51 protein-coding genes and 1 pseudogene (1 of these 52 only partly in view) are annotated in these 51,800 nt (G+C 72.2%); 22 read left to right on the top strand and 30 right to left on the bottom strand.

Going from position 1 to position 51,800, the window contains the following annotated elements; translation table 11 throughout:
- On the top strand, nucleotides 1–1,110 hold a 1,110-nt coding region (locus tag ABD369_RS29460; RefSeq protein WP_344639610.1), incomplete at its 5' end, for a phosphopantetheine-binding protein.
- A gap of 124 nt (nucleotides 1,111–1,234) precedes the next feature.
- Here the strand turns inward: ABD369_RS29460 and ABD369_RS29455 are convergent.
- Nucleotides 1,235–1,876, bottom strand: a complete 642-nt coding sequence (locus ABD369_RS29455) for a MerR family transcriptional regulator (RefSeq protein ID WP_344639609.1) — start codon at nucleotides 1,874–1,876, stop codon at nucleotides 1,235–1,237.
- Nucleotides 1,877–1,980: 104 nt separating this feature from the next.
- On the opposite strand from ABD369_RS29455, the gene ABD369_RS29450 reads away from it, so the two are divergent.
- Nucleotides 1,981–2,475: a DUF4188 domain-containing protein gene (locus tag ABD369_RS29450; protein ID WP_344639608.1), complete on the top strand. Its 495-nt coding sequence runs from the start codon at nucleotides 1,981–1,983 to the stop codon at nucleotides 2,473–2,475.
- A gap of 34 nt (nucleotides 2,476–2,509) precedes the next feature.
- Here the strand turns inward: ABD369_RS29450 and ABD369_RS29445 are convergent, their stop codons facing one another.
- On the bottom strand, nucleotides 2,510–3,376 hold the full coding sequence (locus tag ABD369_RS29445) for an alpha/beta fold hydrolase (RefSeq protein WP_344639607.1): 867 nt from the start codon (nucleotides 3,374–3,376) through the stop codon (nucleotides 2,510–2,512).
- A gap of 383 nt (nucleotides 3,377–3,759) precedes the next feature.
- A complete protein-coding gene (locus tag ABD369_RS29440) occupies nucleotides 3,760–3,930 on the bottom strand; it encodes a hypothetical protein (RefSeq protein ID WP_425557807.1) in 171 nt (56 codons plus the stop codon).
- A 522-nt stretch (nucleotides 3,931–4,452) separates the two neighbouring features.
- On the opposite strand from ABD369_RS29440, the gene ABD369_RS29435 reads away from it, so the two are divergent.
- Nucleotides 4,453–4,839, top strand: coding sequence for an aggregation-promoting factor C-terminal-like domain-containing protein (locus ABD369_RS29435; RefSeq protein ID WP_344639606.1), 387 nt, complete (start codon nucleotides 4,453–4,455; stop codon nucleotides 4,837–4,839).
- A gap of 95 nt (nucleotides 4,840–4,934) precedes the next feature.
- Here ABD369_RS29435 and ABD369_RS29430 read toward each other — a convergent pair whose 3' ends face one another.
- Entirely contained in the window at nucleotides 4,935–5,831 is an 897-nt protein-coding gene (locus ABD369_RS29430; protein ID WP_344639605.1) for a Vgb family protein, read from the bottom strand.
- Between the two features lie 193 nt (nucleotides 5,832–6,024).
- Nucleotides 6,025–7,185 carry a Gfo/Idh/MocA family protein gene (locus ABD369_RS29425; RefSeq protein WP_344639604.1) on the bottom strand — a complete coding sequence of 387 codons (1,161 nt, stop codon included), beginning with the start codon at nucleotides 7,183–7,185 and terminating at the stop codon, nucleotides 6,025–6,027.
- Nucleotides 7,186–7,291: 106 nt separating this feature from the next.
- Between ABD369_RS29425 and ABD369_RS29420 the strand changes: the two genes are divergently transcribed.
- Nucleotides 7,292–7,903 (top strand): TetR/AcrR family transcriptional regulator, encoded by a 612-nt coding sequence (locus ABD369_RS29420; protein WP_344639603.1) that lies wholly within the window; start codon nucleotides 7,292–7,294, stop codon nucleotides 7,901–7,903.
- 66 nt (nucleotides 7,904–7,969) lie between these two features.
- Here ABD369_RS29420 and ABD369_RS29415 read toward each other — a convergent pair whose 3' ends face one another.
- The 4 genes and pseudogenes from ABD369_RS29415 to ABD369_RS29400 form a co-directional block, all read right to left on the bottom strand.
- The gene (locus ABD369_RS29415; protein ID WP_344639602.1) at nucleotides 7,970–8,569 is read right to left on the bottom strand and encodes an AAA family ATPase; all 600 of its coding nucleotides are present in this window, start codon (nucleotides 8,567–8,569) and stop codon (nucleotides 7,970–7,972) included.
- 124 nt (nucleotides 8,570–8,693) lie between these two features.
- Nucleotides 8,694–9,449, bottom strand: a complete 756-nt coding sequence (locus tag ABD369_RS29410) for an acyl-CoA thioesterase (protein WP_344639601.1) — start codon at nucleotides 9,447–9,449, stop codon at nucleotides 8,694–8,696.
- Nucleotides 9,446–9,769 (bottom strand): hypothetical protein, encoded by a 324-nt coding sequence (locus ABD369_RS29405; protein WP_344639600.1) that lies wholly within the window; start codon nucleotides 9,767–9,769, stop codon nucleotides 9,446–9,448. The genes ABD369_RS29410 and ABD369_RS29405 overlap by 4 nt, the downstream gene beginning before the upstream one ends.
- A 594-nt stretch (nucleotides 9,770–10,363) precedes the next feature.
- Nucleotides 10,364–10,525, bottom strand: a pseudogene (locus ABD369_RS29400) (methyltransferase); the annotation flags it as partial.
- Nucleotides 10,526–10,724: 199 nt separating this feature from the next.
- Between ABD369_RS29400 and ABD369_RS29395 the strand changes: the two are divergent.
- A complete protein-coding gene (locus ABD369_RS29395; RefSeq protein ID WP_344639599.1) occupies nucleotides 10,725–12,047 on the top strand; it encodes a phosphodiester glycosidase family protein in 1,323 nt (440 codons plus the stop codon).
- A gap of 7 nt (nucleotides 12,048–12,054) precedes the next feature.
- On the opposite strand, the gene ABD369_RS29390 is transcribed toward ABD369_RS29395, so the two are convergent.
- Nucleotides 12,055–12,774, bottom strand: a complete 720-nt coding sequence (locus ABD369_RS29390) for a Clp protease N-terminal domain-containing protein (RefSeq protein ID WP_344639598.1) — start codon at nucleotides 12,772–12,774, stop codon at nucleotides 12,055–12,057.
- Between the two features lie 294 nt (nucleotides 12,775–13,068).
- On the opposite strand from ABD369_RS29390, the gene ABD369_RS29385 reads away from it, so the two are divergent.
- On the top strand, nucleotides 13,069–13,629 hold the full coding sequence (locus tag ABD369_RS29385) for a DoxX family membrane protein (RefSeq protein WP_344639597.1): 561 nt from the start codon (nucleotides 13,069–13,071) through the stop codon (nucleotides 13,627–13,629).
- Nucleotides 13,630–13,662: 33 nt separating this feature from the next.
- Here the strand turns inward: ABD369_RS29385 and ABD369_RS29380 are convergent, their stop codons facing one another.
- Nucleotides 13,663–15,435: an ABC transporter ATP-binding protein gene (locus tag ABD369_RS29380; RefSeq protein ID WP_344639596.1), complete on the bottom strand. Its 1,773-nt coding sequence runs from the start codon at nucleotides 15,433–15,435 to the stop codon at nucleotides 13,663–13,665.
- Between the two features lie 459 nt (nucleotides 15,436–15,894).
- On the opposite strand from ABD369_RS29380, the gene ABD369_RS29375 reads away from it, so the two are divergent.
- Nucleotides 15,895–16,449: an RNA polymerase sigma factor gene (locus tag ABD369_RS29375; protein ID WP_344639595.1), complete on the top strand. Its 555-nt coding sequence runs from the start codon at nucleotides 15,895–15,897 to the stop codon at nucleotides 16,447–16,449.
- On the top strand, nucleotides 16,442–17,170 hold the full coding sequence (locus ABD369_RS29370; RefSeq protein ID WP_344639594.1) for a hypothetical protein: 729 nt from the start codon (nucleotides 16,442–16,444) through the stop codon (nucleotides 17,168–17,170). The genes ABD369_RS29375 and ABD369_RS29370 overlap by 8 nt, the downstream gene beginning before the upstream one ends.
- Before the next feature lie 42 nt (nucleotides 17,171–17,212).
- On the opposite strand, the gene ABD369_RS29365 is transcribed toward ABD369_RS29370, so the two are convergent.
- Nucleotides 17,213–17,368 carry a DUF6131 family protein gene (locus ABD369_RS29365; RefSeq protein WP_344639593.1) on the bottom strand — a complete coding sequence of 52 codons (156 nt, stop codon included), beginning with the start codon at nucleotides 17,366–17,368 and terminating at the stop codon, nucleotides 17,213–17,215.
- Nucleotides 17,369–17,599: 231 nt separating this feature from the next.
- Nucleotides 17,600–17,920: a DUF3040 domain-containing protein gene (locus tag ABD369_RS29360; RefSeq protein WP_344639592.1), complete on the bottom strand. Its 321-nt coding sequence runs from the start codon at nucleotides 17,918–17,920 to the stop codon at nucleotides 17,600–17,602.
- Nucleotides 17,921–18,378: 458 nt separating this feature from the next.
- Here ABD369_RS29360 and ABD369_RS29355 point away from each other — a divergent pair, with 458 nt between their 5' ends.
- Nucleotides 18,379–18,912, top strand: coding sequence for a ferritin-like domain-containing protein (locus ABD369_RS29355; RefSeq protein WP_344639591.1), 534 nt, complete (start codon nucleotides 18,379–18,381; stop codon nucleotides 18,910–18,912).
- A 74-nt stretch (nucleotides 18,913–18,986) separates the two neighbouring features.
- On the opposite strand, the gene ABD369_RS29350 is transcribed toward ABD369_RS29355, so the two are convergent.
- Nucleotides 18,987–19,601, bottom strand: a complete 615-nt coding sequence (locus ABD369_RS29350) for a CGNR zinc finger domain-containing protein (RefSeq protein WP_344639590.1) — start codon at nucleotides 19,599–19,601, stop codon at nucleotides 18,987–18,989.
- Between the two features lie 81 nt (nucleotides 19,602–19,682).
- Between ABD369_RS29350 and ABD369_RS29345 the strand changes: the two genes are divergently transcribed.
- A complete protein-coding gene (locus ABD369_RS29345) occupies nucleotides 19,683–20,300 on the top strand; it encodes an MBL fold metallo-hydrolase (protein ID WP_344639589.1) in 618 nt (205 codons plus the stop codon).
- Nucleotides 20,301–20,347: 47 nt separating this feature from the next.
- Here ABD369_RS29345 and ABD369_RS29340 read toward each other — a convergent pair whose 3' ends face one another.
- Nucleotides 20,348–20,752 carry a YciI family protein gene (locus ABD369_RS29340; protein WP_344639588.1) on the bottom strand — a complete coding sequence of 135 codons (405 nt, stop codon included), beginning with the start codon at nucleotides 20,750–20,752 and terminating at the stop codon, nucleotides 20,348–20,350.
- A 118-nt stretch (nucleotides 20,753–20,870) separates the two neighbouring features.
- Between ABD369_RS29340 and ABD369_RS29335 the strand changes: the two genes are divergently transcribed.
- On the top strand, nucleotides 20,871–21,827 hold the full coding sequence (locus tag ABD369_RS29335) for a LysR family transcriptional regulator (protein WP_344639587.1): 957 nt from the start codon (nucleotides 20,871–20,873) through the stop codon (nucleotides 21,825–21,827).
- A 100-nt stretch (nucleotides 21,828–21,927) separates the two neighbouring features.
- On the opposite strand, the gene ABD369_RS29330 is transcribed toward ABD369_RS29335, so the two are convergent.
- From ABD369_RS29330 to ABD369_RS29310, 5 genes are all read right to left on the bottom strand, one after another.
- Nucleotides 21,928–22,140, bottom strand: coding sequence for a DUF4287 domain-containing protein (locus tag ABD369_RS29330; RefSeq protein ID WP_344639586.1), 213 nt, complete (start codon nucleotides 22,138–22,140; stop codon nucleotides 21,928–21,930).
- 77 nt (nucleotides 22,141–22,217) lie between these two features.
- Complete coding sequence (locus ABD369_RS29325; RefSeq protein WP_344639585.1) at nucleotides 22,218–22,895, bottom strand: DUF998 domain-containing protein; 678 nt, start codon at nucleotides 22,893–22,895, stop codon at nucleotides 22,218–22,220.
- Nucleotides 22,896–23,127: 232 nt separating this feature from the next.
- Nucleotides 23,128–24,243, bottom strand: coding sequence for a carboxylate-amine ligase (locus ABD369_RS29320; protein ID WP_344639584.1), 1,116 nt, complete (start codon nucleotides 24,241–24,243; stop codon nucleotides 23,128–23,130).
- 350 nt (nucleotides 24,244–24,593) lie between these two features.
- Complete coding sequence (locus ABD369_RS29315) at nucleotides 24,594–25,964, bottom strand: diaminobutyrate--2-oxoglutarate transaminase family protein (protein WP_344639583.1); 1,371 nt, start codon at nucleotides 25,962–25,964, stop codon at nucleotides 24,594–24,596.
- Between the two features lie 57 nt (nucleotides 25,965–26,021).
- Entirely contained in the window at nucleotides 26,022–30,032 is a 4,011-nt protein-coding gene (locus ABD369_RS29310) for a Pls/PosA family non-ribosomal peptide synthetase (protein ID WP_344639582.1), read from the bottom strand.
- A 324-nt stretch (nucleotides 30,033–30,356) separates the two neighbouring features.
- Here ABD369_RS29310 and ABD369_RS29305 point away from each other — a divergent pair, with 324 nt between their 5' ends.
- The 4 genes from ABD369_RS29305 to ABD369_RS29290 all read left to right on the top strand — a co-directional run bounded on the left by ABD369_RS29305 (nucleotide 30,357) and on the right by ABD369_RS29290 (nucleotide 34,085).
- Complete coding sequence (locus ABD369_RS29305) at nucleotides 30,357–31,148, top strand: SDR family oxidoreductase (protein WP_344639581.1); 792 nt, start codon at nucleotides 30,357–30,359, stop codon at nucleotides 31,146–31,148.
- A 50-nt stretch (nucleotides 31,149–31,198) separates the two neighbouring features.
- Nucleotides 31,199–31,522, top strand: coding sequence for a putative quinol monooxygenase (locus ABD369_RS29300; RefSeq protein ID WP_344639580.1), 324 nt, complete (start codon nucleotides 31,199–31,201; stop codon nucleotides 31,520–31,522).
- A 223-nt stretch (nucleotides 31,523–31,745) separates the two neighbouring features.
- Nucleotides 31,746–32,477 carry a trypsin-like peptidase domain-containing protein gene (locus ABD369_RS29295; RefSeq protein WP_344639579.1) on the top strand — a complete coding sequence of 244 codons (732 nt, stop codon included), beginning with the start codon at nucleotides 31,746–31,748 and terminating at the stop codon, nucleotides 32,475–32,477.
- A gap of 138 nt (nucleotides 32,478–32,615) precedes the next feature.
- The gene (locus ABD369_RS29290; protein WP_344639578.1) at nucleotides 32,616–34,085 is read left to right on the top strand and encodes an alpha/beta hydrolase; all 1,470 of its coding nucleotides are present in this window, start codon (nucleotides 32,616–32,618) and stop codon (nucleotides 34,083–34,085) included.
- A 33-nt stretch (nucleotides 34,086–34,118) separates the two neighbouring features.
- Here the strand turns inward: ABD369_RS29290 and ABD369_RS29285 are convergent, their stop codons facing one another.
- From ABD369_RS29285 to ABD369_RS29270, 4 genes are all read right to left on the bottom strand, one after another.
- The gene (locus tag ABD369_RS29285) at nucleotides 34,119–34,439 is read right to left on the bottom strand and encodes a hypothetical protein (RefSeq protein ID WP_344639577.1); all 321 of its coding nucleotides are present in this window, start codon (nucleotides 34,437–34,439) and stop codon (nucleotides 34,119–34,121) included.
- 1,163 nt (nucleotides 34,440–35,602) lie between these two features.
- Complete coding sequence (locus ABD369_RS29280; RefSeq protein WP_344639576.1) at nucleotides 35,603–36,166, bottom strand: hypothetical protein; 564 nt, start codon at nucleotides 36,164–36,166, stop codon at nucleotides 35,603–35,605.
- A gap of 68 nt (nucleotides 36,167–36,234) precedes the next feature.
- Complete coding sequence (locus tag ABD369_RS29275; RefSeq protein ID WP_344639575.1) at nucleotides 36,235–36,678, bottom strand: hypothetical protein; 444 nt, start codon at nucleotides 36,676–36,678, stop codon at nucleotides 36,235–36,237.
- A gap of 210 nt (nucleotides 36,679–36,888) precedes the next feature.
- Nucleotides 36,889–37,539 (bottom strand): TetR/AcrR family transcriptional regulator, encoded by a 651-nt coding sequence (locus ABD369_RS29270; RefSeq protein WP_344639574.1) that lies wholly within the window; start codon nucleotides 37,537–37,539, stop codon nucleotides 36,889–36,891.
- 48 nt (nucleotides 37,540–37,587) lie between these two features.
- Between ABD369_RS29270 and ABD369_RS29265 the strand changes: the two genes are divergently transcribed.
- The gene (locus ABD369_RS29265; protein WP_344639573.1) at nucleotides 37,588–39,177 is read left to right on the top strand and encodes an FAD-dependent oxidoreductase; all 1,590 of its coding nucleotides are present in this window, start codon (nucleotides 37,588–37,590) and stop codon (nucleotides 39,175–39,177) included.
- A gap of 49 nt (nucleotides 39,178–39,226) precedes the next feature.
- On the opposite strand, the gene ABD369_RS29260 is transcribed toward ABD369_RS29265, so the two are convergent.
- The gene (locus tag ABD369_RS29260; protein WP_344639572.1) at nucleotides 39,227–40,144 is read right to left on the bottom strand and encodes a LysR family transcriptional regulator; all 918 of its coding nucleotides are present in this window, start codon (nucleotides 40,142–40,144) and stop codon (nucleotides 39,227–39,229) included.
- Nucleotides 40,145–40,274: 130 nt separating this feature from the next.
- On the opposite strand from ABD369_RS29260, the gene ABD369_RS29255 reads away from it, so the two are divergent.
- Complete coding sequence (locus tag ABD369_RS29255) at nucleotides 40,275–40,673, top strand: carboxymuconolactone decarboxylase family protein (protein WP_344639571.1); 399 nt, start codon at nucleotides 40,275–40,277, stop codon at nucleotides 40,671–40,673.
- Between the two features lie 104 nt (nucleotides 40,674–40,777).
- On the opposite strand, the gene ABD369_RS29250 is transcribed toward ABD369_RS29255, so the two are convergent.
- From ABD369_RS29250 to ABD369_RS29235, 4 genes are all read right to left on the bottom strand, one after another.
- Nucleotides 40,778–42,328, bottom strand: a complete 1,551-nt coding sequence (locus ABD369_RS29250; RefSeq protein ID WP_344639570.1) for an AMP-binding protein — start codon at nucleotides 42,326–42,328, stop codon at nucleotides 40,778–40,780.
- A gap of 145 nt (nucleotides 42,329–42,473) precedes the next feature.
- Nucleotides 42,474–43,697 carry an acyl-CoA dehydrogenase family protein gene (locus tag ABD369_RS29245; protein ID WP_344639569.1) on the bottom strand — a complete coding sequence of 408 codons (1,224 nt, stop codon included), beginning with the start codon at nucleotides 43,695–43,697 and terminating at the stop codon, nucleotides 42,474–42,476.
- Nucleotides 43,698–43,751: 54 nt separating this feature from the next.
- Nucleotides 43,752–44,594 carry a 2,3,4,5-tetrahydropyridine-2,6-dicarboxylate N-succinyltransferase gene (locus tag ABD369_RS29240; RefSeq protein WP_344639568.1) on the bottom strand — a complete coding sequence of 281 codons (843 nt, stop codon included), beginning with the start codon at nucleotides 44,592–44,594 and terminating at the stop codon, nucleotides 43,752–43,754.
- 405 nt (nucleotides 44,595–44,999) lie between these two features.
- Complete coding sequence (locus tag ABD369_RS29235; protein ID WP_344639567.1) at nucleotides 45,000–45,845, bottom strand: GH25 family lysozyme; 846 nt, start codon at nucleotides 45,843–45,845, stop codon at nucleotides 45,000–45,002.
- A gap of 739 nt (nucleotides 45,846–46,584) precedes the next feature.
- On the opposite strand from ABD369_RS29235, the gene ABD369_RS29230 reads away from it, so the two are divergent.
- Complete coding sequence (locus tag ABD369_RS29230) at nucleotides 46,585–46,869, top strand: hypothetical protein (protein WP_344639566.1); 285 nt, start codon at nucleotides 46,585–46,587, stop codon at nucleotides 46,867–46,869.
- Nucleotides 46,870–46,917: 48 nt separating this feature from the next.
- On the opposite strand, the gene ABD369_RS29225 is transcribed toward ABD369_RS29230, so the two are convergent.
- Complete coding sequence (locus tag ABD369_RS29225) at nucleotides 46,918–47,115, bottom strand: hypothetical protein (protein ID WP_344639565.1); 198 nt, start codon at nucleotides 47,113–47,115, stop codon at nucleotides 46,918–46,920.
- A 605-nt stretch (nucleotides 47,116–47,720) separates the two neighbouring features.
- On the opposite strand from ABD369_RS29225, the gene ABD369_RS29220 reads away from it, so the two are divergent.
- From ABD369_RS29220 to ABD369_RS29205, 4 genes are all read left to right on the top strand, one after another.
- The gene (locus ABD369_RS29220) at nucleotides 47,721–48,464 is read left to right on the top strand and encodes a dienelactone hydrolase family protein (RefSeq protein ID WP_344639564.1); all 744 of its coding nucleotides are present in this window, start codon (nucleotides 47,721–47,723) and stop codon (nucleotides 48,462–48,464) included.
- Between the two features lie 4 nt (nucleotides 48,465–48,468).
- Entirely contained in the window at nucleotides 48,469–48,735 is a 267-nt protein-coding gene (locus ABD369_RS29215; protein ID WP_344639563.1) for a DUF6295 family protein, read from the top strand.
- On the top strand, nucleotides 48,732–49,058 hold the full coding sequence (locus tag ABD369_RS41275; protein ID WP_425557808.1) for an LCP family glycopolymer transferase: 327 nt from the start codon (nucleotides 48,732–48,734) through the stop codon (nucleotides 49,056–49,058). The genes ABD369_RS29215 and ABD369_RS41275 overlap by 4 nt, the downstream gene beginning before the upstream one ends.
- A 251-nt stretch (nucleotides 49,059–49,309) precedes the next feature.
- On the top strand, nucleotides 49,310–51,800 hold the 5' portion of the coding sequence (locus ABD369_RS29205) for an ATP-binding protein (RefSeq protein ID WP_344639562.1). Its footprint extends 266 nt past the window's final position; 2,491 of the gene's 2,757 nt are visible here — the first part of the coding sequence; the start codon lies at nucleotides 49,310–49,312; its stop codon lies off the right edge, out of view.

Genomic DNA, 51,800 nt, shown 5'->3' with positions numbered 1-51,800 from the left:
GACGAGCTGCGCACCGCCGAGTACTGGGTGCGCCACGTCCGCGAGGCGGTCCGCTTCCACGACGCGATCCAGACCCTGGAGCGCGAAGGCGTCCGCACGTACGTCGAACTCGGTCCGGACTCGATCCTGTCCGCACTCGGCGAGCACTGCGTGACCGACGCCGTATTCGCCCCGGCGCTGCGCGCCGGCCGTCCCGAGGCGCAGACGCTCACCACCGCCCTCGCCCAGGCCCACGTACGCGGCGTGGTCATCGACTGGGAGGCGTTCTTCGCCGGCACCGGCGCCCGCCGGACCGAGCTGCCCACCTACGCCTTCCAGCGCCAGCGCTACTGGCCCGAGGAGGCCGACGCCGACGCCTCGGCGGCTCAACTCGGCGCGATGGACGCCGAGTTCTGGGACCTGGTGGAACGCGAGGACATCGACGCGCTGACCGCCACCCTGGGTGTCGACGGCGACCTGCCGCTGAGCTTCGCCCTGTCCGCCATGTCCGAATGGGCCCGAGGCCGCCGCGCGGAGCAGTCGAGTGCCGCCGACGGCGAGGCGGCCCCCGAGGCGGCAGGCCCGGCCGGGCCCCCGCTGCGGGAGCGGCTGGCCCCACTTACCGAGAACGAGCGCGAGAAGACGCTGCTCGCCCTGGTCAGGACCGAGGCGGCGGCGGTGCTGGGCTACCCGGGACCGGAGGACGTCGACCCGGGGCAGGCGTTCCGCGACCTCGGCCTGGACTCGCTGACGGCCGTCCAGTTGCGCAACCGCCTGGCCGAACTCACCGGGCTCACCCTGCCGGCCTCGCTGGTCTACGACCAGCCGACGCCAGTGCTGCTGGTCTCCCACCTCCGCGGCGAGCTGGCCTCGGGCGACGCGGCGAACCCCGCCACGACCGTGCTCGACGAGCTGGACCGCCTGGAGGCCGCACTCGCGGCGAGCAGCCCGGACGGCGTCACCCGGGCCCGGATCCAGATGCGCCTGCAGGCGCTCGCCACCCGGTGGAGCGAGTCGCAGCCGCTGGCCGACTCCGCGCCCGCCGAGCCCGGTGAGGTCGTGGACGTGGAGAACCTCGACTCGGTCTCGGACGAGGAGCTGTTCGCCTTCATCGACGACAGCCTCGCCTGATCCTCGACTCCCCGGCGGCGGGCAGGGCGCGGTGGCCGAAACGGCTACCGCCCCTGCCCGCCGCCCGCTTTCCGCCGTCCGTTTCTCCGCCCTACAGACCCGGTGTCCTGATCGACCCGGTGTCCTAGAGGCCGAACCGGCGGGTGGCCTCCTGCTCCTGGGCGAGGCGGCGCAGACTCAGCAGGACGGGCTCGAACAGGACGGCCGAGGCGACGGCGGCCTCCACCTGTTCGACGGCGGTCGGGAACCGCTCCATCCGGTCCAGGTCGTGGATGGCGGTGTGCTCCATCTGCCGCGCGTACGGGGCCAGGTCGTCTGCGTCGAGCGGGTATCCGAGCCGGTTCAGCGAGGCGACCGAAGCGACCAGTTCCCGGTAGACGGGTGAGAGCGGACCGATCTCGACCGCCAGGGTCCAGCCGAGCCGGGTGAGCATCCGGTCGACCTCCTGGCGGGCCGTGATCACGGCGGGGTCGTCCTGCTCCGGCTCGGTGGCCCGGGGGAGCGCCCAGAGCGCGGCACCGAGGCGGATGGTCGGGCCGAGCGAGTCGTCGTCGACCTGGGCCAGCACCTCGCGGACGGTGGCCACCGGGATCCGCCCGACCTGGACCATCGCCCGCACCAGCCGCAGCCGGCGCAGGTGCGACTCGTCGTACTCGGCCTGCGTCGCGTTCACCCGGCGGCCCGGCGGCAGCAGGCCCTCACGCAGGTAGTACTTGATCGTGGCGATGGAGACCTGACTCCGCTCGCTCAGATCGGCCAGGCGCATCCTCTTGTGCCTCCTATTGAATAGTGCCACTATCCCACTGGTCGAGAGCTGGGCCATCCAATCACGGGCGGGCGCATCGCGTCCGTCGATCACCAGGGGGTGCCATGGTCAGCAGGCCGATACCCGGTCGTACCACCGCTGCCGCCGAGGGGGAGGTCGTCGTCTTCCTGATCGGCATGCGGATCAACCACTTCTGGGCGCCGCACCACTGGCTGCCGACCATGCTCGCGATGCCCCGGATGCTCCGCGAGCTCTCCCGGGACCCGCAGAGCGGGCTGAAGGGCTACCAACTGCTCAGCGGCTCACCGCGCACCTACCTGGTGGTCCAGTACTGGGAGTCCGAGGAGAAGCTGCTGGAGTACGCCGCTGCGCCCGACCGGCTGCACCGCAAGGCCTGGGCCATGATCAACCGCTTTGAGCGCAAGTCCCGCCGGCACGTGGGGATCTGGCACGAGACCTACATCGTCCCGCCCGGCTCCTACGAGTCGATCTACGGGGACATGCCCCCGCACGGCCTCGCCGCCGCCACCGGCGTGCTGCCGATCGAACGGCGCGGCGCCACCGCCCGGGAGCGGCTCGGTCGAACGGACCCGCGGTAGGGGCGCTGTCTCCGACCCCTCCGGATCCGGGCACCTAGCGGTTCAGCACTCTGTCGAGAAAGGCCCGGATGTGGCTGGTGACCGGCTCCAGATGGCTCTCCAGTAGGAAGTGGCCGCCGTCCAGGAGGTGGACCTCGGCGTCGGGAACGTCGTCGCTGAAGGCGATGGCCCCGGCCGGTCCGAAGATCTCGTCGTTGCGGCCCCAGACGGCGAGCAGCGGGACCTGGCTGGTCCTGAGGTACTCGTGCAGCCTCGGGTAGACCGCGAGATTGGTGATGTAGTCGCGGAACAGTCCGAGCTGGACCAGGTCGTTGCCCGGACGCTGGACGAGCGCGGCATCGCGCCACCAGGTGTCGGGGCTGACCAGACTGGGGTCGGGAACGCCGTGCAGGTACTGCCACCTGATGGCTTCGACACCGAGCGCGGGCCGGACAGCGGCCTCGGTCTGCGGATTGGGGTCCTTGGCGTAGGCCCAGACGGGCTTCCAGAAGTCCTCGACGAAACCGGCTTCGTAGCCGTTGCCGTTCTGGCTGATGATCGCGGTGATGGCATCGGGGTTGTTCAGCGCGAGCCGCCAGCCGATGGGTGCGCCGTAGTCCTGGACGTAGATCGCGTACCGGTCGGCACCGAGTTGGGCGAGCAGGCCGGCGGTCAACTCGGTCAGCGCGTCGAAGGTGTAGTCGAACTCGTCGACCCCCGGAGCGTCGGAGAAGCCGAAGCCCAGGTGGTCGGGAGCGATGACGTGGTAGCGGTCGGCGAGGGCCGGGATGAGGTGGCGGAACATGAACGAGCTGGTAGGGAAGCCGTGCAGCAGCACGACCTTGCCGGCGTCGCTCGATCCGGCTTCCCGGTAGAAGAGCTGCCGCCCCTGCACGGTGGCATAGCGATGGTGAACGGCCATCCGACCCGACCTCCTGCCCTGGGATCCCGTAGCAGTTCGCTCCATTCCGCAGGCTAGGGGAATCTCTCACCGCCAGCCAGCTGCGACCCCGGCCGTGCTCGGCCGCCGTAGCCGTGCTGCTGCCAACCGGGACCACCGGGACCAGTGGATGCGAGCTCGCCCCGCCGACGGGCTGACGGAGGTGTGTGGCACCCCCGTGCGGCGCGGGATCCGCGTCTGGAAGCGGCCACCTCACCCTGGACGGCGAGAAGAGCGGTTGCCTGCGCAGCAGGACCGGCAACACCCGGCTCGGGTCGGCGGGTGGCGGGTACTGCGGAGTCTTTGCGGCGGGCGGGACGGGTCGCAAGCCGGATGCCCCACCCCGCCCCGCCCGAGCCCCGGCCTCAGCGCAGGTCGAGCCACATGGTGACCTCGTCCCGTTCGTCGCCCGGGGCGACCCGGATCGTCCGGGGTGCCCGACCGATCTCCAAGTAACCGCACCGGCCGTAGAACTTCCCGAGGCCGTGTCCGCCGCGCAGGTTCAGCCGCAGATCGCTCGGCCCCCTGCCGATCAAGTGCGGAAACCCCCCAAACCGGCCCGATCCGGTGAGGGTCGTCACACCGTCCGAACGTCCACGACTGCCGATAGTTGATCGCCGAAGGCGCAGCGGCCGCTCCCCCCTGGCTGCTTACCATGATCGCGCCAATTCAGGCTGGAATCGAGCCCTCCGGGTGCCTTCCGTTGGCTTTCGCCCAGGTCAGCGGGCATGTCAAAACTCTAGAAAAATGTCCGATTTGTCAGGTTTGGCGATCGAGCGGGCGGGAACAGACGGCTGATCGGCGCTCGTCAAGAACCGTCCGCCACTACGACGAGGCGTCGTATCAGGGGGTCTTGGCCCGGGCGCGACAGCTCGCTAAGAATGGCGACGTCGTCAGAGACCGCGGCTCCTGTCCCGCCGCGGAACTTCCCCCTGGCACCGAACGCAGACGCGTCGAGTGCCGCCGTGCCCCCACCCACACCTACGTGAACCCTGTCCGGTCACGTGGGCCCTTGAACGGGCGAGGACACGGCCAACCCGATTGAGGTCTCTATCTACATGCCCGCTTTCCCCGCTCGTATGCGTACCGGTGTCGCCCTGCTCGCCTCCGTCGCCGGCCTGACCGCCCTCGGCGCCGGTTTCGCCCCCGCCGCTTCCGCTGCCACCCCGCAGCAGATCGCGAAGCAGATGGTCCCTGCGAACCAGTGGGCCTCCTTCAACCAGATCATCTCCCACGAGTCCAGCTGGAAGGTGACGGCCACCAACCCGTCCTCCGGCGCTTACGGTCTGGCTCAGGCGCTGCCGGGTTACAAGATGGCCTCCGCCGGTGCCGACTGGCGGACCAACCCGCGGACCCAGATCAAGTGGGCCCTGAACTACATGAACACCCGCTACGGCAGCCCGAACGCCGCTTGGGCCTTCTGGCAGACCCACCACTGGTACTAAAAACCCGGAACGCGCACCGAAGGGGCCCTGACGGCACGCCGTCAGGGCCCCTTCGGCTCTGTAGCAGGCCCGTGTCTTCGTGCCGGACCTACGCGTCAGACCTTCAGCCGCGCGACGGCCCCCGTCTCCAGCGCGACATAGAGGGCGCCGTCCACCCCGACGGCCAGGCCGTGCGGCTCGGAACCGGGACTCGGCAGGGCGTACTCCTCGATCCGGCCGTCGGCGGTGATGGACCCGACGCTGTTGCCCGCCCACTGGGTGAACCAGCAGGTGCCCGCCGAGTCGACGGTGATCGCGTGCGGACGGGCCGAGCGGTCCGGCAGCGGGAACTCCGTGATCGCGCCGTCCAGGTCGATGTGCCCGACCTGCCCCGCGCCGATCTCCACGAACCAGAGCTTGCCGTCCGCGCCGGCGCTGAGGCCCACCGGAGCGGCCTGCGGAGTGGGCAGCGGGTGGAGTGTGACCTCCCCGTCGAGCGTGATCCGGCCGATCGCGTTCCCCTGGTTGAGGGTGAACCAGAGTGCACCGTCGGGGCCAGCGGTGATCGCCGAGGGGAAGGCGTGGTCGACGGGTAGAGGAAACTCCGTCACCTGGCCGTCCGTGGTGATCCGCCCGATCCGGTCGGCGTTGGTCAGGGTGAACCAGAGTGCGTCGTCGGCGGCGGCCGCGATCCCGAAGGGGCCGCCCTCGGCGGTGGGGACGGCGAATGAGACCGCCTGGCCGTCGGTGGTGATCCGCCCGATCCGGTGATCCCGGTACCGGGTGAACCACAGCGCACCGTCCGGACCCGGCGTGATCACCGTCGGTCCGCAGTCCGCCGAGTCCAGTGCGTACTGCTCGCACGCACCGTAAGGTGTCAGCCGTCCGATCCGCCCGGCGTGGACCAGTGTGAACCAGAGCGCACCGTCCGGGCCGACGGTGATGCCGTAGGGTCCGGCATCCGCCTCGGCGACGGGAACCTCGGTGATCACATGAGCTTCAGTTGACGGCATGCGGTGTTCCTCCCCGGTCGATCGGCCGCTCTCGGAGTCGGCCGGGTACCGAGCGTAGGCCGTGACCAGGCCGCCGCCTCGGCCGGGGCGCCCGGTGACACGCACGTGTGCTCGTGCCGCTACGCGGCCGAACCGGTCCGCCGCGAACGGCCGATGCCGGACAGGGCACGGACACTGCCGCTCCCAGCCGCCGTCATCCCTGGTCGGTACGCGCCCCGGAGGCCGCCGACTCGGCCTGTCCGTCCAGGAGTTGACGGGTTTCCGTGCCGGCGGAGCGCCTGATCGCGTCGAGCAGCCGGTGCAGCCGCAGGCCCGCTCCGAAGTCCGGGACGGTGTGCGATCCAGTCCGGATGTCGGACGCCAGTCCGGCGTACAGTCGGGCCACGTTGAAGCCCTCCGCGTCCGGGGCGACACCGGGTGCCGGATGGTACCGGTCCGGAACGGTGAGCTCCCGGTAGGTGCCCTCCGAACCACCGAACAGGCGGAGTCCACCGATCTGGATTCCGGCCGGGCCGCCTGGCCCGGTGGAGACGAGGGCCAGGTCTCCCTCGGTGCCGGAGATCTCCAGCCGGGTCCGCGCCTCGGTGGCCTTGGCGTCGTGGATGTGGGCCGAGACGACACCGCCCCCGGTGAGGGTCGCGTTGAGCAGGAGGTGGTCGGGGCTGGTGGCCTCGACCGTCTCGCCGGTCTCGGCGACGGTGTAGCCGGGCCGCTGGACGGACAGTTCGGCCGAGAGAGCGCTGAAGCCGCCGAGCACGTACTGCACCGCGTCGAGGGTGTGCCCGCCCGCGACCTCCAGGAGCCCGGCGCCGTTGTCGCGGTCGAGGGTGTAGGCCGCCCAGGCGGGGATCCGCTCCCCGGCCCCCCTGCCGCGGGCGGCGTACACGGTGGCGGAGACCACCCGTCCGATCCGGCCGGCGGCGACCAGATCGCGGGCGTAGGCGATGGCCGGGGCGTAGCGCGCCTGCAGTCCGACCGCATGGTGAAGGCGCGTGTCACGAGCGGAAGTTACCAGTGCCCGCGCCTCCTCGGAGGTGCGTGCCAGCGGCCACTCGCAGTACACGTGCTTGCCCGCGGCCAGCGCGGCCTCGACCAGTCCGGCGTGCGCGGGGACCTTCACGGTGATGGCGACCAGGTCCACGTCGGGGTGCTCGGCGAGCCGCCGGGCGTCGGTGAAAGCGTGTGCGGTCCCGAACCGCTGCGCCGCCGCCCGGGCGCTCTCGGGGCGGCTGGTGCCGACCGCGGTGAGCTCGTAGTCCGGCAGTGCCAGCAGGGCCGGTATGTGCGCCCGCGCTGCCCAACCCCGGTCGGGGCTGGCGCCGATGATGCCCACTCGGATCCTCTTCGCTTCCATGCGCGTGACTCCTCGGCAACATAAATGGACAACCATTGTCCGGTTAGCTGTCCGGAGACTGTAGCTAACCGGACAGGGTTGGTCCAGTTATTGCTAGGATCGGCTCATGGAGCAACCGCGAAGTGCCGTGGACCGCCTGCTGGTCGACGAGTCCGGGCGCCGCCCGCGCGCCGATGCCCGGCGCAACGTCGAGCGCCTGGTGGCCGCGGCCCGGCACGCGGTCGCCGAGGTCGGCGTCGGAGTGTCCGCGCACGAGATCGCCCGCCGGGCGGGCGTCGGCGTGGGCACCTTCTACCGGCGGATCCCCTCGCTGGAAGTGCTGCTGGAGGCGGTGCTCGACGAGGTGCTCGACGAGATCGCGCACCTGGCCGATCAGGCGCTGGACGACCCCGACCCCTGGCACGGACTGTGCGAGTTCGCCGCGCGCTACGTGCGGCTGCGGGCCGAGAGCTGCGGCATCGGCGAAGCACTCGGCGGTGCCTGCCCGGAGACCCTCGCCGAGCGGCTGGCGGGGCTGCGGGAGCGGATCGGCCGCCTGGTGGAACGGGCCCGGACGGCCGGCGTGATCCGGGCGGACGTGACCTGGCAGGACGTGGCGTTCCTGCTGGCCGCCGCGGCGACGGGAGACCGGACACTGGGCATCCCGGCGGACGAGCGGCAGTGGGAGCGCAACCTCCGGATCGTGCTGGACGGCCTGCGCGCGACCCGCTGCCGCTAGGTATGGCGGCTCGCTCCCGATGACCGTGCGGCGGTACGCATCTGGCGGGCGGCCGAGCGCGCGGAATCAGCCGGACAGGGTCTGCCGGATCCGCTGGGGAAGGGTGTCCCACGGGCGGCAGTCGACCACCGGCAGGGCGTGCAGCCCGGCCTGCTCGGCCAGCCACCGGGAGTACCGGGCGCTGACATCCGCCCGGTGGCTCTGGACGCCGGCCCCCGGCTCGCGCTCGGCGTAGTTGGCGGTGATCTGGGCGGCGTCCTGCTCGTGGAGGAACACCGCCCGCACGCTGCGGCCCGCTGCCGCGCCCTCCCGGATCGCGCGGGCGGCGGCGGCCGGGGTGAGGTAGTCGCCCTCGACCAGTGCGGGCACCTCGACCGTCAGCCGGTTGCGCACGACACCGAGAACGGCGGGCTCAAGTGCGTTCGCGGTGGCGATCTGCAGCTCCACCACCCGTGCGACGCCGAGTGCGGAGGTGTCGGGAATGCCGTCGAAGTGGTGCAGGCCGGGATGCTGCCCGGCGGTGGTGACGGTCTGGACGGCGCTGACCACGTCGTCGAACTCCACGACGAACGCCCCGGCCTCCAGGGCGAGTTGGGCGGCCGCCCGGCTCTTGCCCACCCCTGAGGCGCCGCCGACCAGAAGGATGTCCCACCGTGCGCTGCTCACGGCCCGACCGTACCGCACCGCCGCGGCGCGTCCCCGGCGCCCCCGGACCGCCGGTCCGGGGGCTGGCTGCTGTTCGGCCTCCCCGAGCTCCTTCGAGTTCCCCGGGCTCCTTCGAGCCGCCCGGTTACGGGTGGGGGGTCGAGGGGCTGAGCGGTCGGTCCGCCCGCGCGGAGGGGGCGGTGGGCAGGGATCTGCCCCATGAGCTCGGCGTGTGGCCGCCGATCCGCCGGTAGTCGCGATCGCGGGCCCAGGAGCGCTGCTGGCCGTGCTCGACCTCGCGCTCACCGTGCGGACCGGCGAGCATCGAGCAGCGCGGGCGCTCGGCGGAATCGCCTGTCGCGCCGACCGCCGTCGTCTCCAACTCCCGTACGTCCAACTGACTCTGGCTGCGCTGCGGGACGATGCCGGCGGCCTGCGGAGCGGTGTCGAGCGAATCGGCGGCGACCTGGTCGGCCGTCGGCAGGTACGCGGACAGGAACCGGCGCTCCGCGTGGGTCAGCCTGCGCGAGCGGCCGGAGGCCCGGTCCCGCGCGACCACGACCGTACGAGCCGTCATGTAGATGTGCGGATCGCGGCAGACATCCACCCGGACGTGGGCGGAACTGCGTCCCAGTCGCTCCACCGTGAGCCGGACCTCCAGCGGTTCGGGCCGGTGGTGCAGCTGTTCCAGGTAATCGATCTCGTGGCGAGCGATCAGGAATCCGGCCGGGAAAAGCGATTCCCGGGCCGCTTTGGCGTGGTGGTTGAACAGATCGTGAATACCCTCCTGGATGTACGAGACCAGGCGGGCGTTGTTGATGTGGCCGTTCTCGTCGACGTCGCCCCACCGGGTGGGGCAGTGCAGGACGTGTGCGTTCGTGTCCGGGTACCCCGCGCTCACTGCTTCTTCCGCCCGGCATTGCCACTGGCCCCGGCCGGTGAGGTCAGCAGGGCCCGCCTGAGGCGGGCGTGGTACGCCGAGTGCTCGGCCGCCATCTCCCCGGCGGTCCAGCCCTCTTCGGCCGCCTCGGCCGCGGTGCGGACGACCAGCGCGTCGAGCGCGCCGTCCACGGTCCGGCAGAGCTCGGCGACAGCGGCGAACCGTTCGGGGACACCCCCGCTCCCGGCCTTGAACCTGGCAGGGAACGCCGCGAGCGCGTCCACCGCGAACTGCAGACCGTCGGGGGCAGTCGAACCAAGTCCCGGTCGGCATTTGTGCACGATGTCTCCCGAAGTGATGGATAGCTGGGACGGCCGGATCCGGCTCATTCACTGGATTCCCCCGGACCCCGCCCTTGCGGAAATTACGTTATCGCAATCCGGCACTCGGTCGGGACTTTTATGCAAGGATTGGACAGATTGCCTACTTCTGGAGTAGTGGAATAGCTGCTGAACTCGCCTTCTCATGCTCGGATCCGATACCATGATCGGCGAGTGGGATGTTTTTGCGCTTCTCTGTCCCGATGGTCTCGAACGCATTTCTCGGCTATTGGCCCCTGTTCGAAATCATCGCTTCCTGTCGCCTTGCATCGCCCCGTTCCCGAGGCTCCCACTGGACAACGCGGGTAGCTGCCCGTCGGTCGCGGCCCCGGCGAAACCGATCCGACTCGTTCAGTTCCGATCCCCTTCGCCCACCGCGAAGTCGGCATCCGGCCACCGCCGGCCGCTCGGAGGCGAGCGCATCGCACCTCCGGGGGCCGGTTCCGTCCACCTGGGGCCGACCGCCGCAGGCCGAAGCCCGCTGCCGGATCGGTGAGTTGAGACCGGGTCCGGCCGCCCCCGGGACGGCCGGACGCCCATCGGTGCGGTGTGCCTTCAGCTGCGGGCGGCAGCCGCCAGCCGCCACAGCGAGGTGACCTCGGCGGCGCGGGCCGCATGCGGCGGATCGGTGGTGTCCCGTGCACGCGGGTGCCGCGGGCGGATGTCGATCCGGTCCACCAGCCTCGGGCCCGCGGAGTCGAAGGCGGCCAGCAGCTCGCGGTGGCCGGCAGCTGCTGCGGGCCGGCCGTCCCTCGGGCAAGCCGAGGAGGCGCCGGAGCCACTGGGCAGTGGATCGATGACGCTCCGTCACACCCGTCGGACGGTTGAAACCTGCCGCGCGTCCCCCCGGGTGGAGCCGACGGTGCGGGCGTCGCGCCTATGCGTAATTCCATATGGTTTTTCGCACAGTGGCCCCATGAGGCCCGTCACCCACGCCGCTGCCGCCTACCTGGTCGTTCTGCTGAGCACGTCCATCGACCCGTTGCCGAGGCCGCCGGTCCCGGCGGCCGATCGGGCCTCCCCGCCAGCTGCCGCGAGGCCGCAGGCACCACCGGCACCCGCCGTCGCCGCCAGGCCGGCGCCCGAGGAGCCCTACACCGCCCCGGACGAGGGGCGCTTCGGCCCGTCGGAGCCGGTGGTGCCGGGTGTGGACTACCGGTCGTTCACCGTGCCGGGTTCCCACGGCGAGACGCGGGTCCATCTGCTGACGGTGGATCTGCGGCAGCCGGGGGTCCGGGCCGGGCTGCTCTTCCCGGGTGCGGTCGCCTCCGGGGCGCCGGTGTCGGGGATGGCGGCGGAGCAGGGCGCGGTTGGGGCGGTCAACGGTGACTTCTTCGACATCAGCGAGGAGCAGCACCCGGGGGTGGAGGCGACCGGCGCCACCTCGGGGCCGATGGTGCTGGACGGGCATCCACTGAAGGCCGCCGTGCCGCAGGGGCAGCGGTTCGGCTGGACGCCGCCGGAGGGGGACAGCAGTGAGGACGTGTTCGGGGTCGGCACGGACGGCCGGGCGCGAACCGCCCGGCTCGCCCTGCGCGGCCGGGTCCGTACGCCCAAGGGGGCGCTGGAGCTGCACGGGCTGAACCAATACGCCCTGCCGGTGGACTCGATCGGCGTGTTCACTCCGCAGTGGGGGGCGGCCTCGCGGGCCCGAGCGGTCTGCGGGACCGACGAGAACCGGGCGGCGCCGTGTTCGGGAGAGGTCTATGAGGTGACGGTCCGCCAGGGGAAGGTCGAGTCGGTGTCCGAGGCCCCGGGCCGGGGCGCGATCCCGGCGGACGCGGTGGTGCTGCTCGGGCGGGAGGCCGGTGCCCGGGCGCTGCGCGAGTTGGCGAACGGCACCCCTGTCACGGTGGACTACGCCTTCGAGTCCAGTACCGGGGTGCCGTTCGCCTTCGCACTCGGCGCGTACCCGCTGGTCCGCGCGCACGCGCCGCTGCCGGGGCTGGACACCGAGGTCGCGGAGCCCCGGAGCGCGGTCGGGATCGCCGCCACGGGACGGGTGCTGCACCTGCTGTCGACCGACGGGCGGGAGAATGCCTCCAGCGGCCTGACCGTCGGTGAACTCGCCGAGCTGTTGCGTTCGTTGGGCTGCGCGGAGGCCGCCTACCTGGACGGCGGCGGATCCGCCACCCTGGTGACCCGGGACCAGGGCAGCGGCCAGGTGCGGATCCGCAACAACCTGGACCGGGGCCAGGAGCGCTCGGTGCCCAACGGGATCGGTGTGTTCGCCGGATGAGGAATGGCTACTGCGAGGGATCCGCCGGAGCGAGCTGGGCCTCGGTGGCGACCTTGGTGATGCCGAGACCGCTGAGCGGACCGATGCCGTGCTCCAGTTCGAGCAGGGCCAGCAGGATGTGCTCCGTCCCGATGTGGCTGTACCCGGTCCGCAGGGCCTCGCGGAAGGTGAGCTCGAGCGCCTTGCGAGCCTGGCCGTCGTAGGGGATCAGGTCGGGCACCTCGTCGCGGGTCGGGGGGAGTACGGCGGTCACGGCCAGGCGGACGGCGTCGAGAGCGATGCCCTGGGCCGTGATGGCCCGGGCGGCGGGCGTCCCGGGCTCGGCGAGCAGCCCGAGGGCGAGGTGGGCTGGGCCGATCTCGTCGTTGCCCGCCGCGTGGGCCTCGTTCTGGGCCGAGATGACGGCGTTGCGCGCCTCCTCGGTGAACCGGCTGAAGCCCTGGCTCGGGTCGAGGTCCGAGGGTTCGCCGGGGTCCTTGGGCACGAAGCGCTTCTGGGCGGCCTGCCGGGTGACGCCCATGCTCCGGCCGATGTCCGTCCAGGAGGCGCCCGAGCGCCTGGCCTGGTCGACGAAGTGGCCGATCAGGTGGTCGGCGATGTCGCCGAGGTGGTCCGCCGCGAGGACCGCGTCGGAGAGCTGGTCGAGCGCGTCGGAGTGGGTCTTCTTGATGACCTCGATCAGTTCGTCGAGGCGTACGGGAACGCTGGTGCGGATCGGATTCGCCATGTGTCAACCGTAGGTTGACGCTCTGGTGCTGTCAACCGGAAGTTGACATAGCTTCGGGGAATCCCGCCCGAGGGCTGCCGCGTAGGTAGTACAGACCTTGCCGGATCACGGCTTCCCGCCTGGCGGGGTGTTCCGTGAGACGCGCGGACGCCTCCGGTGGAGCGTTCGGTCCGGCCTGCCTGGACCTGGTCGGCGACAGCGCGAGCGGCGCCCGACCGACCCGATCTGCCGCGTCGGCGCCCCGGCGGCGGCCACCGCTCGCGGTGACGCCGGCGCGCGGGAGGAGTGCTCGCCATGAAACCGTCCGTCGAACGGCTGCGGGCCTCTCCTCGCGCCACCAGTGGCTCCGCGCACGCACCGCCGGTTTCCGCCGCCGATGCGGGCCTGCTGGTGCTCCGGCTGGCCCTGCTGCTGCTGGCCGGCCACGGCGCCCAGAAGCTCTTCGGTGCCTTCGGCGGGCGCGGTCTGAGCGCCACCGCCAAGGGCTTCGAGGAACTCGGCTACCGTCCCGGGACCCTGTTCGCCGCGCTGGGAGGCCTGTCGGAGTTCGGCGGCGGACTGGGCCTCGCCCTCGGACTGCTCACCCCGCTGGCCGCGGCCGCCGTGGTCGGGGTGATGATCAACGCGATGGCCGTCACCTCGGGCCACGGGCTGTGGTCCGACGAGGGCGGCCTGGAGTACCCGATGTGCCTGTCGCTGATCGCGATCGCGCTCGCTGGCATCGGGCCCGGGCGCCTGGCGCTGGACAGCCCGTTCCGCTGGGGCCGGGGCGGCTGGTGGGGCATGGCCACCGCCCTGGTGTTCGGCGGTGCCGGTGCCGCCGTCGTGCTGTCCCTGAAAGGGGTGACGCTCTAGAAGCCCGAACTGGGGTGACGGTCTGGAGAGGGGTCATGCTCCGGCCGCGCACCCGGTGGTCCGCCGCGGCCGGCCGTCGTACGGCAGTTCACCTGCGTCGGCGTGGCCCAGCCAGAGGATGCGGTCGGCCGTACGGGCGAACGCCCGGTCATGCGTGATCAGGACGGTGGTGCGCCCGGCCATCAGCTGCCGCAGCGGCGCGATCACCTTCTCGGCGGACCGGTCGTCCAGCCCGGCGGTGGGCTCGTCCAGCACCAGCACCGGGGTGGCGCGCAGGAAAGCCCGGGCGATCGCGATCCGCCGGCACTGCCCGCCGGAGAGCTGGAAGCCGTCGCGGCCGATCTCGGTGCGGTACCCGTCCGGCAGTTCGATGATGAAGCCGTGCGCGTCGGCGGCGCTGGCGGCCCGCTCGATCTCCGCCTGCGAGGCGCCGGGCCTGCCGTAGGCGATGTTCTCCCGGATGGTGGCGCGGAACAGCGCCGTCCGCTGGGGGAGCAGCGTGACGGCCCGGCGCACCGAACGCAGGGTCAGCTCCCTGAGGTCCTCGCCGTCCAGGCACACGGTGCCGAGGTCCGGATCCAGGAAGCGGACCAGCAGTTTGGCGAGGGTGGACTTGCCGCAGCCGCTCGGTCCCATCACCGCCAGGACCTCGCCCGGGCGGAGGTCGAAGCTGATGTCCGCCAGCAGCGGCAGACCCGGGTGGCCCGGGTAGTCGAACCCGACCTGCTCGCAGGACAGCCGCCCGGCGACCGGGCGCACGTCGCGGGCATGCGGGCGCTCACGCACTGGGCTCGGGGTGTCCAGCAGTTCCAGCAGCCGCTCGGCCGAGGCGCCGGCCGTACCGGCAACCGCGGCCAACTCCGAGAGCTGGTGGGCCGGTTCGAAGAGCTGCGCCATGAAGGCGGCGAACGCCAGCAGCCCGCCGAGGCTCAGCACACCGCGCTCCAGCTCGTACGCGCCGATGCCCACCACGGCCAGCCCGGCGAGCACTTCGAGCACATTGAGGAACGGCGGGTACAGCTCGGCGAGGCGCGCGGCGGCCAACTCGGCGTCCATCAGCGCCCGGCCCTCGCGCCGGACCCGGCCGACCTCGCGGGCCTCCTGCTCGCAGGTGCGGGCGAGTTCCGAGTTGCGCAGGCTCTCCTCGACCACCGCGCTGACCCCGCCCGCCCGGCGCTGCGCCACCCGCTCGCGCACCAGCAGCCGCCGGCCGAAGAACCGTGCCGAGGCCCAGAACAGCGGGGCGGTGCAGATCGCCACGAGCGCGAGCGGCAGGCTCAGGTACAGCGCGGCCGTCGTGAACAGCAGCAGCCCGAACAGGGCCGCCGTGCCCTCGACCAGCCCGGAGGCGACCAGCTGCTCGACGGCGACGACATCCCGGGTGAGCCGGGACACCACGTCGCCGGGCTGGCGCCGCTCCAGCGTGTCGGGCGGGAGGGTGTGCAGATGCGCCACGGCGGCGGTGCGCAGCCGCAGGACGAACCGCTCGGCGGCCCGCCGCGCGCCGTAGCCGCCCGAGAAGGTCAGCAGCGCGGCGCCGACGGCCGTGCCGAGCATGGCCGTCCCGAGCGTCCAGAAGGCCGAGAACCGCCGGGGGACCAGTACCTCGTCGATCAGGTCCTTGAACAGCCAGACCGACACCACCTCACCGAGGCTCCCCGCCACCAGTAGTACGGCGCTGACCGCCAGCCACGGCGCGTCGGGACGCACCCACGGCCAGAACCGCCGGAAGGCCACCCGCGTGGGGACCGCGGGCGAGGGCGCGACCGGTCCGTCCACAGCGGACCCGGGTGCCAGGGACTCCAAGACGTCGCCTCCGTCGTGGCAGAAGGGGGGCCGACCGATCGCGGCCGGCCCCCGGAGGTGAGGGTTCCGGTGCCCTCGCTCAGTAGCGGTGGTGGTGCCGGCCATGGTGGTGCCGGCCATGGCCGTGCCGACCGTGCCGGCCGTGCCGCCCGAATCCGAATCGACTGAAGACGCTCATCCTGGGCTCCTCTCTGCCTGACGGGTACGACCGGCCGGCCACGGGGCCCGCGGCGCGCGCCGGAAGCCTCCTCCTGCCCGGCTCCGGGCGGGGCACTCCCGGCCGCCGGGCCGGTGCGAGGGGTCCCCGGCTCCCCGCTGCGGGCTCCGGCCGCCCGGCCGGTCCAAGTCGGGGCCATCAAGTACTACGCAGAACGGTGCGGGAGGGATTGCCCGGGCAATCCCTCCCGCACCGTGGTACGTAGTGTGGATATGCACCGGATAGGCGCCACCCTGGAGCGGATGCCTGACGAGGCCCTGCTGGCAGGCCTGATGACCGGCGATCCGGAGATCGCCCTGGCCTTCGTGCGCCGGTTCCAGCACAAGATCTTCGGAGTGGCGCTCGCGGTGACGGGCGACGTACAGCTGGCCGAGGACATCTCCCAGCAGACCTTCGAACGGGCCTGCCGCTACGGCCAGGTGTACGACTCGCGCCGCGGCTCCGTCCGTACCTGGCTGGCGGCCATCGCCCACAACCTGGCGGTGGACACCGTCCGCACCCGCAGGACCGTCCCGCTCGAACCCGACGAGCTGGCGCACTTCCTGGAGGCCGTCACGCGCACACCCGAACGGCAGGCGATCGCCGAGGAGACCTCGGAGGAACTGCGCGGCGCCCTCGCCGAGTTGCCGAGAGAGCAGGCCCGGGCGCTGGTGATGGCGGGAATCTACGGGATGACCGCCCAGCAGATCGCCGAGTTCGAACAGGTGCCGCTGGGCACCACGAAGACCCGGATCAGGGCGGCGATGGGGAAACTCCGAGCCTCCCTGGCGCAGCAGAGGAGGACCGGCCATGACTGAAGTCGGCGGACTCAGCTGCGCGCAACTGAGGGAGATGGGTGCGGAGCTCGCGCTCGGCGTGCTGCCCGCCACCGAGCGGGCCAACGCCATCGCCCACCTGCAGTCCTGTCCCGCCTGCCACGAGGACATCCGGGAACTGACGCTGACGGCGGACCGGCTGGTGGGCGTGATCCCGGGTAGCGAACCCCCGGTCGGTTTCGAGAGCCGGGTGCTCCGACGGCTCGGACTGTCGCCCGCACACCGGATCAGACGCCGGGTGGCCCGCTACCGGTTCGCCCTCCCCGCGGCTGCGGCTGCGGCGGCCCTCGCCTTCGGCGGCGTGGGCGGCTGGGTGATCGGCGCATCCCAGCACCCGAACCCGCCCGTGGTCAGCGTGCCAGGCGGTACGTCGGTCGGCCATTCGCTGTTCAGTGCCAAGCTGGTCGCCAGTGGGCGGACCATCGGGCGGGCACTGATCTCCACCGGCCCGTACGCCTGGTTCTACATGTCGCTGGACGCCGGTGGGACCTCGATCGCAGGCAAGATCAAGTGCCAGATCGAGCGCGGCGACGGTTCCAGCGTGACCTTCGGCCCGTTCACCGTCACCGCCGGGTACGGGCACTGGGACGGCCCGTATCCGCAGAGCTCGGCGCCGGTCACCGGCCTCCGGTTGCTCTCCGCGGACGGCTCGGTGCTGGCGGACGCCGCGTTCGTGCCGATGTATCCGCCACTGGAGACGTAGGACCGAGCGGTACGCGACGCCGCGGGCCCCGTTGTCCGAGTCCTACCAGTAGTGGCTGCGGCCGCCGACGGCGTGGCCCACCGCGCCGAGAACCCACAGGATGAGTCCGATGAACACGAGGATGACGCCGATCGACCACAGGATGGTGAGGCCGGTGACGAATCCGATGATCAGAAGGATGATTCCAAGGACGATCATGACGACCTCCCGTTGGACGACCCCCCTCGTCCACGCTTGTGCCCGGACTCGGGAGGCGTAATCACCCGGCCGACCGCATGCCCGGGCGTGTACCGTCCGCTGAGCAGCTGAGCAGCTGAGCAGCTGAGCAGCTGAGCAGCTGAGCGGCTGCGTGCGACGGACCTGCCTCGCCACCTTCGGCGGACCCGGACCGGGTGCCCATCCGGTCGCCGCGTCGGCGCCGCCGGCCGGTCATCGGCCCCGGCGTCGCTCGACGAGCCCGTGCACCCCCCGGGCCAGCAGCAGCACCACCGTGGTGGCCCAGACCAGCGCGAACACACCCAGCGCGGTAGCCGAGCGCACCTGGACACCGACCGACAGCAGCCCGAACGAGCAGGCCGCCAGCAGGACCAGGACGGAGACCGGGACCCGGCACAGCGCCTGGAAGACACACCGCAGCCGACCGGGCCGCATGTTCCGCAGCCGGCGGTCCAGTCCGGTGTCGTTCCGCAGGTCCGCCTCGATCTCGGTGAGGATCTGCCGCTCCCGCGGTGACAGGCTCGGTTCGCCCATCGTCGCCACCTCCATACCAGCCGGTGACGGGTTTCTGCCTGGCTGTTGCCCGGTGGACGCCCGTTCTGACGCCGCCGCCCGGCCGGTGCGCGCGGTATCCCGGGGCCACCACCGTCGCCGCCGTCCGCAGCGGGTCCGAGTCCGGCGGCGGCATCGTGGGCGAGGTCCGGCCGCCGAGGGCCCGTGGGACAGCGCGACCGGCGGCGACTCGGGTAACGGCCGCCGTCCGTACGGCGCTTCCCCATTCTCGTACGCGGTCGGAACCGCAGCAGCCCGAACGCCCGTCCCGGCACCGGGCCGCCCGTGCTTGGTCCTCGAATCCACCCGCAGGGCGGGGCGCACCCCTGCCGGACCGGCCGTCGCGGCGCGGCGGCCACCGCGGACTTTCGGCGCGGCCGGAGCGGAGAGACGCTGGCAGTGAGCCGACGCCAGTGAGCAGGGCCGGAAGGGAGTACGCCATGAGCTACGGTCTAGCGCTCGACGTGGACCGGATCCGCCGCGAAGCCCTGCAGACCATGTCCGCCGGGCCGGCGACCTCCGGGCACGGACTGGACACCGAGCGGGTGGTCAGCGTTCTGAACGACGTGGTCGCGACCGAGGTGGTCGGCTGGCTGCGCTACACCCGGCACGCGATCTCGGCGCAGGGAGCCGACCGGTCCGCGGTGCGGGCGCTGTTCGACCGGCACGCCGACCAGGAGATGCGTCACGCGGTCGCCGTCGCCGAGCGGATCAACCAGCTCGGCGCCCAGCCCAACTTCGACCCCGCCACCCTCGCCCAGCGCGCGCACACGGACTACTCCGCGCCCGACGACGGCGAACTGCGCGGAATGCTGGAGCAGAACCTGCTGGCGGCCCGGATCGTGGTCTCCACCTACCAGGAGGTCGCCGACTGGATCGGCGACCGCGACCCCGCCACCAGGCAGCTGATCGAATCCCTGCTGGCGGACGAGCAGGAGAACGCCGAGGCCCTGGCCGAGCTGCTGGCCGCCTGAACCGTCCCGGCCGCAACCGGCCGGCACGTCCGCGCATACGTGGGGGAGCAGCCGCACCCCGTGGGATACCGGCGTCAGTCGATGCCGGCGGTGCGCCGACGGGCGTAGTGGCGGGCTGCCCGCACCCGGTCGCCGCAACGCGTACTGCACCACTGGCGCCGGCCGTGGCTGCGCAGCAGCAGCCGGACACAGCCGTCGGCAGGACAGGCGGCGAGCGTCTGGGCGTCGGATCCGCACAGCAGGCCGAGGGCGTCCTCGGCCAGGCCGGACAGTGCCCTGGCCACCTGGTCGCCGCCGGTCGCGACGGCCCGGCGCCGCGGTCGGTCCTCGGACGGCCAGTCGAGCGCCGAAACCGTCGGCGCCGCGCGCAGGGCGCCATTGAGAGTGTCCACCGCCGACCGCGGGGGGTCCGTGCGGCCGATGGCGGCGGCGAGCAGAGCGCGGATCGCCTCGCGGAGCTCGCGAAGGCCGGCTGCGGCGGCCGTGTCCAGCCTCAACTCGCCCTCGTCCGTCGTGTGTTCGGCCAGCCAGCTGGTCGCGGCCTCCGGCGTGTCGAGTGCGTCGACCGGTGCGCCGCTGCGCACGGTCCTGGTGTTGACGAGGGCGAGCGCCACCGAGTGCTCCTCGCCCGGCGCCGGGGGTAGCGGGTCGGGTCGGCGGTTCGGTCCACTGGCGGAGAGCTGATCCATGTCTCTCATGTTAACCGTTGACCTTTTCCGTGAAGATCAGTTAGCTTCTCACGGTAAACGAAGACCATATCCGTGAGGAGTATGACCTTGGTATCCGCCGACGACCGATCTGCGCCCGCACCGCTGGGAGCCGCCCCCGCCGCCGGGCCGCAGGTGGGCGTCCGAGCAGCGGGAGGGCCGACCGCCGTCCTGGAACTGGGTGGCCTGCGCCTGTTGACCGACCCCACCTTCGACGCCCCCGGCGCCTACACCTCTCCGTCCGGCTCCGTGCTGACGAAGACCGCCGGCCCCGGGCTGCGGCCGAAGGAGCTGGGGCGAATCGACGCCGTGTTGCTCTCCCACGATCAGCACGCCGACAATCTCGACGAGGGGGGCCGCGCCCTGCTTCCCACCGTTCCGGTCGTCGTGACCACGCCCGACGGCGCGGCACGGCTCGGTGGCAACGCCCACCCGCTCGCCCCCTGGGCCCATGTCGACCTTCAACGCCCCGGTGGTGCAACGCCGTTGCGCGTCACCGGCGTACCGCCGGCCTGCTCCCACCATGCCGGAGCCGATAGCGCCGAGGCGGGGCGGGCAGCGTCCGCCGGACGCCCGCCCCGTCTCCGGCTGTGCCCGCGCCGTACCTCCCGGAGAGCCGGGTCCCATCCCCCACGAAGTGGCGACCGTGCAGATCCGACCCACCTCCGGAACCGACCGTGAGGTGTTCCTCCAGACTCTCACCAGCGCCGCCCCGGAACCGCCCGGGGTCAACCGATGACGGTGAGACCGGTCAGGCCCGCTGCCGCGGGGCCGTCGCCGAGCAGCGCGCTGACTCCGGTGGGGGTCACTCGGATGATGTCGTACCGGGCCACGGCGGAGGTGACGAAGGGATCGGTCCGGGTGATCTCCCGTATCTCGTCCGGATCGTCGCCCAACGCCAGGATGAAGCCACCGGTCCGGGGCTCCTGCCGGCCGGAGAGGAGGAACCTGCCCTCGCGGTAGTGGCGTTCGAGGTACTCCCGGTGAGCCGGCAGCAGCGCGTCGATCTCCGCCAGGTCCTTGAGGTAGGTCAGTGTGAGGATGAACACGGCGTTCTCCAGCCCGTAGTCGCCGGCCGCCGTCGCGGCCGTCCCGTCTGGCCCAGCGAACCGCCCCAGGCCCCGGGCGTCCATGAGTTCCGGCCGAAGGAGTGCTAGCCGCGAACGAACACCGCAGGTCATCGATGGTTCGGCGGTCGCTACGATGCTGATCGCACACACCTGTGAACGTCACCGCCAGTCCGGGGGAACCGTGGAACTGCGTCAGCTCCGCTACTTCCAGGCCGTTGCCGAGGAGGGGAACCTCACCAGGGCGGCCCAGCGGCTGTACCTCAGCGGCCCTTCCCTCAGTCAGCAGATCCGGCTGCTGGAGAAGGAACTGGGCGCCCCACTGTTCGAGCGCAGCGCGACCGGCATGACGCTGACCGCGGCCGGACTCGCCCTGCTGCCCGAGGCGAAGGCCGCACTGGATGCGGCCGAGCGCGCGCGGCGCGCGGTCGAGGCGGCCGTCCGTGCCGAACCCGTGGTCCTGACGGTCGGGGTCCCGGCGGGTGTGCCCGCAGCGCTGGTCCGGCGGGTGCGGGACGCGAGCGCCGCGCTCCGCCGGACCGGCACGGCCGCCGGCGCTGCCGCGCGGATCCGGTTCCAGGACGCCTCGACGGCCGAGCAGCTCGACCGGCTCGCCGGTGGGGACCTGGATCTCGGGCTGCTCACGGCGCCGTTCCCGACCGCGGGTCTGGGGACCATGACGGTGTGGCAGGAGCCGATGGGAGTGGTGGTGAGCCGTGCCCACCCGCTGTCCGGGCTGGACGCGGTCGGCTTCGGCGATCTGGCCGGACAGGATCTGATCTGGTTTCCCAGGGAGTCGGCCCCCGGGCACCATGACGAGGTGCTGGCGGTGTGCCGCCGCAACGGCTGGGATCCGCAGCTGCGCCCGGGTTCGGGCCACCGCTCGGTCTTCCTGACCCAGCTGACCTGCGGCGAGGAGGTCGTCGCCCTGCAGGCCGCCTCGATGGTGGACGACGACTCGGCCCTCGTCTGGCGGCCGCTGGCGGGGGACGACACCCCGAGCCTCACCCTGACCGCCGCCTGGCGTGCCGCGAACACGGATCCGGCACTGCGGGAGCTGGTCGCGGCGCTGCGACGCCACCGCCCGGCTCCGGACCGGGCCACCGGCGCCCCACGGGCCGCGTACCCGGCGAGCGGCTGAGCCACCGGGGTTCAAACCGGTGGACGCCCGACCGGCAGGCAGGGTGCCCAGGAGACGGGGCACCCGGCAGACACCGCACCGGGCCGGTGCCGGATCGGGCCTACTTTGCGCTGTCCTCGGTGAGGGTGTGGGCCACCAGGGCGTTGGCGTGGCCGTGTCCCAGTCCGTGCTCGGTCTTGAGCCAGGAGACGAGTTCCATGTGCTTGGTCAGGGGCGAGGAGCGGATGAGGTCCTTCCACTCCGCGATCGGGCGGCCGTACTTCTTCTCGATCGAAGGGAAGTAGCTCGCGGGGCCCTTCACAGGTTCAGTCATCTTCGCAGTCTGCCGTTCATCCGGTCGTAAATGATCTTGAGGTGCACCATCTCACACTGGGCGGTCCGGTGTCCGGACTACCGCGCCGCCGACTCGGCGCGCAGCCGGGCGGACACCGCGGTGAGCCATACGAGGCCGAGCCCGGCCCCCGCGGTGAAGGCCATCACGGTGGCGGCGGACCCCGCGAAACCGGCGAGTACAACCACCGGCATCAGGCGGCAGGCCACGGCCCAGCCGCGCAGCTGCCGGACGGCGAAATGCCGGGCCAGCACGACGAACGCGGCGCACAGCGAGAGGTAGCCCACCATGCCACCGAGCATGTGGACGGTGCCGTGTGCGCTGAGGGTGACGGTGGAGGAAGCCGGGGTGCCGGCGGGGAACCCGGCCCCGGGGTCGGCCCGGAACGCCGAGCAGACCAGGAACGAGGCTCCGAACACACCGATCAGTCGTGGGACCCAGGTGACGCCCGGGCCGCCGCGCAGCGCCCGGCGCATCCCGACCGCGCCCGCGACCAGCAGCGACCCGGTGAGCAGGAAGTCGACCACCTGGATCCAGCCCAGCTCGCCGAGGCTGAGCTGGCTGATGGCGTTCCGGGTGAAGTCGAAGCCGTCGCGGGTGAGGCCCTGAACCAGTCCCAGGCCGAGGAAGAGCGGGCCGCCACCGATGCCGCCGGCCAGCAGGAGCCGCGTCGTCCGCTGCGACGGGGCCGCGACGGCGGCGACGGGGGCGGGGGCGGCGGTGAGCGCGTGGGTCATGGGAGGCCTTCCTCGTTCGCCTCGCCCGGGCTTGGGCGTTGCGGTGTTGTCGCAGGTAGGACCGGAGTGCGACGGTGAAGTAATCGCCGGCCGAAGGTGATGTGGGTCACGCTTCGGCTCGCCCTGACCCGGACCGCCGCTCGGGACGGCGGTCGTCGAGGACAGCGCGCCCGTGCGCCGAACCGGTGCCGCGGGTTCACTCACCGCAGCACCGGTTCGCCCAAGAGGCCGTTCAGGGGACGGTCAGTTCCGCCAGCGCGTCCACCACGTCGAGCAGCCGCCCGCGCCGGCGGAACGCCGCGCGCTGCCGGTTCGCGCCGGTTCCCGAGGCCAGCAACCCGGCCAGCAGTTGCTCCACCAGCGGGAGGTCGCCGCTGTCGCGGAGACCCGGCGCCGCCCGGAGCATGAGATCCTCCAGCAGGGTGCGCAGTGGCCGGGCCCGCCCGGTGAAGGGGTCCACCCCGGCTCCGTCCAGCCCGCCCCGGGCGGCCTGGAAGTGCGCTGCGCGCAGCAGCGCCCCCGAAACGTCGGGTGCGGGGACGCCTTCCCGGACCTCCGCCAGAAGGACGGTCGCCAGGCCCCGAAGCAGCAGTGCGAGCAGGACGGCGGTGTCGAGATCGGCGTTGACGTCGGCGACCCGCAGCTCCAGGGTCGGTACGTGCTCGGACGGGCGCGCGTACCAGTAGATCATCCGGCGGTCCAGCAGCAGGCCCGAGTCGACCAGGGTGTTCGCGAGCTCCTCGTACCCGGCCTCGTCGAGGATCGGTGCCGGGCCGACGGTCGGCCAGCGGTTCCACAGGATCGCCCGCCAGCTGGCGAAGCCGCTGTCCCGGCCTTCGTTGAAGGGCGAGTTGACGGCGAGCGCCTGCACTGTGGGCAGCCAGGGGCGCAGTTGGTTGGCCAGCGCGAGGGCCTGGGCTCGCGACGCCGTGCCCAGGTGGACATGGCAACCGCACACGCCGCCGCCGTTGCCGTCGGCGACCGCGCCGAACTGCTCCGCCATCCGCCGGTAGCGCGGGTTGTCGGTCACCTCAGCGGGGATGTGGCCGGGCAGAGCCGGAGTGCCGCTGGCCACCAGCAGGCAGCCCGCACTCCGAGCCACCGCCGCCACCGTCCGGCGCAGGAAGACCAGTTCGGCGCGCAACTCGTCGACGGTGCGCACCGGCGAGGTGCACACCTCGATCTGGGTGGGATAGAACTCGGCCTGCACGCGCCCGCCCAGAGTGAGCCCCGCCTCGGCGATCACCTCGGGCGCCCGTGGCACGGGCCGTCGGCTGCGCCGGTCGACCAGCAGGAACTCCTCCTCGACGCCCAGGCTCAGAAGTTCCGGTGGTGCATGGGCCGCCATCTGATCACCGGCTACGGGGTGGGGGCCGGCGGGGGAGCGAGGGCCGGGCCGGGTACGGGCGGCGGGTGTGGCCCCGGGGCCGGTTCGGGGAGCGGCTGCGGGAGAGCCGGCTCGTCGGCCCCGGGGCCGGGATGCGGGAGCGGGCCGGGACCAGGCGGATCGGTGTCCGGATCGGGCGGGGCGAAGATCGTCATCGAAAAGTCCTCCTCCGCTGCCCAGCGCGCCGCCCGGCCGGCGCTACTCGATCCCGAACGGCCGGGCCGACACGTGGACTGATATCGAAAACCCGGCGGGGGTCCGATCTGTTCCGGGGCGGCGGGTCGCCGAACCATCCGGCCTGTCTGGCGCGATCAGGCCTCCCGCACGGCCGCCGCGACGGCGTCGAGCAGGATCACGCACGCGGTCTCGACGTGCTCGGCGGTGACGTTGAGCGGCGGCATCAGACGCACCACGCAGTCCTCGCGGCCGCCGACCTCGACGATGAGGCCGCGCCGGAGCGCTCTGGCCTGGACGTCCGCGGCCAGCGAGCCCGCCGGGCGGCCGTCCACCGGGTCGGCGAACTCGACGCCCCACATCAGCCCGCGGCCGCGCACCTCGGCCACCCAGGGGTGCTTCTGCAGCGCCGAGAGGCGCTCCGCGATCTGCTCGCCGCGCCGGGTGACGTTGCCGAGGACGTCGTCGCGTTGGATGATCCGGATCGCCTCCACCCCGGCGGCGAAGGCCAGTTGGTTGCCCCGGAAGGTCCCGGTGTGCGCGCCGGGTGCCCAGGTGTCCAGCTTCCGGTCGTACAGGATGACCGCGACCGGGGCGCCGATGCCGCTCAGCGCCTTGGAGGCGACGATGACGTCCGGATCGATGCCGTACTCCTCGAAGGCGTACCAGGTCCCGGTGCGCCCGCAGCCGGTCTGCACCTCGTCGACCACCAGGGGGATGCCGAGGTCCCGGGTCAGGCCGCGGACCCGCTGGACGAACTCCCGGCGGGCGGGGACGATGCCGCCCTCGCCCTGGACCATCTCCATGATCACCGCGGCGGGGAGCGGCACCCCGCCGTTGCCGTCGGCCAGGGCCCGTTCCAGGTACTCGACGCAGTTGGTGGCGCAGCGGTCCGGTGACAGCCCGAGCGGGCACCGGGCGCAGTAGGAGTAGGGGAAGAAGTGCACCCCGGGGACGCCGTTGGCGACCGGCTGCTTCTGCGCCACCAGCCCGGTGACCGCCATGGCCGCGTGACTGCTGCCGTGGAAGCCGCCCTGGAAGGAGACGATCTCGCCGCGGCCGGTCGCGGTCTTGCAGAGCTTGATGGCGGCGTCGACGGCGTTGGCGCCGGTCGGGCCGCAGAAGTGGATCTTCATTTGGTCCTGGAGCCGCGGTGCCAGCATGGACAGCTGGGCCTCGGTGAAGGCGTCCTTCACCGGGGTCGGGAAGTCCAGGCCATGGGTGAGCAGGCCGAGTTGGGCGGTCACCGCCGCCACCAGCTCCGGGTGGTTGTGGCCGAGCGAGAGCACGCCCGCGCCGGCCAGGAAGTCGATGAAGACATTGCCGTCCACGTCCCGCACCAGGCTGCCGGACGCCTCCGCGATGGCGATGGGCAGCCGCCGGGGATAGCTGCGGGCGTTGGACTCGCGGCGCGCCTGGCGGGCGAGGAGCTCGGCGGAGCGCGGCCCGGGCAGGTCGCCGTCGACCCGTGGGCCGGACCAGGTGTCGAGTTCGTCAAGCGAGGTCATGCGGTGCCTCCAGAGTGGGTGGGGCGGCGGGGCGACACGGGCGCCCCACCGGGCGGATCAGCAGGGACGGGCGGGGATACCGCGCCACCGGGTGTGCGGGGGAAGGCGTTCGCCCTTCATGACCAGGGACAACCCGTCCAGCGAGGTGCCCGCACCGACCTCGGCGTCGTACAGCACCACGCAGCGCAGGCCGACCGAGCTGCCCTCACCGACCCGGACCGTGGACATCTTCATCACCCGGTCCTCGAACAGGTGGGTCTGCAGCGAGGTGCGCTCGCCGACGGCCGCGTCGTCGGCCACCTCGACCAGGTCGAACTCGGTCAGGTAGGTGGTGTTGAGCCAGACCCGCCGGCCGATCCTGGCACCGAACAGCCGCATCACCCAGGCCATCAGGGGTGTACCGGTGAGGAAGGCGATCAGGCTGGGCACCACCAGGTTCTCGAACAGGCCGGTGATCAGCTCGGTCCGCCGTACCCAGATCCCCCAGAGCGGTTCGACGCGGGGCCGGTAGCGGCCGATGACCAGCCACTTGAGCAGCACCACGACCAGGGTGGCGAACACCCCGGCGCCGAGCAGCAGGGCCGGACCGAGTAGGAAGACCGGCAGCGGTGAGGTGGCCCTGGCCAGCATGACGGCGGCGTACAGGTAGAGCAGCACGGAGACGGTGCCGATGGTCGCGGGCAGGGTCACCCGGAAGTACTCGATGGCCAGGCGCGCGGCGATCAGACCCGGGCTCGGGTCGTAGGTGTACTTCGCGGGGAACCTCTGACTCCCCTCCCGGCGCGGCAGGAAGAGCGCTGGCGAGCCCAACCAGGTCGTCTCGGGCCCGATCGGCCGGGCCGGTGCCACCGAGTGCACGCCCAGCAGGCTGCCGTCGCCCATCCGGCAGGAGCCGGGCAGCAGCGCCCCGTTGCCGACGAAGCTCCGCGTGCCGACCTCGGCCGGGTCCAGCGCGATCCGGCCCCGGTGGAAGACCGCCGGCGCCACCACGCTGACGTCCGCGACGAAGCTCAGCTCGCCGATGATCAGCATGTCCGGGTCGACGAAGCTGACGGTGGCCACCTCGGACCAGCGCCCGGTGCGGGCGCCGAGCAGCCGCAGGAACGGCACCAGGTAGAGGGTGGAGTAGAGCGAGTGGGTCATGGTCAGGCTGATGGTCAGCATGCCGTCGGCGATCCACTTGCGGACCCCGAAGCCGCTGCGCTCCGGATGGATGCCGGCCCGCGCCCTCGGCAGCACCGCCCGCTTGGTCAGTACGATCAGCGCACAGGTGGTGACCACGATCACCGGCCCGGCCGCCAGCGCCGAGAGCAGCGCCCGGACGAAGCCGTACCACGCGGCCACCAGGACGACGACCGCCGAACCGGCACCGAGGACGGCCACCGGCAGCAGCCCGAGCAGCAGCGCCCCCAGTGCGTAGCCGGCCAGTACCCGCACCGGCCAGGGACGGGCGTCGGGCTGCCCCGCGAGGGACTGCAGCACCAGCGGTACGGCGTCCTGCCGGGCGGCCGGTGAGCCCGACCAGTGCTCGCCAGCCGGCACCACCTGGTCCGCGGGGATCAACGACTGCTCGCCGACCGAGGCACCCGCACCGATCACTGCGCCGGGCAGCACCACGCTGTTGGTCCCGAGGAACGCCCCCGTGCCGAGGCGGACGGGAGCCAGCCGCAGCCAGCCGCCCTCGACCGCGTAGGCCTGCACCCGCACGCCGTAGCCGACGCTCACCTCGTCGCCGAGCTCCACCAGGGGCGGCAGGGGGATCGGAGCCGACACGTGGCAGCCGTGGCCGACCCTGGCGCCGAGCAGCCTGAGGAAGGCCGGCAGCAGGGGGGAGCCCGCCAGCAGCCCGACCGGTGTCAACGCGAGGATCTTGGTGTACAGCCAGAACCGCAGGTAGGTGACGCCCCAGAGCGGGTACCAGCCCGGCCGGACGCCGGCCAGCACCACCCGGCAGCCGATCACCGGGATCAGCAGCAGGTTCAGCAGCAGCCAGCCGATCTGCACCGGCACGAACACGGAGTACCGCAGGTGCGTGAGCACACCCAGTGGTCCGCCGTCATCCACTGCGGCCGTGTGGACGCCCCAGGAGGCCAGTACCCGGTAGAGCACGACCAGTGCCGGCAGTCCGAGCAGCAGCAGCCACCCGTACAGCGCGAGGAGCTGGGCCGTGCCGCAGAGGGCCACCCGGGCGGTGGAGTGCCGGCGCGGCGGCGGGCCGGTGGCCTGCTGCCGGGCCGGGGCGACCGCGTCCCCGCGCTCGACGAACGCCGCGAGCGAGCGCACCGTCGGCTGGAGGTACAGGTCCGCCATCGCCAGCCGCTCGAAGCCGGGCAGTCGGCGCAGCCGGGACATCAGCCGCGCTGCGGCCATCGAGTGGCCGCCCAGGTCGCAGAAGAAGTCGTCCTCGACGGAGAGTTCCCGACGGCCGAGGACCTCCTGCCAGACGGCCGCCATGCGCCGCTCCAGCGGGGTCCCGGGGGCCACGTGCGGCCGGCTTCCGCTTGCCAGCGGCACCGAGACGGGGGCGGGCAGCGCCTTGCGGTCCACCTTGTCCGCGGTCAGCAGCGGGAACTCCGGGAGCACCTCGACGAAGGAGGGGATCATGTACTCGGGCAGTCGGCGGCGCAGCGTGGTGTGCAGGCGCTTGCGCAAGCCGTCGTCGTCCCGGTCCGAATGGCCGGTCAGGGTGACGTAGCCGACCAGGTCGTGGACGACCCCGTCCTGTTCGCGCGGGGTGACCACCGCGTTCTCCACCGCGGGGTCCTCCCGGAGCACCTCCTCGATCTCCGCCAGCTCGATGCGGTACCCGCGGATCTTGACCTGGGTGTCGATCCGGCCGAGGAACTCGATCTCTCCCGCCGGGTTCAGCCGGCCCAGGTCGCCCGTGCGGTAGATCCGGGGGCTGTCGGCCCGGTCGGCCTGCACCGGATTGGGGATGAAGCGCTCGGCGGTGAGCTCCGGGCGGTTCAGGTAGCCGATCGCCACGCCGGGGCCGCCGATGCAGATCTCACCGCTGTCGCCGTCGGGGACCGGCCGCAGCCGCTGGTCGAGCAGGTAGACGCGGTAGGTGGGCAGCGGGGTCCCGATGGTGACCGGCCGGCTGGGGGAGAGCTCGGTCCAGGTCGCGGTGACCGTCGACTCGGTGGGGCCGTAGACGTTGAGGATCCGGCGGCCCTCGTGGGACCAGCGGCGCACCAGGTCGGGCGGGCAGGCCTCGCCGCTGACCAGCAGGCTGCGCAGGGTGGGGACTTCGGCCTCGATGGTGGACAGCAGGGTCGGCACGCAGCACAGCACCGTGACCGCCTGCTCGGTGAGGAACGCGGCCAGCCCGTCGCCGACCCGGCGTTCGTCGGTCGGTCCGGCCACCAGCACCGCCCCCGCCGCCCAGGCCGGCCAGATCTCCTCGACGGAGAAGTCGAAGGCGATGGACAGGCCCTGGTAGACCCGGTCCGTCGCACCGACCCGGTAGACCGGTGCGGCTACCCGCAGGAAGTTGACGATGTTGGCATGGGAGACGGCCACGCCCTTGGGCCGTCCGGTGGTCCCGGAGGTGTAGATCACGTAGCACATCGACTCCGGGTCGACCTCGACCATCGGACGGTCGTCCGGGAGATCCGCCAACTCCGGCAGCGGCTGGTCGAGTTCGAGTACCCGGCAGGTCAGATCGTGCGTCCGCGCACGCATCGCGGAGGTCGTCAGCAGATCGCACAGCCCGGCGTCCCGGGCGATGAACTCCACCCGGTCGGCCGGGAACGAGGGGTCGAGCGGCACGTACGCCGCACCGGACTTCAGCACCGCGAGCAGTGCGACATAGGTGTGCAGGGACCGTTCGAGCAGGATCCCGACGGTCCGGCCCTCAGCTGCGCCCCGCTGCTGCAGCAGCCGGGCCAACCGGTTGGCCCGGCGGTCGAGTTCGGCGTACGTCAGCCGGGACGGGCCGCAGCTGACCGCGGTGTTCTGCGGGACCCGGTCGCAGGCCCGCTCGAAGTACTCGACCAACCGCCGCACCTTCGGCACTGTGAGCTCCCTCGGCGCGGCCGTGTCCGCGGTCGATTCGGTACGTGGCAAAGCTCCTCCTGGTCGTCGGCGGAGAAATTCCCATCCCAATTCGCACTCAATCCTCCGGACAATACATACCGTCAGGTGGCGTCCGCAGTGCGGCACGCGCGCCTGCTTTCACCGTGAAGGCGGTCGGTGGGGCGGCCTGATCTGGCCGGAATTCTCAGACTCCTCATATACGTATGACCGGTATTCGCCCGGGAAGGCCGTTGTCCGCCGACACCTTGTTGGCGTAGTGGAATCTCCGTTTTCCACGGTGGTCGCGGCAGAATCGGGAGCCGGGTGAGGCGCTGCCGCCCGGTCCGCGGCGCTGACGGATTTCGGAGGGTGACCATGGGTGTGAGCGAAAGCGAAACGGACACCGGCGCGAACGGGCAGCCGCTGGCGGGCTGTGCGGCGCTGGTGACCGGTGCGTCCAGCGGGATCGGGGCGGCCACCGTGCTTGCGCTGGCCCGGCAGGGCGCCGCGGTCGCCATGGTCGCGCGCCGGAGCGAGCGGCTGGAGCAACTGGCTTCCACGATCGACGAGTTCGGCGGCAGATCGATCTCGATCACCGCCGACCTGATCGACCCGGGCCAGGCGCGCCGGGCCGTCGGGGACGCCGCCCGGAGACTCGGCCGGCTGGACGCGTTGGTGAACAACGCGGGCTACGCGGCGCTGAACACCCTGGAGGAGGGGGAACCCGAGGACTGGGAGCGGATGGTCGATCTCAACCTGAAGGCCGTACTGCACATCTCCAGCGCGGCTCTGCCACACCTGGTTCGAGCGGCCGCCGGGGGGCCGCGCGGTGTCGCCGACCTGGTGGCCGTCAGCTCGGTCGCGGGCCGCGTGGCGCGTCGGGGCAGCAGCGTCTACTCGGCGACCAAGCACGCGGTCTGCGCGTTCGCCGAGGCGCTGCGCCAGGAGGTCGCCGGACGGGGAGTGCGGGTCGGCCTGGTCGAGCCGGGCGTGACCGCGACGGAGATGACGGCCGATGACGCCAGGCTCGCCATCGCCTTCGACCTGCCGAAAACCGCATGGCTGCGCGCCGAGGACATCGCCCGCGCCATCGTGTTCATGGTCACCCAGCCCGCGCACGCGGCCGTCAACGAGATCATGGTCCGCCCGACGGCCCAGGAGCGCTGACCGGCGGTGCGACCGAGGGAATACCGCTGATCCGCGGTTAGACTCGACTCGTGATCTTCATCGTTGTGAAATTCCCGGTCAAGCCCGAATACGCAGACTCCTGGCTGTCCCATGTCGAGGCCTTCACCCAGGCGACCCGCGCGGAGGAGGGCAACCTCTGGTTCGAGTGGTCGCGCAGCGCCGAGGAGTCGAACACCTACGTACTCGTCGAGGCCTTCAAGGACGGCGCCGGTGATGCGCATGTGAACTCCGATCACTTCCGGGCCGCCATGGAGACGATGCGTCCGTTGGTCCAGCGGGCGCCGCAGATCGTGAGCACCACCATCGAGGGCGCCACCGGCTGGAGCCGGATGGGTGAGCTCGGGATCGACTGACCCGCCGGCGAGGTGACACTTCATCTGCCGGCCGCTGCCCCGACCACGGCCGTTCCCGGCGCGGTCGGGGCAGTGCTGTGTGATGGGGCCGCGAGGCGAGGGCCGATCGCGGCCCACCGCCGCCCGATCGGGTCACACGCCGAGCGCGGCGGGTCTCGTGGATGGCAGGCTTTCTGTCAGCAGCGGGCCCGACGGACCGGGCCCCGGTGGGGGGAGGACCCTCGTGAAGGCTCGTTGGATCGGTTGTGCGCTGGCCTCGGCAGTGATCGCGCTCGGCACGCAGGCGGCGGCGTCCGCGGCTCCGGGGCCCACCACCTCGACCGCCCCGCCCGGAGCGGAGGCCGACCGGGTCGGCCCGCTCTTCTCGGGGCCGGTCGCACCGGGCAAACACTTCTGCACCGCCTCCGTGATCGACAGCCCCACCGGGGATCTGCTGGTCACCGCGGCGCACTGCGTGTCCTCGCCGGACGGGGTCGTGTTCGCCCCGGGGTACCGCAACGGCAAGGCGCCGTACGGGGCCTGGCGGATCGTCGAGGTTTTCGAGACGAGTGGCTGGCACAAGAACGCCAACCAGGACCAGGACTTCGCCTTCCTCCGGGTGGCGCCCGACAGTGAGGGCCGGCCGATCGAGAGCGTGGTCGGCGGGATCCCGCTGGGTGTCGACGAGAGCCTCCACGAGACCGTACGACTCTACGGCTACCCCGCCCGGTCCGAACTGCCCCTGCTCTGCACCAATGTGACCACCGCCTTCACCGCCCACCAACGCCGGATCGACTGCCCCGCCTACACCGGCGGGACCAGCGGCGGCCCCTGGGTGAGTGAGTCCACCGGCAGCGTCGTCGGAGTCATCGGCGGCTACCAGCAGGGTGGCGACACCGCCGACGTCTCCTACAGCGCGGCCTTCGGCGACACCATCGCCGACCTCTACGTGAGCGCGGTCTTCTCGGACAGGTGACCGGCCGGAAATCTGACGGTCGGCCAGCCTGGGGTCGGAGAACAGGTCGTGGGAAGTGGCCCGGCAGAGCGATGCGCTGCTCGCCGGCACCCGGATACCGTGCTGGTCCGTCCATCGGAACGACCGGCAGGGGTGGCCATGCGCCACCGGAAGACGACCCGCGCGGCGCTGTGCGCCCTTGCGGCGGTAGGGCTGCTCACGCCGTCCGCGACGGCTCAGGCCGCGCCCGCGGCGGCGCGGAAGGCATCCACGGCGCCAGGGATCACCTGGGAGCGCTGCGCGGGGACGGACGAGTCCGACACCGTCCGGTGCGGTGCGATCTCCCTCCCGCTCGACTGGTCCAGGCCGGGCAGCCCGGAGCGGACCGAGGTGCGGGTGGCCCGGCTGCCCGCCGCCGATCCGGGCCGCCGGGTCGGCACGCTCTTCTTCAACCCCGGCGGCCCCGGGGACGGCGAGGTCGGCTACCTGCTCGACGGGCGGGCCCGGCAGCAGTACTTCCCGGCGGCGCTGCGCGAACGCTTCGACATCGTCGCGGTGGACCCACGCGGCACCGGCACCAACCCGCCGCTCCACTGCCGGATGCCGATCGACCCCGCGGTGAGCAGGTTCCCCGCTGACCGGGCGGCCGCCGCCGACCTGGTGCGCAGCAACCGGCGGCTCGGGACGGCGTGCGCCCGGGCCGGCGGCCCCCTGGTCGAACACCTGGACACCGGCACCATCGCCAGGGACATGGACGCCGTACGCGCGTCGCTGGGCGAGCGGCGGATCAGCTTCCTCGGGATCTCCTACGGCTCGATGGTGGCCCAGAGCTATGCCGAGCTGTTCCCCGGGCGGGTCCGGGCCATGGTGGTGGACGGAGTGGTGGACCGGGCGCTCCCCTGGCAGCGCATGGCCGTCCTCGATGCCGCGGCCGTCGAGGACGGCGTGGGCCGATTCGCGCAGTGGTCGGCCGGCCACCCGGAGAGCGCACTGCACGGCCAGGACGTCTCCGCCTTCCTGCCCACCCTGCTGCGCCGGGCCGACGCCGGCGAAATAAAGGACGGCGAGCGCCCGGCCCGTGCCGAGGAGATCGCCCAGGCGGTGAACAGCGGCCTGCAGATGCCCGCGTTCTACCCCATGCTCGCCACGGCGCTGCGCCGGACGGCCGAGACGGGGAGCCTCGCCCCACTCGGCCCCCTCACCCCCGCCCAGAACCCCGAGTACCCGGCGTATCGCTCGATCGTCTGCCAGGACGTCCCAGTTCCGGCCGGTGCCGAGGCGGCGCTCCCGGAGCTCGCCCGCCGGGTACGCGAGGCGGCGCCGACCCTGCGCGGCTACTCCGAGTTCTGGGACATTGCGAGTGGCTGTGCGGGCTGGCCAGGCCAGTCGTGCTGGACCCCGCACGGCTGGCGGGTGCCCGCAGACTTCCCACCGGTGCTGCTGCTCTCCGGCGCGCACGACGTGGCCACCCCGCCGGCCTTCGCCGAGTCCGTCCGGCGCGCCCTGCCCGGCAGCAGGCTGCTCCGCTGGGAGGGCGACGGCCACACCGCCTGGGCCAACAGTCCCGCGACGGTCGACGCGGCGGTCGGGTACCTCGCCGACCTGGCCGTACCGCCAACCGCCTCCTGAACGGCACTCGCCGTCCTCTGCGCTGACCAGCGGTCAGGAGGCGTGGCGCTCCTGGGCGCGGCGCGGCCGGGCGGGGACGGGAAGCTCGGCCACCGGCGACGGGACGACCGCGTGGACCGGGCGGGCCGGTGCCGCCGGAACCGGCGCGGCCGCGGCCGTGGCGTGGGCCTCGCGGATCCAGCGGGTGAAGGCCTGGGCGAACTCGGGCCCGAGGCCGGCGGCGAGCTTGAGCTGGTCGAGGTCGCCGCTGCGGATGGGGATACCGGCCTGGTTGAGGACGGTGAGCATCGGGTGGACGAGGGCCCAGTCGGCACGGGTGGCGGACGGGCGGCAGGGATGTTCGGGATCGGTCACACCATGATCCAACCACCTGAGCGGCCCCAGGTCACCGTGTGAAGCGGCTTTGATACGGAGGCGGGACAATGTCCGGCCACGGGCCCTAACCGGGTCGGGCCGGGCGCACCCGGCACGGTTTGGGTCAAGCCGGATCCGGACCGCGTATGACGGGGAGACGGAGGCCCGGTGCCCGGGCCCGAGAAGTTCCGTCCGGGTGTGTCCGGTGCTGTAGTCGGTTCGTGTGACCCGATGTCCGGAAGTCGCGTTGACAGGCGGTGCGGTGACGAATCGGTGCCGCACTGGCAACAGTCGTACCGAGCTCGGCTCCGGCGGCGGCGCGGTTACCGGCACAGGCGGTGGCGGTGGTGGTGCGGTGTCGGATTTCGGCTGCTCTCGTCTGATGGGATGGCCGTACACCTGGGTCGGTCGTACCGCTGCGGCGCACCTCCCGGGAGCAGGCGTCGGTTGGGACTCTCGGCGCCTCGGAGACGGGACCGGTGGCACCGGGGAGTGGGGCCGACGGTCCCTGGTCGGGGTGTCCCGGATACCCGAGGATATTCCCAGGCGGGCGGCGAGCGAGACGGCTCACGGCCCGACTTCCGACCACTGGAGAGGGAGCCTCTCATGTCCGAACGTGGCAGCAGAAGACCGAGCACCGTCGAGCCGACAGGACGGTACGGCTGACCGGCCGCTCGTGCCGCAGCTGTAGCGCACCCGTCCAGCTGGGGACCTCGGAGCCCGTCACGGGCCCGGCGCACCCGCCGCTCGTACTGGCGGTCGCCGGGTGCCGCGGTACGACCGCGACCGGGAGCGACGTCCTTCACCACCGACATGACGGCCACTTCGGCCGCAACACTCCCGCGCTGTGGGGGCGCGGGGCCGCCCGGCCGGCTGTGGGGGCCGCCCGGGACGGAAGGCAGGGCCGGGGGCGGGTGGGGCCGCCCCCGGCCGCGCCGTGCGCAGGGGGTCCGATACGGGCGCCGAGACGGCGGCCGGCCCGGCTGCCGGAGGGTGCGGCTGCCCGGCGTACACCGGGACCGCGGTGCCCGAGGGCACGCGGCGGCGTGCTCCGGGAACCTGCGCCGGACCGCACGGGGATTCAGCTCCTCTTACGGCCTCCGCCGGCATCGGGCAGCCGCGGCGGCGTGACCGGCTGGGCTGGACTGCTGCGGTGCGGGCGTTCAGCCCAGGCCGCCGAGGGTGTACCGGTCGAAGGCGTCGTACAGGTCCTCCTCGTCGGGGACGGCGGCGTCGACCGAGGGTGCCGCGGCCGTCGCGAGCAGGGTGACGAGGCGGGCGAGCCCCGGGTAACTCGTCTCGGCATCGGGATGCACGGCCTGGGCGTCGGCGACGAGAGGAGCTGCCGACAGCGCCCCGATCGGGTACCCGCCGGTGAGATAGACGGTGTGCGGGTGCGCGGCCACCTCGGCGAAGGCACTGTCGACGGCCAGGCTCCGAAGGCAGTCGCGCAGGGGGGATGCGGAGCACGCGGGGAGGCGGTCGTGCTCGGTGTGGTCCACCGCGTGATGGGGCACGGAGCGCACTCGGGCCACCGTCTCCCGTCGGACGGACGGTGCCAGGTCGAGCCAGGCGGAGTCGGGTGCCAAATCGGCGAGCGCGGACGCCGCGCGTTCCTCGGCCTCGCCGAGGCGTTCGGCGTCCACGGCGAGTGCCGTGAGAGCGAAGGCCGGATCGGGCCGGGAGGTGCGGTCGGTGACCGCGAGGAAGACGGTGTATCGGTTCATGCTGCTCGCCTCGACGGTGGACGCGGACGGCCGGGCCGCACTCCGGCCGGCCGAGTCACGGTACGCCCTTACTTGATACAGATCTTGCCCTGGCTGTGGTTGGTCACCGTAGTGGTGTGCGCTTTCCCCTCAGCGGTGATCGTGAACGTCGCGCTGGCCGAGTAGTCGTGGCACTGCCCCTTCGGCGGCGGCCAGTTGGCCACGACGCGCGCCTTGAACTTGTTCTTGCCGGACCCGGTGTCGTGCGCGACCTGGCTGCCGTCCTTGTAGAGGGTGACAGAGATCGAGTACTCGGGCATCTTCTGCTTGCAGCCCTTGATGTCGGCGTGGACGTTGATGACGTCCGGATTGGTGTGCGATTCGTGCGGTGAGTCCAGCGCGGCTTCGCACTTGTCCCAGAGTGCGGCCGCTAACTGCGGCCGGATCGACGCTGGTTGGGCCATCGCCTGGGCTTGGAACGGTACGACCAGACAGGCGGCGGCAAGCGCGCCGGTGATGATGCGCCTTCGCATGGCGAACCTCCGAAAGTAGGGGTACGGAGGGAACGCTATGTCCTGATATCGCGTCATCACGACGGAGAATCAAGCCAGTTGGGTACGTCCAAGCCGGGCGGCCTCTTCGGCGAGCCCACCTGGGGTGAGATCGGAGTGTGGCCGGCCGTACGGGGTGGCGGCCCCGTACGGCCGGGTGCGGGGCCGCCCCGGGCAGTGGGCGGTGGTTGCTCAGGGGGCGAGCAGCCCGCGTTCCACGGCGTCGAACGCCTGGTGCACTCGGAGGCGGTGCTCCTCCGCCAGGTCGTCCGCCCGCTCACCGGCGAGCAGGCGCCGGGCCGTGGTGAGGTAGACGCTCCGGTAGGCGGCGACGGTGAGGGCCGCCGTGATGGCCGGATCGGCCTCGCCTGGGCCGGTGGTCCGGCGGATCGCCTCCTCCAGCGCGTGTTCGATCTCCTCGACGCCCTCGCGGGCCCGCGCCCGCAGTGCGGGTGACCCGATCACGACCCGCCAGAAGGGCGGAAAGGTGTCACCGACTCCGGCCAGCGGGCTTCGCTGATCCAGTAGTTCGAGTGCCAGCCGGCGTAGCGCGGCGAGCGGCGTCTCGTCGTCCGGGCGGTTCAGGACGGCGGACGAGAACAGCTCCACGGCCTCGGGGATGCGGTCGAGGAAGAGATCCTCCTTGCGGGGGAAGTGGTTGAAGACCGTCATCGCGGACACACCGGCGGCCTCGGCGATCTCGGTGACCGTGACGTTGTCGAAGCCGCGCACGGCGATCAGGGGCGTCGCCGCATCGGAGATCCGCTTCCGGGTCTCCCGCTTCTTGCGCTCGCGCAGGGTGAGCTCGGTGTGGCCGCCTCCGGCGGCAGTTCCAGCTGGCATGGAGAAAAGTGTAGTGGCCATAAAGTTTTAGTGACTATAGTCATTCGCATGAAGCCGAGCACAGGCAGGGGCCTGGACTACGACGTGGTGGTGGCCGGGGGCGGTCCGGTAGGACTGATGCTCGCCGGCGAGTTGACGCTGGGTGGGGCACGTGTGGTGGTTCTCGAGCGCCGATCGTCGGTCGATCCGACGATCAAGGCGGGCGGGATCAACACCCCGACCGCCGAAGCCTTCTACCGGCGCGGGCTGCTGCCCGCGCTGACCGAGTCACAGCAGCGGACGCTGGAGCAGTTCAAGGCGTTCGGAGAGCGGAACCAGGGGAAGAGCCGACCCGAACGCTCGCCTCACAAGGTCGCGGGACACTTCGCCGGGATCATGCTGAGCGCCGATCGGATAGACCCGGCGGAGCCCGACTTCGCCGACCTCGGGCCCGCCGTCGCCGGAGTCACCATGGTGCCGCAGCAGGAGGTCGAGCGCATCCTCGGTGAGCATGCGGCGAAGCTCGGTGTCGAACTGCGGCGCGGGGTCGAGGTCACCGGCTTCGACGAGGACGCCGAAGGAGTGACGGTCCACACCGTCGACGCGGCGGAGGACGGTGAGCGGCGCCGCGAGAGCATCCGGGCCGGCTGGCTGGTGGGGTGTGACGGCGGCCGCAGCACGGTCCGCCGGCTCGCCGGCTTCGCCTTCCCGGGCACCGATCCGCAGATCACGGGCCATCAGGCGGTGGTCGAGATGACGGGCGCCGAAGCGCTGATCCCGGGGTGGAACTGGACGGACACCGGCGTCTACGTGCACGGCCCGATCCCCGGCCGCATCCTGACCGTCGAGTTCGACGGGCCGCCCGCCGACCGGGACGCGCCGGTCACCGCCGAGGAACTGCAGCGGAGCCTGCGCCGCGTCTCGGGCGTGGACGTCACGATCACCGGAGTGCGGACCGCGACGCGGTTCACTGACAACGCCCGCCAGGCGACCGAGTACCGCCGGGGCCGGGTGCTGCTGGCGGGCGACGCCGCCCATGTGCACTCGCCGTTCGGCGGTCAGGGACTGAACCTGGGCATCGGCGACGCGATGAACCTCGGCTGGAAGCTCGCCGCGGTGGTCGGCGGCCGGGCGTCCGAGCAGCTGCTCGACTCGTACACGGCGGAACGGCATCCCATCGGGGCCTGGGTCCTCGACTGGACCAGGGCGCAGGTCGCGTTGATGCGGCCGTCCCCGCACATCCGGGCCCTGCGCGGGGTCGTCACCGACCTCACCGGGACGGTCGCCGGGACCACCTATGTCGTCAAGCAGATCTCCGGCGTATGGCAGGGCTACGGGCTTCCCGGGGACCATCCGTTGGTCGGCCGAAGCGCGCCGGACCTCCTGCTGGCCGACGGCAGCAGGCTCGCCGACCATCTCCACGGCGGCCGGGCCGTGCTGTTCGACCTCATCGAGGACGACGCCCTCCGGGCATCGGCCGGGAAGTACGACGGCAGGGTCGACACCGTCACCGCGGCGTGCCCGGACCGGCCCCAGCTGCGGGGGCTGCTCGTGCGTCCGGACGGCTTCACCGCCTGGGCGAGTGATCTCTCGGACGACCCGGCGGCGAGCGGGGAAGCACTCGCGGCCGCGCTCGTCCGGTGGTTCGGCGCGCCGTAGGACGCGGTGCCGCCCGGGCGGACCGGTCGACCGGAGTCCACCATGGTCGTCAAGGTGCCGCGGAGGGCGGTTGGGTCGGAGGGTCGGCTCGGCCGCTGTCGGAGAGGATCGTGCGGAAGCGTTCGAGGAGCGGGCTGTCGTCCTCCGCACGCCAGACCAGGTAGAGGGTGGTGGAGGTGTCGGCCAGCGGCCGGGCCGCGACTTTGACCCGGCGCAGCGCGCGGTGCGAGTCGGTGAGCACGGCTGCGCCGAACCCGGCCGCGACCAGGGCGAGCAGGGTCTGGACGCTCCTGCCCTCCGCCCCGATCCTGGGGGTGACCCCGGCCTGCCGGCACAGGGCGATGATCTCGTCGTAGGAGTGGGGCGAGACCTCGCGCGGCCAGAGCACGAGCGGGATCCGGCCCAGTGAGTCGAGGGGCGCCGGGCCGGCCGCGTGGGCCAGTGGATGGGCGGCGGGCATGAAGAGGGTCAGCGGCTCCCGCCACCAGGCGGCCGTCGCCAGCCGGCTGTCGCGCCGTGGTAGGCGCTGGACGGCGATGTCGTAGCGGCCGTCGAGTACGCCGTCGGACATCTCGGCGTCGTTGAAGCTCTCCTCCAGGCGGAGATCGACGCGCGGTAGTTCCCGGCGGAGGCGCCCCAGCGCCTCGCCCAGGGGTCCGTTGATGCCGGAGCCGGCGAAGGTGACGGTCAGTCGGCCCGTCAGGCCCTGCGCCGCCAGCTGGACGTCGTCGAGCGCGGCCTGCGCCTCGGCCAGCACCGTGCGGGCGCGCTGGGCCAGGACCCGGCCCGCCGACGTGGGAGTCAGACCACGCCCCTCTCGGGTGAACAGCACCACCCCCAACCGCCGTTCGAGGTCGCGTAGTTGGCGGGTCAGGGTCGGCTGGGTGAGATGCAGGCGGCGGGCTGCCGCGCTGATGCTCCCTTCCTCGGTGATCGCGATGAGGTAGCCGAGTATGCGCAGATCCATCCATACCTCCAGAGCATGGAAAGCATAGATCACGATGCCTCGTGGGCAGAACGGCCGGCCGCCGGGCCACGATGGTCACCACACGGGCGAGCGGAGAAGCCGCTCGACCCACGGACCCGGGAGGGACACCATGACTCGTGAAGAGCGCTACGCACACGGCCTGAAGGTGCTGGAGCAGGTCGACGGCGAGGCCGGCCGACGGGTCGTCGACACGCTCGCCGACACCTCGCCCGAGCTGGGCCACCAGGTCGTCGCGTGGGCGTTCGGAGACATGTACGCCCGGCCTGAACTCCAGCCCCGGGAGCGCCAGTTGGTTACCCTCGGCGTGCTGGCGGCACTCGGCGGCTGCGAGATCGAGCTGGATGTGCACATCAACGCCGCGCTGAACGTCGGCCTGGCTCCGACGGAGATCACCGAGGCGCTGCTGCACTCGGCCGTGTACTGCGGCATGCCGCGGGCGATCAACGCCACGCTCGTGGCCAAGAAGGTCTTCGGCGAACGCGGGCTGCTCCCGCTGACCAACGTGTGATGACATGCCGCGCCCACGGGCGCCGGCCGACTCCCACGGGCACGGCGTGGCGGATCCCGGGAAGGCGGGAGCGGTGCGGGACGAACCGGCCGCGAGCGCGGGCGCTACTCCCCGGCGGTCTCCCGGAGCCGCTCCGCCGCCGCCCGCAGCAGCTTCTTGTCCGGCTTGCCGGCGTCGGTCAGCGGCAGCGCCTCGGCGAAGGTGACGCGGTACGGCTCGTGCGTCGCACCACGCCGCTCGCGGACCATCGCGCACAACTCGTCCGGGTCGATCCGGTTGCCCGGTACCGGCACGACGACGGCGTGCACCCGCTCCACCCGGTCCGCGTCCGGGACTCCGAACACGGCGCTCTGCCGCACCAGGGGGTGGGAGTTGAGAAGGTCCTCCAGTTCGGAGGTGTACACGTGGCCGCCACCCGTGTTGATCAGGTCCTTCAACCGGTCGACGATGGTCAGGTAGCCCTCGTCGTCCAGGAACCCGATGTCGCCGCTGTGCAGCCAGCCGTCCCTGAGGACCGAGGCGGTCAGCTCGGGCTGCTTCCAGTAGCCCTGCATCAGGGTGTCGGAGTGCACGCAGATCTCGCCGTGCTCACCGGGGGGAAGGTCCCGGCCGGACTCGTCACGGATCGCCACCCGGTAGCCGGGTGCCGGCCTGCCGACGGACCGCAGGCGCTCCGGCCGGCTCGGATCGTGGTCCTCGGCGGCGAGGACGCTGATGATGCCCGCCTCGTGCTGTCCGTAGAGCTGGACCAGCACCGGTCCGAACCGCCGCAGCGCGTCGGTGATCCGGGCCGGCGACGCCTGGCAGCCGCCGTAGCTGAGCCGGCGCAGACTGGAGGTGTCGGTGTGCTCGGACCGCGGATGGTCGGTCAGCTGGTAGATCAGCGGGGGCATCAGGAACAGGTCGGTGATGCGCTCGCGTTCGATCGCCTCGAGTACGGCGGCCGGTTCGAACCCGTCCAGTAGTACCGCACTGCCGCCAGCCCGCAGGACCTTGTCGGTCATCTGTCCGGCGGCGTGCGCGATGGTGGTGCACACCAGCAGCCGGAGCGGCTCCTCGGGGCTGCCGGACAACTCCGGCCCGAACGGGCGGACCTGGCCGTAGCTGACGCAGATCCCCTTGGAGTGGCCGGTGGTACCGCCGGAGTGCCGGATGGAGCGGATGTCCTGCGGCCGGGCCCGGCAGGGGAAGGTGTCGGCCGGCTGGTCGGCCGCCAGCGCCAGCAGGTCCTTGCCCACGCTCGCTGGGCCCAGCACCAGGACGCTCTCGACCGGGACCAGGCCGGTGAGCTCCGCGGCCCGGTCGGCGTGCCGGGGATCGACGATCAGCGCATGGGTCTCGACGTCGCGGACCATGACGGCCTGGGTGTCGGCCGACAGCCGGTTGTAGAGCTGGTTCACCCGGCAGCCGACGAGGTTGGCCGCGTAGCGCGCGGCGATGGCCTCGGGCAGGTTCCCGGTCAGCAGGGTGACGGTGTGGCCGCGGTCGATGCCCTGGGCGCGCATGGCCCGGGCCATGCGGTAGGTGAGGTCGCGCAGTTCACCGGCGGTGACGGTGCGCCCTCGGTGGGCAAGGGCCTCCCGATCGGGACAGGAGTCCAGGTCGGCGAGGATCTGCTCCACTTCGGTGAGCAAGGGGCGAGTGGCGGTGGGCATGGGTGATTCCTTGTCGGCGCGGTGCGGCTGTCGCCGTCACCTGGCGGTTCCGGTACGGGAGTTGGCGGTCGGCCCGGGCCGTCGGGGCGTGGTGCCCTTCGAGGGCGTTCGACGACCCGGGGCCGATCGCGGGCTCGGCTGGCCGTCAGTGACGGGCGAGGAGCCGGACGTCCTCGGCCTGCGGGCTCTCGGCCTGCGGAGCGCCGGTCAGCAGGGAGTGGGCCAGCACGCTGTAGAGCGTGTCGTTGGGACCGTCGGCGATGCGCAGCCCGCGGATGTCCCGCAGCCGCTTCTCCATCGGCGTGTGCCGGGTGTACCCCTCACTGCCGTGCAGTTGGAGGGCGAGGTCCACGGCACGGTAGGCGACGTCGGTGGCCAGTGCCTTGGCGGCCGAGCAGGCGGCGGCGTCGATGTCACCCTGGTCGATGCGCTCCAGCAGCGAGAAGCACCAGGAGGTGGCGGCCTCGACCTCGGCGGCGGCCGTGCCCATCCGCGCGGCGACGGAGGGGATGGCGGCCAGCGGCATCCGGCCCACGCTGCGCCGCCGGGTGCGGGCAGCCGACTCCTCGATCGCCGCCGACGCGGTGCCGAGGCAGACCAGCGACATCATCAGCCGCCAGGCGGAGAAGTGGGCGTCGAAGATCCGGCGTCCGTCGCCGGTGGCCCCGAGCAGGAGGTCCTTGTCCAGCCGGGCGTCGACGAAGTGCAGGTGCCCGAAGCTCCATCCCCGCATACCCAGCGGGTCGGTGGTCTCGGTCAGGACGCCCTTGGTGTCGGCCGGTACCCACACCGCCGACAGCGGCACCTCACGGAGGTCGACCGTGCCGGCCTCCTCCCGGCCGACGAGCTTGCAGAAGACGACGAAGCCGTAGGCCTCCTCGACCCTGCTGATCAGACCCTTGGTACCCGACAGCACGAAGTGGTCGCCGTGGTCGACGAGGAGGGTGGTGAAGCCGCGCAGGTCCGATCCCGACTGCGGCTCGCTGGACGCGACGCCCGCCAGCTTCCCCCGGCTGACCACCTGTTCACGGGTGTGCCGGACGAGCTCGGGCGACCCGTAGTTCAGGGCCATGGCGGCATGGCCGGTGCTGAAGACCTCGCGGGCGTCGCAGTCCCGCCGGCCGGCGAGGAACATGGCCACCCCCTGGGCCACCCGTCCGGCCGCACCCGGCCCGTCCGGCGGAGCGAGGTCGATGCCGGTCAGTCCGGCGTCGCAGGCCAGCTTCCGCAGGGCGAGCCAGTCGGGCCGCGGGTCGTCTTCGCAGAGCGGCTGGGGCAGATGGATGTCCAGGAAGGCCGTGAGCCGGGACGCCAGGTCCCTGAGCTCGGGGTGGCGGTTGAGTACCGGAACGATTCCGTTGGCGGACAAGGGAGATGACTCCTCGAAGGATCGGCTGGTGACGGGAGGCGGACGGTGCGGCGGTCAGAGCACCGGCGGCTGGGTGCGCACCACGTCGTTGAGCTTGGCCTTGTCGTGGCGCTCGCCCTTCTTCAGGTGCTTGATCACCAGAAGGCAGGGCAGGCCGAACGTGCCGCCGGTGAACTCGCGCGGACGGCTGGCGGGAACCGCGACCGTCCACGGCGGGACGACGCCCCGGCTGAGCTCCTCCCCGGTGGCGGCGTCGATGACGGGGATCGTGTCGGTCAGCAGCGCTCCGGCGCCCAGCAGCGCGCCCTCGCCGACCCGGGCGCCGCTGTAGATCATCGACCGGGCGCCGATGAAGGCGTCGTCCTCGATCACGACCGGCTTGGCCATGGGCGGTTCGATCATGCCGCCCAGCCCGACCCCGCCGGACAGGTGGACGTTCCTGCCGATCTGGGCGCAGGAGCCGATGCCGACCCACGAGTCCACCAGCGTGCCTTCGCCGACGTAGGAGCCGATGCCGATGTGACTCGGCATCACGACGACTCCGGGCTCCTGGTAGCTGCCGCGCCGGATCACGGCACCCGGCGACACCTGGACACCGGAGCCGCTTGTTCCGGACTTCAGCGGGATCTTGTCGGCGCACTCGAACGGGCCGAACTGCGTCTCCACGGGCTTGGCCTGCTTGTACAGCAGGAGGATCGCGGACTTCAGCCACTCGTGCACCACGACCTCGCCGTCCACGAGCTCGGCAACCCGCGCCCGGCCGGTGTCCAGCAGATCGATCGCCGCGTCGACGGCGGCGACCACCTCCGCGGAGTGCAGCGGGATCTCGTCCCGCCGCTCCCAGAGTTCCTCGATCTCGGTTCGCAGCATCGCCATGTCGGCGCCACGGTTTCGCATCGCGTTTCAATGCTTCCTGTAGGAACGGAAGGCCCGCCGGTCATCCCCGGGGCCGTTTGCCGGGCGCTCGGCTCGAACTGCGCTCCGCGTGATCCCCGGTTACGGCGATCGGCTGCCCCTCGCTCGAACGGGGTGTCAGCACGGCGATGTGCGCAGCGAGTTACCTTTCGGTAACTGCCCGACTGACCCAGTCTCACATGTTGGGATTCGTAGATCAAATCGCCAATTGGGAATGGATATGAAGGTCACAAAGCGGTTTTTGGTCGACTTGAAAGGTCGGCTTATTGGCGGTCGAGAGCGTGGCTGCGGCATGGAGAGGCCCGTTTCCGCGGTGCCGCGGAAGCGGGCCAAGGGTGGGTGCGGGGGCGCGTTCACAGCCCGTGCGCCCGGTTCGGGCGGCGCCGGTCAGGTGACGTTGTCGGTGCGGAAGGCGCAGTCCCAGGTCGCCGGGCCGACGATGCCGTCGACCTGGAGCCCCTTCTCGCTCTGGAACTGACGGCAGACCGCCGCCGAAGCGGGTCCGTACCAGCCGTCGACGGCGATGCGCCAGCCGCGATCGGCCATCCGCTGCTGCCAGATCCGCACACTGGCGTCGTGCTGCATCGGGGATTGCAGGTGCAGGTACTCGCCCGGCCATGCCGGCCCGGGGTCCGGCGTCGGGGTGGGCTGGAACGATGCGGCCCAGGCGCGCAGCGCGTCCGCGCTGTCCAGGTGGCAGTAGTCCTGGTCCACGCCGCCGGAGTCCGAGTACTGGTGGAAGAGCCAGGCGGCCTGGATGCCGGGCTGTCCGGCCGGCCGGCCGGAGGTGGCTATCCAGAGGAAGTCGGCGAAGTAGCTGGTGGTGTCGACGTGCTGCCAGTAGTCCTTGTTGCAGTACATGCCGACCGGATTGTGCGGCAGCCGCTGCTTGACGTACCGGAGCCACGCCTCCTTGTACGCGAGCTGGTCCGGCTTCGGCACCGAGGAGTTGGCGCTGTCGTACCCCTCCCAGTCCAGCACGACCAGCTCACCGGCCTGCGGCTGGGCCGTGGAGAGGAAGCGGGTCGCCTCCGCCGGCACCGGATTGGCCATGTGGGGGTAGTGGTAGTAGCCGAGCACGAGGCCGGCGGCACGGGCGTGGTCCCGCTGCGCCGTCCACACGGGGCTGGTGTACGTCAGACCCTCGGTCACCTTGATGAAGGCGAAAGCGAGGCCGCTGGTGTCCGGGGTGGCGGGCTGGTAGCTCGACCAGTCCTGGCCGTAGATGCCCATGTTCACTGCTCCTGGGGCTCGGGGATCGGGGGATGGCGATCGTCGGTTCCGGCTGCTCGCCGATGAGTTGACCGTCTTCCGGTAATCCGGCACGGCCCGGCGGGCCTGGCGTCACGGCCCGGCGGGGAGGTGCGGCACGGGATCGGGGGAGGTGCACTGTGCTCGATCGGTGCAGAAGTCCTGCCGTGGCCACCGGCAGGAATCCGTACCGGAAGAACAGGTAGGTCGTCGGAACTGTCGAAGACCTCGCCGCCGGGGCGGCGGGGCTGTTGTCCAACGCGGTGGCCCGGCTGGTGAGATCCGGTCTGCTATGCGGTGCGCCGCGTTGAAGTCGGGAGCAGGGAGCGGTGAACGCCACTGCCCCGGTGGTGATTCGCTCGGTAACTCGTGCGGAAACAGAACAGATTGTCGGTGGATTCGACCCAGGCGCCTACCTCGTCCGGATTGCTGATACCCGGATAGCCGACTTCCAATAGCGCTGGGACGACTCCCTTTTCGCGGTGTGAACTCGATGTTCGCGCCGCGGAGTTCAGGGGCGGGCGGGAGTGGGCGTGCGCCGCCCGCGCTCTTCGGGTAGCCGACCAGCCCCGCGCGGCCGGGCCCGTGCGTCCGGGCCCGTGCTGGCACTCCCAGGTACGCCCGTCCTGAGCGCCTGTCAAAGGCTCGACGGGTCCCAGCCGTGAGGGCGGCGAAGCCTCATGGATCGGTACCGGTGGAGCCGACCTGGACAATGGATCACATGAGCGAGACACATGACCTGCGAGCACGCCTGGAAGCACTGGAGGCTGAGGTCGAGCGGCTCCGGAAGGAGGCCGCGGCCACCCGCGCGCTCGGCGCGACGGCCGGACACGGCGGCGAGGACCGCAGTGTGCGGCGCGAGCAGCGGCAGCCCCTGACCAAGCTCGCCGAAGCCGTCGGCGTCCTGATAACCGGACCGGCCGGTCCTGCCCCGGTATCCGGCGGCCTCCCGGACGGCTGCACCGCGCCCCACGAGGAGCCGGGGCGCCTGCCCGGACGGGACTGATCGCCTCCGCGGGCGGGGGTGACGCGTCGGCGCGCCCGGCTGCGACGTTCAGCCCGCCTCGCCGTCCTCCGGGGTCGGATGCGCGCTGCCGGGCTCGCGGGCGCGTTCCGCACGGTGTGCGGCGGCGATCCGCTCGGCGCGGGCGGCGGTACGGGCGAGCCCGCCGATCAGCAGGAGCAGGAACACCGCCGCGACTACGGCAGTGATGATCCCTGCGGTGGTGACGGCGTCGGCGAGTTGGCGCATAACGGATCTCCCAAACGGGGTGGTTGTCGCGCCAGCTCAACGGCGTGGCGGGCCCGAGGTCATGGCCGAGGCGGGCCCAGCCGACGATTCACCCGTCCGGGTCATCCGGAACGGCCGTCGGCCGAGACCGAAAGGCGGGCAGGGCCAACCGGGCGAGGCCGGCGTCGGCGGGCCGGTCACCCCGCGTCCGGGCACGGGGGAGGCCCGGTGACAGCCGGGCCTCGGGGGTGCTCCGCCACAGCGGAGCAATGTGTTCGGATCCGTCGATCCGCCGCTGTCAGCGGCCCGGGCCTCCGTCGACACGGAGCCCGTTCGTTTCTACGGCGCCTTTACGCAGGAACTGCCTCGGCCGGGCTTCGCCCGCGTGTCTGTGATGACAGTGCTGATCAGCTCCACGTCCCAGTGTGCGCCCGGCCCGGCCGCTCCGCCACTCCTCGGCGACCCGCCGGCCCGAACCGGGTGGGGCAGCGGCCGACGACCCGGACACCCGGCTAGATGCTGGCGCTCCCCGCGGCTGTGCAGCACCCCTCCCGTCCCGCCCCGGTGCCCGTTCGGCAGCGCGCCGGTCCGGACGGAGGTGGGCCCTGCGCGGTATAGCTGGCGGCATGAACGATTCCCTGAGTGCCGAGACCGTCAGGATCACCGGTCACGGCGGTGACGAGATCGAGGCGTATCTGGCCCGCCCGGACGGTGATCAGCGACGCGGTGGCGTCGTGGTCATCCACCACATGCCCGGCTACGACCGGGCGACCAAGGAGATCGTCCGCCGCTTCGCGGAGCTGGGCCATGACGCGGTCTGCCCGAACCTGTACTTCCGCGAGGCCCCCGGAGCCGCACCCGACGACGCGGCCGCCGTCGCCCGGGCCGCGGGCGGAGTCCCGGACGAGCGACTGCTCGGGGACGTGGCCGGCGCCGCCGCGATCCTGCAAGCGCTGCCGAGCTCAAACCGCCGCGTCGGGGTGATCGGTTACTGCTCGGGCGGGCGGCAGGCGGTGCTGGCGGCCTGCAACCTGGACCTGAACGCCGCGGTGGACTGCTACGGAGCGTTCGTCACCGGCACCCCACCCGAGGGCTTTCCGCTGCAGGTGACCAACCTGGTCGACCAACTGCCGCAGCTGCGCACACCGTTGCTCGGCCTGTTCGGCACCGAGGACACGTTCCCCGGTCCGGAGCAGGTCGCGGAGCTGGAGCGGATTCTGACCGCCCACGGCAAGGACTTCGAGTTCCACAGCTACCAGGGTGCGGGCCACGCCTTCTTCGCGGTGGACCGCCCCTCCTACAACGTGGCCGCGGCCAACGACGGTTGGGAACGGATCAGCGCCTTCTTCCGCCGGCACCTGGGAGGCTGAGCCCATGTGCACCTACGCCACAGTCAGGGACGAGGTCGACGGCAGCGCCAAGGGGCCCGGCGGCCCCTGGTTCCACGTCTCCGACGTGACGGTGTACTTCGACCATCCCGTGCACGCCATGGCCGAGCACACCCTGAACATCGACTTCGCCGACCCCGCCAAGGGGCCCTCGGCACGGGTCGCGGTGGAGCTCACCGCCGAGTCCGCCCGCCGGCTGGTGGCCGCCGTCCAGGCGGCACTGGCGGCCGCGCCCGACGGCCTGACCGGCTGACGGCGCTGCGCGGGCGTGGTGGGTGCTCCGGCTGCACGGTGGCCGCGGTCCAGCTGCTCACCGGGATACTCGTCGACCACTTCGCGATGGTGGACTTCGCAGGGGTGGTGAGCACGTCCGACGCCGTCGGCGGAGTCGACGTCTGCGTGGATGACGACGCCGGTCGAACGTACTGTCATTCGACGGCCGCGCCCAATCGCGGTCCTCCCGGAGGATCCGGTCCATGCCTGCGTACCACCACGAACCATCGATCAAGAGTCCCTCGTCAGACCCGGCAGACCGGCCCGAGGTGGATCTCGTTCCGATCGGACAGAGGACTCTGAACATCGCCACCCCCGGGGCGGGACGGCTGCGTTGCAACCGCCGACGATTCCACCCACTGCCAGGCCCCCGCGAGAGCGCCGAGAGCCTCTGAGCCCGCGCAGGCGCAAGGAGGAGAGGATGCAGACTTCGTTCGACCGCAGCCGCCTGGCCTCCGACCGGGCGGATTGTCAAGCCCGCAGCCGAGTTGTCCGTTCAGCAGTAGCCTCAGCCTCGGTAACGACGGCTGTGGAACGGCGAATTGGAGGCGACGGTGTTCGAAGGGGAGCCCGAGGCCGGGGGTGACGGCGGGGCCGGCCAGGGCGGCTGCCCGCTGCACGAGCGCGAGGCCGAGATCCAGTCAGCCGGGCAGGCGGTCGAGGCGCTCACCCGGCACGCCGGTGCCGGGATCGGGGAGCTGCTGGTCTACACCGGCGCGGCCGGGCTGGGTAAGACCGCGGTGCTGACCGAGGTGCGGCGGCAGGCGAAACGCGCGGGTTGCACGGTGCTGTTCGCCCGGGGCGGGGAGCGGCAGCGCCATGAGCCGTTCTGCGTGGTGCGCCAGCTGGTGCAGCCGGTGCTGGCGGCCCTGTCCGACGAGGAGCGGGCGCAGGTCTTCGGGCCCTGGGAGGACATCGTCGGTCCGGCGGTGGGGCTGCTGCCGCCTGGAGGGCAGCTCGACCCGCAGGGGGTGCGGGACGGGCTGGACTTCGTGCTCACCCGCCTCGTGCAGCGGCGCTCGCCGGTAGCCGTGGTCGTCGACGACCTGCACTGGGCCGATCCGGAGTCGCTCGGCTGGCTGGCGGGCTTCGCGGTACGCGCGCGGGAGCTGCCGGCCCTGCTCGTGCTCGCCTGCCGCGACGAGTTCCGCGACGACGCCCTGACGCTGCAGCGCGGCCTCGTCGGCAGGGCCGACCGGCGGCACGAACTGCGGCCGCTCCAGCCGGCATCGGTCGCGCACCTGGTCCGTGCGGCCCTGGGCACGCAGGCGGAGGACGCCTTCTGCCGTCACGTCTGGGCGGTCACCGCCGGGAACCCGTACGAGACCACCGCCCTGCTGCGCGAGGTGCTCGACCATCGGCTCGATCCGGTGGAGGAGAGCACCGGACAACTGCGCGAACTCGCCTCCAGTGCACGGGGGATGACACTCCGGCTCTGGCTGGACAAGCTCGGCCCGACCACGCTGCGATTTGCTTGGGCCGCGTCCATGCTGGGCACCGACATCCGCCCGGACCTCGCCGCCGTCATCTGCGCCCAGGGTCCGGAGACCGCCGCCCAGTCGATCCGGGAACTGCGCCGACACGGGGTGCTGACCGGCACGCCGGGAGGCAGGCTGGAGTTCGTCCACCCGCTGATCGCCACCTCGGTCTACCAGTCGATGCCGCCCGCCACCCGGACCGGGATGCACGGAGTCGCCGCCGTCGAGACCGAGAACGCCGGCCTCGGCCTGCTGACCGCATCCCGGCACCTGCTGGAGACCCTGCCCGAGGGGGACGGCGAGATCGTCGGCAAGCTGCGCCGGGCCGCCCGCGAGCACCTGGCCATCGGCGCGCCCGGGGCGGCCCAGCGCTGCCTGCGCCGCGCCATCAGCGAGCCGCCCGCCGACGAGGACCGGGCCGCGGTGCTCTACGAACTCGGCTGCTCGGCGTTGCTCACCGACCCGGTGACCACGGTCAACCAGCTGCGCCTGGCGCTCGCGGACCCGTACGGGCTGGGCCCCGAGCTCAGGGTGGACGCGACCTTCCGACTCGCGCAGGCCCTCGCCCACAGCAATCGGCTCGGCGAGGCCGCCGCGGTCTGTGTCGAGGAGGCCGCTCGCACCCGGCCCGGACCCGGACGCCTGCGCCTGGAGGTCGCTCACCTCATGTTCGCCGCGTTCCAGTCCGAGGACGAGGACGGCCCGGGCCGCTCCCGGCGGCTCGCGGAGTTCGACCGGATGTTCGGCACGATCGGCCTGGCCCGTACCGACACCGGCACGGTCAGCGAGCCGACTCCGGACGAGGCCGTGTTCGAACGTGACGGCCTGGCCCATGCGGTGGCCGTGCTGCGCTGCTGGGACCTCACGCTGCGCGGCGCGGACCGCGAGGAGGTGATCGCCCTGGCCGAGTCTGCACTCCCGGACGGCCGACTGCCCCGCAGCCTTGGCTGGACCAACACCACTTGGGGCTTCGAGCTGCCCGGGATCCTCGGCATCAGCTACCTCTACGCCGACCGGGTTGACCGGGCGGACGAGCTGTTCACCGAGGCGGTCCGCGCGTACGAAGTCGCCGGGTGGAGCGGCGGCCACCTCGGCTTCGCCTACCTGCTGACCGGAATGCTCCGGTTCCGCTGCGGTGCCCTGGCGGAGGCGGAGGACTACCTGGGCCGGGCTCTGCGCATCGCCGAACGGATTGGTCCGGGCGTCCCGCTGCACTGGGACGCGGTCGGGGCGCTGGCCGAGACCCTGGCCGCGCGCGGTCGGCTCGCCGAGGCCTTGGAGCTCGCGCGCACGCACGCCTTCGGCCCGCCGTACCCGACGGTGATGGTGCTGCCCGACGCCCCCACGCTGTACGGCCGCCTACTGCTGGCCCGGGGCGACGCGCCCGGCGCGGCCGCGACGCTGACCGCCGCTGGCGCGGCCCTGGACGCGCGCGGGTGGCGCAACACGGTGTGGGCGCCGTGGCTCGGGCACCTGGCGCGGGCGGTCGCCCCCGACCAGCCGGACCGGGCCCGCAACCTCGCCGAGGAGGCCGTTCGCCGGGCCCGGCAGTCCGGGACGGACTCGG

This window comes from Kitasatospora cystarginea, assembly GCF_039533515.1.
In the GTDB taxonomy this organism is placed as follows: domain Bacteria; phylum Actinomycetota; class Actinomycetes; order Streptomycetales; family Streptomycetaceae; genus Kitasatospora; species Kitasatospora cystarginea.
This window is presented reverse-complemented; position numbering and strand designations above follow the sequence as displayed.

Excerpts from the sequence above, each read along its gene's own strand:
- ABD369_RS29455 (WP_344639609.1), bottom strand. The coding sequence starts at position 1,876 with ATGCGCCTGGCCGATCTGAGCGAGCGGAGTCAGGTCTCCATCGCCACG.
- ABD369_RS29450 (WP_344639608.1), top strand. The coding sequence starts at position 1,981 with ATGGTCAGCAGGCCGATACCCGGTCGTACCACCGCTGCCGCCGAGGGG.
- ABD369_RS29445 (WP_344639607.1), bottom strand. The coding sequence starts at position 3,376 with ATGGCCGTTCACCATCGCTATGCCACCGTGCAGGGGCGGCAGCTCTTC.
- ABD369_RS29435 (WP_344639606.1), top strand. The coding sequence starts at position 4,453 with ATGCCCGCTTTCCCCGCTCGTATGCGTACCGGTGTCGCCCTGCTCGCC.
- ABD369_RS29430 (WP_344639605.1), bottom strand. The coding sequence starts at position 5,831 with ATGCCGTCAACTGAAGCTCATGTGATCACCGAGGTTCCCGTCGCCGAG.
- ABD369_RS29425 (WP_344639604.1), bottom strand. The coding sequence starts at position 7,185 with ATGGAAGCGAAGAGGATCCGAGTGGGCATCATCGGCGCCAGCCCCGAC.
- ABD369_RS29420 (WP_344639603.1), top strand. The coding sequence starts at position 7,292 with ATGGAGCAACCGCGAAGTGCCGTGGACCGCCTGCTGGTCGACGAGTCC.
- ABD369_RS29395 (WP_344639599.1), top strand. The coding sequence starts at position 10,725 with ATGAGGCCCGTCACCCACGCCGCTGCCGCCTACCTGGTCGTTCTGCTG.
- ABD369_RS29390 (WP_344639598.1), bottom strand. The coding sequence starts at position 12,774 with ATGGCGAATCCGATCCGCACCAGCGTTCCCGTACGCCTCGACGAACTG.
- ABD369_RS29385 (WP_344639597.1), top strand. The coding sequence starts at position 13,069 with ATGAAACCGTCCGTCGAACGGCTGCGGGCCTCTCCTCGCGCCACCAGT.
- ABD369_RS29375 (WP_344639595.1), top strand. The coding sequence starts at position 15,895 with ATGCCTGACGAGGCCCTGCTGGCAGGCCTGATGACCGGCGATCCGGAG.
- ABD369_RS29370 (WP_344639594.1), top strand. The coding sequence starts at position 16,442 with ATGACTGAAGTCGGCGGACTCAGCTGCGCGCAACTGAGGGAGATGGGT.
- ABD369_RS29365 (WP_344639593.1), bottom strand. The coding sequence starts at position 17,368 with ATGATCGTCCTTGGAATCATCCTTCTGATCATCGGATTCGTCACCGGC.
- ABD369_RS29360 (WP_344639592.1), bottom strand. The coding sequence starts at position 17,920 with ATGGGCGAACCGAGCCTGTCACCGCGGGAGCGGCAGATCCTCACCGAG.
- ABD369_RS29355 (WP_344639591.1), top strand. The coding sequence starts at position 18,379 with ATGAGCTACGGTCTAGCGCTCGACGTGGACCGGATCCGCCGCGAAGCC.
- ABD369_RS29350 (WP_344639590.1), bottom strand. The coding sequence starts at position 19,601 with ATGGATCAGCTCTCCGCCAGTGGACCGAACCGCCGACCCGACCCGCTA.
- ABD369_RS29345 (WP_344639589.1), top strand. The coding sequence starts at position 19,683 with ATGACCTTGGTATCCGCCGACGACCGATCTGCGCCCGCACCGCTGGGA.
- ABD369_RS29340 (WP_344639588.1), bottom strand. The coding sequence starts at position 20,752 with ATGGACGCCCGGGGCCTGGGGCGGTTCGCTGGGCCAGACGGGACGGCC.
- ABD369_RS29330 (WP_344639586.1), bottom strand. The coding sequence starts at position 22,140 with ATGACTGAACCTGTGAAGGGCCCCGCGAGCTACTTCCCTTCGATCGAG.
- ABD369_RS29325 (WP_344639585.1), bottom strand. The coding sequence starts at position 22,895 with ATGACCCACGCGCTCACCGCCGCCCCCGCCCCCGTCGCCGCCGTCGCG.
- ABD369_RS29320 (WP_344639584.1), bottom strand. The coding sequence starts at position 24,243 with ATGGCGGCCCATGCACCACCGGAACTTCTGAGCCTGGGCGTCGAGGAG.
- ABD369_RS29315 (WP_344639583.1), bottom strand. The coding sequence starts at position 25,964 with ATGACCTCGCTTGACGAACTCGACACCTGGTCCGGCCCACGGGTCGAC.
- ABD369_RS29305 (WP_344639581.1), top strand. The coding sequence starts at position 30,357 with ATGGGTGTGAGCGAAAGCGAAACGGACACCGGCGCGAACGGGCAGCCG.
- ABD369_RS29290 (WP_344639578.1), top strand. The coding sequence starts at position 32,616 with ATGCGCCACCGGAAGACGACCCGCGCGGCGCTGTGCGCCCTTGCGGCG.
- ABD369_RS29280 (WP_344639576.1), bottom strand. The coding sequence starts at position 36,166 with ATGAACCGATACACCGTCTTCCTCGCGGTCACCGACCGCACCTCCCGG.
- ABD369_RS29275 (WP_344639575.1), bottom strand. The coding sequence starts at position 36,678 with ATGCGAAGGCGCATCATCACCGGCGCGCTTGCCGCCGCCTGTCTGGTC.
- ABD369_RS29270 (WP_344639574.1), bottom strand. The coding sequence starts at position 37,539 with ATGCCAGCTGGAACTGCCGCCGGAGGCGGCCACACCGAGCTCACCCTG.
- ABD369_RS29265 (WP_344639573.1), top strand. The coding sequence starts at position 37,588 with ATGAAGCCGAGCACAGGCAGGGGCCTGGACTACGACGTGGTGGTGGCC.
- ABD369_RS29260 (WP_344639572.1), bottom strand. The coding sequence starts at position 40,144 with ATGGATCTGCGCATACTCGGCTACCTCATCGCGATCACCGAGGAAGGG.
- ABD369_RS29255 (WP_344639571.1), top strand. The coding sequence starts at position 40,275 with ATGACTCGTGAAGAGCGCTACGCACACGGCCTGAAGGTGCTGGAGCAG.
- ABD369_RS29250 (WP_344639570.1), bottom strand. The coding sequence starts at position 42,328 with ATGCCCACCGCCACTCGCCCCTTGCTCACCGAAGTGGAGCAGATCCTC.
- ABD369_RS29240 (WP_344639568.1), bottom strand. The coding sequence starts at position 44,594 with ATGCGAAACCGTGGCGCCGACATGGCGATGCTGCGAACCGAGATCGAG.
- ABD369_RS29235 (WP_344639567.1), bottom strand. The coding sequence starts at position 45,845 with ATGGGCATCTACGGCCAGGACTGGTCGAGCTACCAGCCCGCCACCCCG.
- ABD369_RS29230 (WP_344639566.1), top strand. The coding sequence starts at position 46,585 with ATGAGCGAGACACATGACCTGCGAGCACGCCTGGAAGCACTGGAGGCT.
- ABD369_RS29225 (WP_344639565.1), bottom strand. The coding sequence starts at position 47,115 with ATGCGCCAACTCGCCGACGCCGTCACCACCGCAGGGATCATCACTGCC.
- ABD369_RS29220 (WP_344639564.1), top strand. The coding sequence starts at position 47,721 with ATGAACGATTCCCTGAGTGCCGAGACCGTCAGGATCACCGGTCACGGC.
- ABD369_RS29215 (WP_344639563.1), top strand. The coding sequence starts at position 48,469 with ATGTGCACCTACGCCACAGTCAGGGACGAGGTCGACGGCAGCGCCAAG.